Annotated in this window: 49 protein-coding genes and 1 tRNA gene (2 of these 50 cut by a window edge); 21 read left to right on the forward strand and 29 right to left on the reverse strand. The window is 69.9% G+C overall.

What is annotated here, in order from left to right; genetic code table 11:
- Positions 1–700, forward strand: the 3' portion of a protein-coding gene (locus O2L01_RS19535) for an NCS2 family permease (RefSeq protein WP_270123697.1). Its footprint begins 674 nt before the window's first position; the window shows 700 of its 1,374 coding nt (coding positions 675–1,374); its start codon lies beyond the left edge, outside the window; the stop codon is at positions 698–700.
- Between the two features lie 70 nt (positions 701–770).
- Here the strand turns inward: O2L01_RS19535 and O2L01_RS19540 are convergent, their stop codons facing one another.
- The 3 genes from O2L01_RS19540 to O2L01_RS19550 all read right to left on the reverse strand — a co-directional run bounded on the left by O2L01_RS19540 (position 771) and on the right by O2L01_RS19550 (position 4,118).
- Positions 771–1,958 (reverse strand): ABC transporter permease, encoded by a 1,188-nt coding sequence (locus tag O2L01_RS19540; RefSeq protein WP_270123698.1) that lies wholly within the window; start codon positions 1,956–1,958, stop codon positions 771–773.
- Complete coding sequence (locus O2L01_RS19545) at positions 1,955–2,824, reverse strand: ABC transporter ATP-binding protein (RefSeq protein WP_270123699.1); 870 nt, start codon at positions 2,822–2,824, stop codon at positions 1,955–1,957. Before O2L01_RS19545 ends, O2L01_RS19540 begins: the two co-directional genes overlap by 4 nt.
- A gap of 67 nt (positions 2,825–2,891) precedes the next feature.
- Positions 2,892–4,118 carry a nitrate/nitrite transporter gene (locus tag O2L01_RS19550; protein WP_270123700.1) on the reverse strand — a complete coding sequence of 409 codons (1,227 nt, stop codon included), beginning with the start codon at positions 4,116–4,118 and terminating at the stop codon, positions 2,892–2,894.
- 190 nt (positions 4,119–4,308) lie between these two features.
- On the opposite strand from O2L01_RS19550, the gene O2L01_RS19555 reads away from it, so the two are divergent.
- From O2L01_RS19555 to O2L01_RS19575, 5 genes are all read left to right on the forward strand, one after another.
- A complete protein-coding gene (locus O2L01_RS19555; RefSeq protein WP_270123701.1) occupies positions 4,309–7,980 on the forward strand; it encodes a nitrate reductase subunit alpha in 3,672 nt (1,223 codons plus the stop codon).
- Entirely contained in the window at positions 7,980–9,731 is a 1,752-nt protein-coding gene (gene narH, locus O2L01_RS19560; protein WP_270123702.1) for a nitrate reductase subunit beta, read from the forward strand. Before O2L01_RS19555 ends, narH begins: the two co-directional genes overlap by 1 nt.
- Positions 9,728–10,381 (forward strand): nitrate reductase molybdenum cofactor assembly chaperone, encoded by a 654-nt coding sequence (gene narJ, locus O2L01_RS19565; RefSeq protein ID WP_270123703.1) that lies wholly within the window; start codon positions 9,728–9,730, stop codon positions 10,379–10,381. The genes narH and narJ overlap by 4 nt, the downstream gene beginning before the upstream one ends.
- Positions 10,378–11,121, forward strand: coding sequence for a respiratory nitrate reductase subunit gamma (narI, locus tag O2L01_RS19570; protein ID WP_270123704.1), 744 nt, complete (start codon positions 10,378–10,380; stop codon positions 11,119–11,121). Before narJ ends, narI begins: the two co-directional genes overlap by 4 nt.
- A gap of 86 nt (positions 11,122–11,207) precedes the next feature.
- Positions 11,208–15,080 (forward strand): leucine-rich repeat domain-containing protein, encoded by a 3,873-nt coding sequence (locus O2L01_RS19575; protein WP_270123706.1) that lies wholly within the window; start codon positions 11,208–11,210, stop codon positions 15,078–15,080.
- Positions 15,081–15,168: 88 nt separating this feature from the next.
- Here O2L01_RS19575 and O2L01_RS19580 read toward each other — a convergent pair whose 3' ends face one another.
- Together O2L01_RS19580 and O2L01_RS19585 are read right to left on the reverse strand one after the other, a co-directional pair.
- The gene (locus tag O2L01_RS19580) at positions 15,169–15,780 is read right to left on the reverse strand and encodes a hypothetical protein (protein WP_270123707.1); all 612 of its coding nucleotides are present in this window, start codon (positions 15,778–15,780) and stop codon (positions 15,169–15,171) included.
- 186 nt (positions 15,781–15,966) lie between these two features.
- A complete protein-coding gene (locus O2L01_RS19585; RefSeq protein ID WP_270123708.1) occupies positions 15,967–16,539 on the reverse strand; it encodes a TetR/AcrR family transcriptional regulator in 573 nt (190 codons plus the stop codon).
- Positions 16,540–16,607: 68 nt separating this feature from the next.
- Between O2L01_RS19585 and O2L01_RS19590 the strand changes: the two genes are divergently transcribed.
- The 3 genes from O2L01_RS19590 to O2L01_RS19600 all read left to right on the forward strand — a co-directional run bounded on the left by O2L01_RS19590 (position 16,608) and on the right by O2L01_RS19600 (position 19,822).
- Positions 16,608–17,774: an FAD-dependent monooxygenase gene (locus O2L01_RS19590; protein WP_270123709.1), complete on the forward strand. Its 1,167-nt coding sequence runs from the start codon at positions 16,608–16,610 to the stop codon at positions 17,772–17,774.
- Positions 17,775–18,725: 951 nt separating this feature from the next.
- A complete protein-coding gene (locus O2L01_RS19595; protein ID WP_270123710.1) occupies positions 18,726–19,379 on the forward strand; it encodes a hypothetical protein in 654 nt (217 codons plus the stop codon).
- 20 nt (positions 19,380–19,399) lie between these two features.
- Positions 19,400–19,822: a phosphatase domain-containing protein gene (locus tag O2L01_RS19600; protein WP_270123711.1), complete on the forward strand. Its 423-nt coding sequence runs from the start codon at positions 19,400–19,402 to the stop codon at positions 19,820–19,822.
- A gap of 9 nt (positions 19,823–19,831) precedes the next feature.
- Here the strand turns inward: O2L01_RS19600 and O2L01_RS19605 are convergent, their stop codons facing one another.
- Positions 19,832–20,605 (reverse strand): nucleotidyltransferase domain-containing protein, encoded by a 774-nt coding sequence (locus tag O2L01_RS19605; RefSeq protein ID WP_270123712.1) that lies wholly within the window; start codon positions 20,603–20,605, stop codon positions 19,832–19,834.
- Positions 20,606–20,736: 131 nt separating this feature from the next.
- Here O2L01_RS19605 and O2L01_RS19610 point away from each other — a divergent pair, with 131 nt between their 5' ends.
- On the forward strand, positions 20,737–21,957 hold the full coding sequence (locus O2L01_RS19610; protein WP_270123713.1) for an NAD(P)/FAD-dependent oxidoreductase: 1,221 nt from the start codon (positions 20,737–20,739) through the stop codon (positions 21,955–21,957).
- Here the strand turns inward: O2L01_RS19610 and O2L01_RS19615 are convergent.
- On the reverse strand, positions 21,946–23,454 hold the full coding sequence (locus O2L01_RS19615) for a PH domain-containing protein (protein ID WP_270123714.1): 1,509 nt from the start codon (positions 23,452–23,454) through the stop codon (positions 21,946–21,948). The genes O2L01_RS19610 and O2L01_RS19615 overlap by 12 nt on opposite strands.
- Positions 23,451–23,948, reverse strand: coding sequence for a PH domain-containing protein (locus O2L01_RS19620; protein ID WP_270123715.1), 498 nt, complete (start codon positions 23,946–23,948; stop codon positions 23,451–23,453). Before O2L01_RS19620 ends, O2L01_RS19615 begins: the two co-directional genes overlap by 4 nt.
- 211 nt (positions 23,949–24,159) lie before the next feature.
- Between O2L01_RS19620 and O2L01_RS19625 the strand changes: the two genes are divergently transcribed.
- Positions 24,160–24,579, forward strand: coding sequence for an Hsp20/alpha crystallin family protein (locus tag O2L01_RS19625; RefSeq protein WP_270123716.1), 420 nt, complete (start codon positions 24,160–24,162; stop codon positions 24,577–24,579).
- Between the two features lie 52 nt (positions 24,580–24,631).
- Here O2L01_RS19625 and O2L01_RS19630 read toward each other — a convergent pair whose 3' ends face one another.
- The 7 genes from O2L01_RS19630 to mshA all read right to left on the reverse strand — a co-directional run bounded on the left by O2L01_RS19630 (position 24,632) and on the right by mshA (position 30,916).
- Positions 24,632–25,057 (reverse strand): SRPBCC family protein, encoded by a 426-nt coding sequence (locus O2L01_RS19630; RefSeq protein WP_270123717.1) that lies wholly within the window; start codon positions 25,055–25,057, stop codon positions 24,632–24,634.
- A gap of 87 nt (positions 25,058–25,144) precedes the next feature.
- Positions 25,145–26,137, reverse strand: coding sequence for an L-glyceraldehyde 3-phosphate reductase (mgrA, locus tag O2L01_RS19635; RefSeq protein WP_270123718.1), 993 nt, complete (start codon positions 26,135–26,137; stop codon positions 25,145–25,147).
- Positions 26,138–26,284: 147 nt separating this feature from the next.
- A complete protein-coding gene (locus tag O2L01_RS19640; RefSeq protein ID WP_208499429.1) occupies positions 26,285–26,971 on the reverse strand; it encodes a response regulator transcription factor in 687 nt (228 codons plus the stop codon).
- Positions 26,972–26,983: 12 nt separating this feature from the next.
- Entirely contained in the window at positions 26,984–28,231 is a 1,248-nt protein-coding gene (locus O2L01_RS19645) for a sensor histidine kinase (RefSeq protein ID WP_270123719.1), read from the reverse strand.
- Between the two features lie 89 nt (positions 28,232–28,320).
- On the reverse strand, positions 28,321–29,073 hold the full coding sequence (locus tag O2L01_RS19650; protein WP_270123720.1) for a phosphoglyceromutase: 753 nt from the start codon (positions 29,071–29,073) through the stop codon (positions 28,321–28,323).
- Between the two features lie 68 nt (positions 29,074–29,141).
- Positions 29,142–29,615 carry a type III secretion system chaperone family protein gene (locus tag O2L01_RS19655; protein WP_374727664.1) on the reverse strand — a complete coding sequence of 158 codons (474 nt, stop codon included), beginning with the start codon at positions 29,613–29,615 and terminating at the stop codon, positions 29,142–29,144.
- Positions 29,615–30,916 carry a D-inositol-3-phosphate glycosyltransferase gene (mshA, locus tag O2L01_RS19660; protein ID WP_270123722.1) on the reverse strand — a complete coding sequence of 434 codons (1,302 nt, stop codon included), beginning with the start codon at positions 30,914–30,916 and terminating at the stop codon, positions 29,615–29,617. Before mshA ends, O2L01_RS19655 begins: the two co-directional genes overlap by 1 nt.
- A gap of 309 nt (positions 30,917–31,225) precedes the next feature.
- Here mshA and O2L01_RS19665 point away from each other — a divergent pair, with 309 nt between their 5' ends.
- The 3 genes from O2L01_RS19665 (at position 31,226) to O2L01_RS19675 (ending at position 35,327) form a co-directional block, all read left to right on the forward strand.
- Positions 31,226–31,897, forward strand: a complete 672-nt coding sequence (locus O2L01_RS19665) for a TetR/AcrR family transcriptional regulator (protein WP_270123723.1) — start codon at positions 31,226–31,228, stop codon at positions 31,895–31,897.
- A gap of 107 nt (positions 31,898–32,004) precedes the next feature.
- Positions 32,005–34,182 (forward strand): dTMP kinase, encoded by a 2,178-nt coding sequence (gene tmk / locus O2L01_RS19670; protein WP_270123724.1) that lies wholly within the window; start codon positions 32,005–32,007, stop codon positions 34,180–34,182.
- A complete protein-coding gene (locus O2L01_RS19675; protein WP_270123725.1) occupies positions 34,179–35,327 on the forward strand; it encodes a DNA polymerase III subunit delta' in 1,149 nt (382 codons plus the stop codon). Before tmk ends, O2L01_RS19675 begins: the two co-directional genes overlap by 4 nt.
- Before the next feature lie 96 nt (positions 35,328–35,423).
- On the opposite strand, the gene O2L01_RS19680 is transcribed toward O2L01_RS19675, so the two are convergent.
- Positions 35,424–36,002 carry a hypothetical protein gene (locus O2L01_RS19680; protein WP_270123726.1) on the reverse strand — a complete coding sequence of 193 codons (579 nt, stop codon included), beginning with the start codon at positions 36,000–36,002 and terminating at the stop codon, positions 35,424–35,426.
- 154 nt (positions 36,003–36,156) lie between these two features.
- On the opposite strand from O2L01_RS19680, the gene O2L01_RS19685 reads away from it, so the two are divergent.
- Positions 36,157–36,831: a hypothetical protein gene (locus O2L01_RS19685; protein WP_270123727.1), complete on the forward strand. Its 675-nt coding sequence runs from the start codon at positions 36,157–36,159 to the stop codon at positions 36,829–36,831.
- 93 nt (positions 36,832–36,924) lie between these two features.
- Here the strand turns inward: O2L01_RS19685 and folE are convergent, their stop codons facing one another.
- Together folE and ftsH are read right to left on the reverse strand one after the other, a co-directional pair.
- Entirely contained in the window at positions 36,925–37,566 is a 642-nt protein-coding gene (gene folE / locus O2L01_RS19690) for a GTP cyclohydrolase I FolE (protein ID WP_270123728.1), read from the reverse strand.
- Between the two features lie 122 nt (positions 37,567–37,688).
- Positions 37,689–39,668, reverse strand: a complete 1,980-nt coding sequence (ftsH, locus tag O2L01_RS19695) for an ATP-dependent zinc metalloprotease FtsH (RefSeq protein ID WP_270123729.1) — start codon at positions 39,666–39,668, stop codon at positions 37,689–37,691.
- A gap of 282 nt (positions 39,669–39,950) precedes the next feature.
- Here ftsH and hpt point away from each other — a divergent pair, with 282 nt between their 5' ends.
- Positions 39,951–40,586, forward strand: coding sequence for a hypoxanthine phosphoribosyltransferase (hpt, locus tag O2L01_RS19700; protein WP_270123730.1), 636 nt, complete (start codon positions 39,951–39,953; stop codon positions 40,584–40,586).
- 334 nt (positions 40,587–40,920) lie between these two features.
- On the opposite strand, the gene tilS is transcribed toward hpt, so the two are convergent.
- Together tilS and O2L01_RS19710 are read right to left on the reverse strand one after the other, a co-directional pair.
- Entirely contained in the window at positions 40,921–41,976 is a 1,056-nt protein-coding gene (gene tilS, locus O2L01_RS19705) for a tRNA lysidine(34) synthetase TilS (RefSeq protein ID WP_270123731.1), read from the reverse strand.
- 5 nt (positions 41,977–41,981) lie between these two features.
- Positions 41,982–43,094 carry a zinc-dependent metalloprotease gene (locus O2L01_RS19710; protein WP_270123732.1) on the reverse strand — a complete coding sequence of 371 codons (1,113 nt, stop codon included), beginning with the start codon at positions 43,092–43,094 and terminating at the stop codon, positions 41,982–41,984.
- A 304-nt stretch (positions 43,095–43,398) separates the two neighbouring features.
- Between O2L01_RS19710 and O2L01_RS19715 the strand changes: the two genes are divergently transcribed.
- A complete protein-coding gene (locus O2L01_RS19715; protein WP_270123733.1) occupies positions 43,399–45,219 on the forward strand; it encodes a carbohydrate-binding module family 20 domain-containing protein in 1,821 nt (606 codons plus the stop codon).
- 66 nt (positions 45,220–45,285) lie between these two features.
- Here O2L01_RS19715 and O2L01_RS19720 read toward each other — a convergent pair whose 3' ends face one another.
- The 3 genes from O2L01_RS19720 to dacB form a co-directional block, all read right to left on the reverse strand.
- Positions 45,286–45,759 (reverse strand): cupin domain-containing protein, encoded by a 474-nt coding sequence (locus tag O2L01_RS19720; RefSeq protein WP_270123734.1) that lies wholly within the window; start codon positions 45,757–45,759, stop codon positions 45,286–45,288.
- Positions 45,760–45,838: 79 nt separating this feature from the next.
- Entirely contained in the window at positions 45,839–46,375 is a 537-nt protein-coding gene (locus O2L01_RS19725) for an EF-hand domain-containing protein (protein WP_270123735.1), read from the reverse strand.
- A gap of 202 nt (positions 46,376–46,577) precedes the next feature.
- Complete coding sequence (gene dacB / locus O2L01_RS19730) at positions 46,578–48,017, reverse strand: D-alanyl-D-alanine carboxypeptidase/D-alanyl-D-alanine endopeptidase (RefSeq protein WP_270123736.1); 1,440 nt, start codon at positions 48,015–48,017, stop codon at positions 46,578–46,580.
- Between the two features lie 55 nt (positions 48,018–48,072).
- Between dacB and O2L01_RS19735 the strand changes: the two genes are divergently transcribed.
- Positions 48,073–48,570, forward strand: coding sequence for an inorganic diphosphatase (locus O2L01_RS19735; protein WP_205325795.1), 498 nt, complete (start codon positions 48,073–48,075; stop codon positions 48,568–48,570).
- A 299-nt stretch (positions 48,571–48,869) separates the two neighbouring features.
- Here the strand turns inward: O2L01_RS19735 and O2L01_RS19740 are convergent, their stop codons facing one another.
- Positions 48,870–49,613: a YaaA family protein gene (locus O2L01_RS19740; protein ID WP_270123737.1), complete on the reverse strand. Its 744-nt coding sequence runs from the start codon at positions 49,611–49,613 to the stop codon at positions 48,870–48,872.
- A gap of 484 nt (positions 49,614–50,097) precedes the next feature.
- Here O2L01_RS19740 and O2L01_RS19745 point away from each other — a divergent pair.
- Positions 50,098–50,173, forward strand: a tRNA-Lys gene (locus O2L01_RS19745).
- Positions 50,174–50,620: 447 nt separating this feature from the next.
- Here O2L01_RS19745 and O2L01_RS19750 read toward each other — a convergent pair.
- The 3 genes from O2L01_RS19750 to O2L01_RS19760 form a co-directional block, all read right to left on the reverse strand.
- On the reverse strand, positions 50,621–53,290 hold the full coding sequence (locus O2L01_RS19750) for an ATP-binding protein (RefSeq protein WP_270123738.1): 2,670 nt from the start codon (positions 53,288–53,290) through the stop codon (positions 50,621–50,623).
- Positions 53,291–53,576: 286 nt separating this feature from the next.
- On the reverse strand, positions 53,577–54,014 hold the full coding sequence (locus O2L01_RS19755; RefSeq protein WP_270123739.1) for a VOC family protein: 438 nt from the start codon (positions 54,012–54,014) through the stop codon (positions 53,577–53,579).
- An 8-nt stretch (positions 54,015–54,022) separates the two neighbouring features.
- Positions 54,023–54,541 carry a cysteine dioxygenase family protein gene (locus O2L01_RS19760; RefSeq protein ID WP_270123740.1) on the reverse strand — a complete coding sequence of 173 codons (519 nt, stop codon included), beginning with the start codon at positions 54,539–54,541 and terminating at the stop codon, positions 54,023–54,025.
- 74 nt (positions 54,542–54,615) lie between these two features.
- Between O2L01_RS19760 and O2L01_RS19765 the strand changes: the two genes are divergently transcribed.
- Together O2L01_RS19765 and O2L01_RS19770 are read left to right on the forward strand one after the other, a co-directional pair.
- Positions 54,616–55,479: a LysR family transcriptional regulator gene (locus tag O2L01_RS19765; RefSeq protein ID WP_270123741.1), complete on the forward strand. Its 864-nt coding sequence runs from the start codon at positions 54,616–54,618 to the stop codon at positions 55,477–55,479.
- Positions 55,480–55,733: 254 nt separating this feature from the next.
- Positions 55,734–55,946, forward strand: a complete 213-nt coding sequence (locus tag O2L01_RS19770) for a hypothetical protein (RefSeq protein ID WP_270123742.1) — start codon at positions 55,734–55,736, stop codon at positions 55,944–55,946.
- Positions 55,947–56,091: 145 nt separating this feature from the next.
- Here the strand turns inward: O2L01_RS19770 and O2L01_RS19775 are convergent, their stop codons facing one another.
- Positions 56,092–57,231, reverse strand: coding sequence for an amidohydrolase (locus O2L01_RS19775; protein WP_270123743.1), 1,140 nt, complete (start codon positions 57,229–57,231; stop codon positions 56,092–56,094).
- Positions 57,232–57,521: 290 nt separating this feature from the next.
- On the reverse strand, positions 57,522–57,671 hold the final stretch of the coding sequence (locus O2L01_RS19780; protein WP_270123744.1) for an alpha/beta fold hydrolase. It continues 771 nt past the right edge of the window; 150 of the gene's 921 nt are visible here — the last part of the coding sequence; the start codon falls outside the window, past its right edge — the gene reads right to left on this strand; its stop codon occupies positions 57,522–57,524.

The following is a 57,671-nucleotide window of genomic DNA, read 5'->3' on the forward strand; positions in this document are numbered from 1 at the left end:
GGTCGCGGGTGTCCTCACCGGCGTCATCGACTTCAAGCTCGCGGACGGCTTCACGCCGAACCTCGACTCGTTCGGCGCGGCCTTCACCGGCTTCGAGGACGCGTTCACGGTGCACATGATCGCGGTCATCCTGACCATGCTGTTCGTGGACTTCTTCGACACCGCCGGCACGCTGTTCGCCGTCGCGGGCCAGGCCGGCCTCGTCAAGGAGGACGGCAAGCTGCCGCGCGCGGGCCGCGCCCTCGCCACCGACTCGATCGCGACCTCGGCCGGCGCGGTGCTCGGCACCTCGACGACCACGGCGTACATCGAGTCCACGGCGGGCGTCTCGGTCGGCGGCCGCACCGGCCTCACGGCCGTGACCACGGGCTTCTGGTTCCTCGTGTCGCTCGTGGCGTTCCCGGTGTTCGGCCTGTTCGCGAACAACCCGGCGGTCACCGCGCCCGCGCTGATCGTCGTGGGCGTGCTCATGGCGAAGGCGCTCGGCCAGATCGAATGGGTCAAGCTCGAGTACGCGATCCCGGCGTTCCTCATCGTGGCCGTGATGCCGCTGACCTACTCGATCTCGAACGGCATCGCGCTGGGCCTCGTGTTCTTCCCGATCATGATGGCCGCCAAGGGCCGCTGGAGGGAAGTGCACCCGATCGCGTGGGTCCTCATGCTCGCCTCGATCGGATACTTCTTCTTCTTGACCGAGTAGTACCGCCTCACTGAGTAAGCAGGACAGGCGAAAAGGGCCCGGGGGAAACCCCGGGCCCTTGCTCGTCCGGCTACGCCGCGCGGCGCAGCGCCTCCTTCAGCTTCAGGCGCGAACCCGTGTACAGCACGCTGCGCTTGTAGAGCTGCGCGCCGAGCGCGAGCGCCCCGGCCGCGGCGACGACGAGGAGTCCGATGGCGAGGGCGATCTGCCAGGCCGGGACGTCGGCGACGGCCATGCGGGTGGGCATGGCGATGGCCGAGAACGGCGGCACGATCGAGAGCACCTTCGCGAAGGTGCTCGTGGGCGCGTTGAGCAGGAAGATCGCGCCGAGGTAGCTCAAGGTGAGCGACATGATGAGCGGGGTCAGGACCGACCCGGCCTCCTCCTGGCGGGAGACGAGCGAGCCGACGCCGCCCGCGAGCGTCCCGAAGAGGACGAGCGCGATGAGCCACCAGCCGATCGTGGAGACCGCCGCGGAGGCGGTGCCCGGCGGCAGGTCGCCGAGCATGCCGGTGGCGGCGGTGACGCCGAGACCGACGGCGACCATCGCGACGAGGTTGACCAGGGAGATCACGCCGAGGCCGATGACCTTGCCGCCCAAGAGCTGCCAGGGCTTGAGGCTGGTCAGCAGGATCTCGACGATGCGGCTGGACTTCTCCTCGACGACGCCCATGGCGATGTACTGGACCGGGGTCATGAGCATCATGAACATGATGATGGAGATGATCAGGCCGGTGAAGTAGTCGAGCGGGCCGCTGGCGCCGCCGGACTCGAGGGTCACGAACTCGAGCGGCTGCACGGTGAGGGCCCCGGCGATCTCCTGGTCGCTGAGGCCGGCGTTCGCGAGGTTCGTCTGGACGCTCGCGGCCTGCCAGGCGCTGTCGATCTGCGTCTCGACATCGTTGGCGACGCCGTCGCGGCTGTAGAGCGCGCCGTCGGCCACGGCCGCCTCGACGTCCTCGTCCGCGACGGCCTTCTCGGCGTCCGCGGCGGAGTCGTAGACCGTGATGTCGAAGCCGCCCATGGCTTCGAGCTGGGCCTGCATCGCGGGCGCGGTCGCTCCGGTGAGGCCGATCTTCGCGTCCTCATCGTCGCCGCCGCCGATGATGGTCGGCAGCGCCGCGAGCACGCCGACGATGACGACGGTGACGATGAGGCTGATGATGTTCGACTTCGCGAGGCCGCGCACGCGGATCTCGCGTCCGGCCACCAGCATGAGGCCCCGCAGTCGGGAGGTCTCGGGGATCTGGGCGCTCATCGGGTCACGGCCTCTCGGAAGATCTCGGCGATGGTGGGCTGGTCGTACGCGAAGTGGGTGACGCGCCCGGCCGCGGCGGCGATACGCAGCACCTCCTGGTCGTCGGCGTCCTCCACGAGGTAGTCGTCCCCGTCACGGGTCACGGTGCCGGGGAACGCGCCGGTGAGGTCCTGGGCGGTCTGGACGCACACGCGCAACTGCTTGACCTCCTTGGCCTTCAGCTCCTCCACCGATCCGGCGGCGATGATCTTCCCGTTGCCGATGATGACGACGGAGTCGCAGAGCCGTTCGATGAGGTCGAGCTGGTGGCTGGAGAAGATGACGGGCGCGCCGTCCGCGGCGCGGTCCTTGAGGGCGGTGCCCATGACGTCCACGGCGATCGGGTCGAGGCCCGAGAAGGGCTCGTCGAGGATGAGCGCCTCGGGGTCGTGCACGAGCGAGACGGCGAGCTGGACGCGCTGCTGGTTGCCGAGGGAGAGGTCCTGCACGAAGTCGCCGGCGCGCTCGGTCAGGTTCAACTGCTCGAGCAGGGCGGCGGCCGAGCGCCTGGCCTCGGCGCGGCTCATGCCGTGCAGCTCACCGAAGTACGCGATCTGCTCGGCGGTCTTCATCTTCGGGTACAGCCCTCGTTCCGAAGGCATGTAACCGAAGCGGCGGCGCGCGGCGACGTCGAGCGGGGCGCCGTCGTAGACGATCCGGCCGCTGTCCGCGGCGAGGACGCCCATCGCGATGCGCATGGTGGTGGTCTTGCCGGCGCCGTTCGCGCCGACGAACCCGACCACTTCGCCGGGGGCGGCGGTGAGCGAGACACCGTCGAGCGCGACGGTGTCGCCGAACCGCTTGTGCAGGTCCTTGATTTCGAGCATGTCCTCACCCTAGGACGCGGATCGGGCCGGATCCTCCGCCTTGAGGCGGATTCCGGCCCGGCCGCGTTCATTCGCGAGGAGTAATCAGGTCGGCCTGCGGGAGTTTCCGGAACGCCTTGAGGGTGAACAGCCCGACCAGCAGCGCCGTGACCGCGAGCAGCAGCAGCCCGATCGTGTAGTCGCCGTTCGCCTGGTAGTTCGCGCCCATGATGAGCGGCGGGAAGTACCCGCCGAGGCCGCCCGCCGCGCCCACGATCCCCGTGACGCCGCCGACGCGGGCCGGGTCGACGAGCTCGGCCACCAGCGCGAACACGCCGCCGGTGCCGAGGCCGAGGAACAGCGCCATGAGGACGAACGAGGCCCCGGCCGGGATCTCCAGGGGCGGTTCGAAGGAGAGGACCACGGCCATGATCGCGGCCCCGAAGAAGGAGGTGAGGCAGACCTTGAGCGGCCCGACCTTGTCCGAGAGGATCCCGCCGGCCGGGCGGGCGACGACCGCGGCGAGGCTGAACCCGGCCGTGCGCAGGCCCGCGTCGGTCTGCGCGAGGCCGTACGCGGACACCAGCATCGTCGGCAGGTAGGTCGAGAACGCGACGAACCCGCCGAACGCGATGGCGTACAGCAGCGACATCTGCCAGGTGACCTTGAGCCTCATGACGGCCTTGAGGCGCGGCAGTGCCGGCTCGGTCGAGGGCCGCCACTGCGGGGCGTTGCGCGCGGACGCCCACACGATCACGCCCATGACGGCGAGCGCGGCGCACATGACGAGGTGGGTGGCCAAGAGCCCCATGCCGTCCACGAGCCGCGGCGTGAGGAACGCCGAGAGCGCGGTGCCGCCCATGCCCGCGCCGAAGATCCCGGTCGCGAACCCGCGCTTCGCGGGCGGGTACCAGGCGTTCACGAACGGGATGCCGACCGCGAACGACGTGCCCGCGATGCCGAGCAGGAACCCCGAGACCAGCAGGGCCGCATACGAATTGCCGGAGAGGCCCACGAGCAGCACGGGCACGATCGAGACGAAGCACGCGGCGGTGAGCATGACCCGCCCGCCGAACCGGTCGGTGAGGATGCCCGCCGGGATGCGCCCGACCGCGCCCACGAGCACCGGGAACGCGACGAGGACCGAGAGCTGCGTCGGGTCGAGGTCGAGCCGGTCGGCGTAGGTCTTCGAGAGCGGGCCGATGAGGTTCCACGCCCAGAACGTCAGCGCGAACGCGGCGGTCGCGAGCGCGAGGTTCTGGCCGGCCCCCCGCTGCACGGCCGCCCTCGCGGCGGTGGTCGATCCGGTGCTCATCTGCGGCCTCCTCGAGGGAACGGGTACATGCGCCACTCTCGCAAGGTTCGCGGCGGCGCGGAACGGCTCCTGGTCCCGCGGACAGTATGCCGATTAGTCCTCTTTGAAGGGACCAAAGACCCTAATCTGGGCAGCGGGCGCCTGCTTCCATACAGGAGTCACCGCACGCCGTCCGAAGGGAGCCTGCCGCATGCCGCACACCGACGAGGCCGCCCCCGCCGCCGCCGACCTCCTCCTGCGGACCGGCCTCTTCCTCACCCGCTCCGAATCCACAGAGGACAAGCGCGTCGTGTTCAAGCAGGGCGGCCGCGAAGGCGACGTGTTCTACCGCGACCGCTGGAGCCACGACAAGGTCGTGCGCTCCACCCACGGCGTCAACTGCACCGGCTCCTGCTCGTGGAACGTGTACGTCAAGGACGGCATCATCACCTGGGAGACCCAGGCGACCGACTACCCCTCCGTCGGCCCCGACCGCCCCGAGTACGAGCCGCGCGGCTGCCCCCGCGGCGCCGCGTTCTCCTGGTACACCTACTCGCCGACCCGCGTGCGCTACCCGTACGGGCGCGGCGTCCTCATCGAGATGTACCGCGAAGCCAAAGCGCGCCTTGGCGATCCGGTCGCCGCCTGGGCCGAGGTCACGACCGACCCGGACAAGCGCCGCCGCTACCAGTCCGCGCGCGGCAAGGGCGGCCTCGTGCGCATCACCTGGGACGAGGCGGTCGAGATCGCCGCCGCCGCCCACGTGCACACCATCGGCGCGTACGGCCCCGACCGCATCGCCGGCTTCAGCCCGATCCCCGCGATGTCGCAGGTCTCGCACGGCGTGGGCGCCCGCTTCGTGAACCTCCTCGGCGGCTCGATGCTCTCCTTCTACGACTGGTACGCCGACCTCCCCGTCGCGTCCCCGCAGGTCTTCGGCGACCAGACCGACGTGCCCGAGTCGGGGGACTGGTGGGACGCCGCGTACCTCATGCTCTGGGGCTCGAACGTGCCCGTCACCCGCACCCCGGACGCGCACTGGATGGCCGAGGCCCGCTACCGGGGCCAGAAGGTCGTCACGGTCGCCCCCGACTACAACGACGCCGCGAAGTTCGCGGACGAATGGCTCGCCCCGCACCCGGGCACCGACGGCGCGCTGGCGATGGCGATGGGCCATGTGATCCTCAAGGAGCACTTCGTGGACCGGCGCACGGAGGCCTTCGACGCATACGTGCGCAAGTACACCGACCTGCCGTTCCTGGTCGAACTCATCGAGCGCGAAGGCGGTCTGGTGCCGGGCAAGTTCCTGCGCCGAGACGCCCTGCCCGGCGAGGAGCCGTACGCCGAATGGAAGCCGGTCTTCATCGACGCGCGCACTGATGAGCCCCGCGCCCCGCACGGCACCCTCGGCCACCGGTGGGACGAGGAGCACTCGGGCAACTGGAACCTCGACCTGGAAGGCGCCGAGCCGCTGCTCAGCTTCCACGCCGAGGGCTGCGAGACCGAGGCGATCGCGTTGCCGCGCTTCGACGGCGACGGGGACGCGATGGTTCGAGGCGTCCCGGTCCGGCGAGTCGAAGGCCGCCTGGTCACCACCGTCTTCGACCTGCTCCTGGCCCAGTACGGCGTGGCCCGCCCCGGCCTCCCGGGGCAGTGGCCCGGCGGCTACGACGACGCCTCGCAGCCGTGCACGCCCGCCTGGTCGGAGTCGATCACCTCCGTGAGGGCCGACCGGACCATCCGCATCGCCCGCGAGCTCGCCGCCACCGCAAGGGATTCGGGCGGACGCGCGATGATCGTGCTCGGCGCGGGCACGAACCAGTGGTTCCACGGCGACACCATGTACCGCGCGTTCCTCACCCTCCTGCTCCTCACCGGCTGCCAGGGCAGGAACGGCGGCGGCTGGGCCCACTACGTCGGCCAGGAGAAATGCCGCACCCAGACCGGTTGGGCCGCATACGCATCGGCGATGGACTGGACCCGCCCCGCCCGCTTCATGGCCGCGACCCCGTACTGGTACCTGCACACCGACCAGTGGCGGTACGACACCTACAAGGCCGACGCGCTCACTGCCGCCACGGGCCCCGGCACGATCGGGGCCACCCACACCGCCGACCTCATCGCCGCCTCCGCGCGTATGGGCTGGATGCCGTCCTACCCCACGTTCAACCGCAACCCGCTGCTCCTCGCGCAGGAAGCCCGCGAGGCCGGGCTCGAACCGGCCGCGTACATCGCCCGCGAACTCGCCACCGGCGACCTCCGCTTCGCCTGCGAGGACCCGGACGCGCCCGAGAACTGGCCGCGCGTCCTCACCGTCTGGCGCGCGAACCTGTTCGGCTCCAGCGCGAAAGGCGACGAGTACTTCCTCAAGCACCTGCTCGGCACCCAGAACTCCGTGCAAGGCGAGCAGGCCGGCCCGGCCGACCGCCCGGCGGACGTCGTGTGGCACGGCCGAGCGCCCCAAGGGAAACTCGACCTCCTCCTCTCCCTCGACTTCCGCATGACCTCGACGACCCTGCTCTCCGACATCGTGCTCCCGGCCGCCACCTGGTACGAGAAGCACGACCTGTCCACAACGGACATGCATCCGTTCGTGCACGCCTTCTCGCCCGCCATCGACCCGCCCTGGCAGGCCCGCACCGACTTCGAGGCGTTCCACGCCCTCGCCCGCCGCTTCTCCGAGCTCGCCGCCGAGCACCTCGGCACCGCCACCGACCTCGTCGCCGCGCCCCACCAGCACGACACCCCGGGCGAACTCGCCCAGCCCGGCGGCATCGCCCCGGACTGGAAGGCCGCCGGCGTGCCGCCCGTCCCGGGCAAGACCGCGCCCGCGATCATCGCCGTCGAACGCGACTACCCCGCCGTGGCCGCCAAAATGCGGGCGCTCGGCCCGCTCGCCGAGACCAAAGGCCTTCCCGTCAAAGGCGTCTCGTTCACCCCCGACGTCGAGATCGGCTGGCTCGCCCAGCGCAACGGCACCTCCACCGAGGCCCCCGCCACGGGCCGCCCGCTCATCGACACCGACGTCAAAGCCTGCGAGATGATCCTCGCCCTCTCCGGCACCAGCAACGGACGCCTTGCCGCCCAAGGCTTCCAGCGCCTCGCCGCCCGCGTCGGCACCGACTTCGACGAGCTGATACACGGCTCCGCCGAACGCCGCGTCGTCTTCTCCGACACTCAGCACGGCCCCACGCCCGTCGGCGCGAGCCCCGAATGGTCTGGCAAGGAGGCGCACGACCGCCGCTACTCGCCCTTCACCATCAACCTCGAACACGACAAACCCTGGCACACCCTCACCGGCCGCATGCATTTCTATCTCGACCACGACTGGATGCACGAGTTCGGCGAAGCCCTCCCCGTCTACCGCCCGCCGCTCAACATGCACCAGTTGTTCGGCGAACCCGAGGTCGGCCCGACTGGCGAGAAGGCCGTCGCCGTCCGCTACCTCACCCCGCACTCCAAGTGGTCCATCCACTCCGAGTACCAGGACAACCTGCTCATGCTCACCCTCTCCCGCGGCGGCCCCAACATCTGGATGAGCCCGCAGGACGCGGAAGCCATCGGCGCCAAGGACAACGACTGGGTCGAAGCCGTCAACCGCAACGGCGTCGTCGCCGCCCGCCTCGTCGTCTCCCATCGCATGCCGCAAGGGACGGTGTACATGTACCACGCGCAGGAACGCGTAGTGGACGTCCCCAAAACGGAGACGACCGGCAAGCGCGGAGGCATCCACAACTCCCTCACGCGCCTCCTCGTCAAGCCCACCCACCTCATCGGCGGGTACGCGCAGTTCTCTTACGCGTTCAACTACATCGGCCCCACCGGCAACCAGCGCGACGAAGTCACCGTCGTCCGCAAGCGCACCACGGAGGTCCAGTACTGATGGCGCAGCGCATCGGCAAGGTCATGGCCCAGGTCGCCATGGTCATGAACCTCGACAAGTGCATCGGCTGCCACACCTGCTCCGTCACCTGCAAGCAGGCCTGGACCAACCGCGGCGGCGTCGAGTACGTCTGGTTCAACAACGTCGAGACCCGCCCCGGCCAGGGCTACCCCCGCCAGCACGAGGACCAGGACCGCTGGCAGGGCGGCTGGAAGCGCACGGCCGCAGGCCGACTCAAGCCCCGCGCGGGCGGGCGCCTCAAGAGGCTCGCCACCATCTTCGCCAACCCCAAGATGCCGTCCATACAGGACTACTACGAGCCCTGGACGTACGACTACGAGCACCTCGTCTCCGCGCCGCTCGGCGACGACATCCCCGGCGCCCGGCCCCGCTCGCTCATCACCGGCGACCCCATGCAGATCGAGTGGTCCGCGAACTGGGACGACGACCTCGCCGGCGGCGAAGAGCTCGGCTCCCAGGACCCGATCGTCAAGAAGATCGGCGACAAGGTCAAGTTCGAGTACGAGCAGAGCTTCATGTTCTACCTGCCCCGCATCTGCGAGCACTGCCTCAACCCGAGTTGCGTCGCCTCCTGCCCCTCCGGCGCCATGTACAAGCGGGCCGAGGACGGCATCGTCCTCGTGGACCAGGACAAGTGCCGCGGCTGGCGCATGTGCGTCACCGGCTGCCCCTACAAGAAGGTCTACTTCAACCACAAGACCGGCAAGGCCGAGAAGTGCACCCTCTGCTACCCGCGCGTCGAGGTCGGCATGCCCACCGTCTGCTCCGAGACCTGCGTCGGGCGCCTCCGCTACCTCGGCGTCATCCTGTACGACGTCGAACGCGTCGGCAAGGCCGCCGCGGTCAAGGACGAACGCGACCTCTACGAAGCCCAGCTCGACGTCTTCCTCGACCCCGACGACCCCGACGTCCAGGCCGCCGCCCTCCGCGACGGCATCCCCCAGCGCTGGATCGAATCCGCCCAGCGCTCCCCGATCCACATGCTCGCCAAGCGATTCCGCGTCGCCCTCCCACTCCACCCGGAGTACCGCACGATGCCGATGGTCTGGTACATCCCGCCGCTCTCGCCCGTGGTCGACGCCCTCAGCGAGACCGGGCACGACGGCGAGGACGCCGACAACCTCTTCGCCGCCGTCGACACCCTCCGCATCCCGATCGAATACCTCGCCGAACTCTTCACCGCGGGTGACACCGAACCCGTGAAGGCCGTGCTCAACCGCCTCGCCGCCATGCGCGCCCACATGCGCCGCCTCAACCTCGGCGACACCCCGGACGAGACGATCGCCGAGGCGGTCGGCTTGACCGGCAGGGACATCGAGCAGATGTACCGCCTCCTCGCCCTCGCCAAATACGACGACCGGTACGTCATCCCCACCGCCTACGGCGTCGACGAGGCCGACCGCGGCGTCATCGACGAAATAGGCTGCTCCCTCGACTTCGAGGGCGGCCCCGGCATGGGCGGCCCCTTCGGCGAGGCCTCCGGTACACCGCAACCCGCCAGCGTCGAGACGTTCCACGCCCTCCGCGACCGCCAGACCAGCGACGACGCCGCCGGCGCCGCCCGCCGCTTCAACCTCCTCAACTGGGACGGCAACGGCAGACCGCCGGGGTTGTTCCCGGCACGGGACCAGAAGCACAGCTCGGCACGGGACCAGAAGCACAGCTCGGCACGGGACCAGAAGCACAGCCCCGAACGCGACCAGCAGGTCCGGAACGAGGAGGCGAAATGAACGATCAGGCCGTGCTCCGCCGATCAGTGATGTGCCAAGCCGCCGCGATGCTCCTCTGCTACCCGGACGGCACGCTCCACCAGCGCCTCCCTCTGATCGAAAACGCACTGGCGGAACAGGAGAGCGCGCCCGCCCAGGCCCTCCGCTCCTTCTGCGACCACGTCCGACGCACCACCGAACTCGACCTCGGCGCCGACTACGTCCGCACCTTCGACCTGAAGCGCCGCAGGGCACTCCACCTCACCTACTACACCGACGGCGACACACGACGACGCGGCCACGCGCTGGCCCGGATCAAGGAGATCTATGCGGCCTGCGGATGGCGCCTCGACCCCGGCGAACTCCCCGACCACCTCGCGGTGGTCCTCGAATTCACGGCCAGAGGCGATGCCGCCCAAGGCATGCGGCTCCTCGCCGCCTTCCAGCCCGGCATCGAATTGCTCCGCGCCGCCCTCCACGACTGCCGCAGCGCGTACGCCCCTGTCCTGGACGCCGTGGCCGCAACCCTCCCGCCCTCCGACGAAGCCCGCCGCGAAGCCACGAGAATGGCCGCCGCCGGACCCCCGGCCGAGGACGTAGGACTCGACCCCTACGGCAGCCGGTCCGCGGTCCCGCTCGGCATGCCGGTTGCGATGGGAGCCGAGCGATGACCCCGACGACCCTCGACTACCTGCTCTGGGGTGCACTGCCTTACGTCGTGCTCGCGATCCTCATCGGCGGCACGATCTGGCGCTACCGCTACGACCGCTTCGGCTGGACCACCCGGTCCTCGCAGCTCTACGAGTCCCGGCTCCTGCGCATCGCCAGCCCGGTGTTCCACTTCGGACTCCTCGTGGTCGTCATCGGCCACGTGGTCGGCCTGCTGATCCCGGAGACCTGGACCGACGCGGTCGGCATCACCGACGACATGTACCACGTGACCGCCCTTTCCCTGGGCGCCATCGCAGGCGTGACGACGCTGGGCGGCATCGCCCTCCTCATCTACCGCAGGCGCACGAACGGCCCGGTCTTCAGTGCGACGACGGTGAACGACAAGGTCATGTACCTGGTCCTGGTCGCGGCGATCCTCGCCGGCCTCACGACCACACTGCTGTCGGCGGTCGCGGGCCTGACCGGCGGCCACGAAGTCGACTACCGGGAGACCGTCTCGCCCTGGTTCCGGAGCATCTTCATCCTCCAACCCGACGTCACGGCCATGACCGCCGCTTCCGGCGCCTTCAAGCTCCACGCCCTGATCGGCCTGACCCTCTTCGCGCTCTTCCCCTTCACGAGGCTGGTCCACGCCTTCAGCGCCCCGGTCTGGTACCTCTTCCGGCCGTACGTGGTCTACCGAACCCGCGGCCGCGAACCCACCCCGGCCTCCCGCCCGATCCGCAGGGGCTGGACCTAGAAGGCCGCATTTCGGGGGGATTCCCGCGCCGAGCAGTCGCATTACACTGGGGGACTCCTTGTCTCCCAGCAGGAAGATGCCCCTCGATGCTCGACGAGGCCATGCAGCGCATCCAAGAAGCCAAGCGCACCAGGCAGACTGTGCTCGACCTCTCCGCTATGGATCTCACCGAGCTGCCCGAGGAAGTCTGCGAGATGACATGGCTCACCGGCCTCATCCTGGTGAGCAATCAGCTCTCCTCGCTCCCCGAGTCGATCGGGAACCTCACGAGATTGATCGAGCTCAGGTTGTTCGGCAATAGGCTCACGGCCCTACCCGAATCGATTGGGCGACTGCGCGCGTTGACGATCTTGGACCTCGGGTACAACCGCCTCACGGCACTGCCCGAATCCATCGGCGATCTCACCGCACTGGAGGACCTGAACCTCACCCACAACAACCTGGTCCGGCTGCCCGATACGCTCGTCGACCTCCGCGCCCTCACCGTGCTCGACCTAGGCCAGAACGACCTCGAAGCGCTGCCCGAGGCAATCGGAAACCTCACCGAGTTGGCTCTCCTCGACCTGGAAGGCAACGATCTCAGGGAGCTGCCCGAGTCGGTCGGGAGCCTGACGCTGCTGCTCGAACTGGACCTGAGCGCGAACCGGTTGACGGCGCTCCCGGAATCCGTCGGCGGACTCGCTTCGCTCTGGAGACTCGACTTCAACGGCAATCGGCTCACCGAACTGCCGGAATCGATCGGCGAGCTCCGAAAGCTGACGGAGCTCAATTGCTCGTCGAACAACCTGGGATACCTGCCCGATTCCATATGCGGCCTGGCCCACCTCATCGAACTCGATCTGGACGCGAACGATCTGAGTGCGCTGCCCGAACGGATCGGCGACCTCGGCCGCCTCACTGGTCTGGGCCTGCACAACAATCGCCTGACGGCGCTGCCGTCCTCCTTCGGCGACCTCACCGCGCTCACTGAGATCGGTCTCATCGGCAATCGGATCACGTCCCTGCCGGACTCGATCACGAGATGCACTGCCGTGGAGGAGATCCATCTCCTCGGGAACCGGCTGGAGCGATTGCCGGAGTCCATCGGCGATCTCACTGCGGTCAGGGTCTTGAGTCTCCGCGACAACGACCTCCAGTGCCTGCCGGAGTCCATCGGGAACCTCACGGCACTCGAAGACCTCGACGCCTGGGGCTGCACCCTCGATGCGCTGCCGGAGTCGATCGGAAGCCTCAGCTCCCTTGTACAACTCAACGTTGCTTTCAACCGGATCAGTGAAGTGCCGGAGTCCATCGGGAACCTCACCGCACTCACCAAACTCGACCTCAGCTTCAATCAGGTGGCCTTGCTTCCCGATTCGATCGGCGGGTTGACCGCGTTGACCGTGCTCGACCTCCGCTCCAACGAGCTGTCCTCGCTGCCGGAGTCCATCGGGAACCTCGTCGAGCTCAGGACCCTGGACGCCAACGAGAATGCGCTTTCGGCACTGCCCGAGTCGATCGGAAACCTCGACTCGCTCCGCAAGCTCAACCTGGAGAGGAACCACCTGAGTGCGCTTCCTTCCACGCTCGCCCGCCTTCCTGGGTTGACCGAACTCCCGGTCGGGGGTAACCCGTTCTCTCCCGAGGTGGCGGCCGTGAGCGACAGCGGGCATGAGGGCTTGATGACGTTCCTCAAGGAGATCGCCACCGACGGGGTCGATGTCCGCGAGGCGAAACTCGTGGTGGTCGGCGAAGGCGCAGTCGGGAAGAGCACCCTCTTGGCCGCCATGATGGGGGAGCCGTTCGAGGAGGACCGCGATTCGACTCACGGCATTGAAGTCAAGCCGCTGGTGCTCGCCGAAGGCAACAGCGAGGAATGCGTCCTCAACGCCTGGGACTTCGGCGGGCAACCCACCTATCGGCCGACTCACCAGTTGTTCTTCACCGCTCCCGCGGTGTACCTCGTCGTCTGGAAACCTCGCCACGGCCCGCGCCGGGACAACGTCGAGGAATGGATCGAGCTGATCCGCCGTCGCGCTGGCGATGAGGTGCGAGTCCATGTCGTCGCGACGCATGGAGGTCCGAAAGACCGCTTCGCGCACATCGATGAAGCTTCCCTCCGCCAGGCCCACGGCCAGGTGATCGCGGGATTCCACCAAATCGACAGCCGCACCGGCGAAGGGATCGAGGCGCTGAAGGCCGCCGTGCGAGGTACGGCCTCCAGACTTCCGCATTTCGAGCGGAAACTGCCCGGGAGCTGGCGCCGTTTCCAGGACAGCCAGCGCCGATCGCCTGAGCCCTATCTCGAGTACGGGGACTACCTCGCCCGAGCCGCCGAACACGGCCTGACGGAGACGTCGGCGCGAACGCTCGCGACCGTTGCCACCGACCTCGGCCACTGGTGCCACTACCCGAACATCCCCGGCCTCAATCAGCTCGTCGTCCTCAAGGGGGACTGGCTCAGTGCCGCAGTCAGTCTCGTCATCGACGACGCGCAGACCGTCCGCGATCACGGCCTCATCGAGCACTCGAGCCTCAAAGAGATCTGGGACGACCCGAGCAATCCGTCTCACCTGCGGGATCCCGAGAAGGTCCACCGGGTCTTGTTGCGGCTCATGGAGAAGTACGAGATCTCGTACCGGGTGAGCGGCGGCCACGGCGGCCGCCCGCCGACCAGCCTCATCGCGCAACTGGTGGACCCGAGCACGCCGCCTCTTGATAGGTGGGAGCACTACGGCCGCGGCCTGCCGGTCCAGTCGCGAATCCTGAAGTTCAGCGACGCCTCTGGGAACTTTCACCTCCCCGAGGGGCTCATCTACCGCTTGATCGTGCGACTCCACCAGTTCTCGCTGGGTCGTGAGCGGTACGAGCAGAGCCTCCACTGGACCGGGGGACTGGTCATCGATCACGGCATGCACGGTCGTGCCCTGATCAAACTCCAACGGAACCAGCTGATGGTCGCCGTCAAAGCCGTCGCCCCCGAGTATCTGCTCACCATGATCGTGGAGGAGATTCGCGCCCACGTTGGCGAGTTCTGGCAGGGGGTCAAGATCCACACCCTGGTTTCATGCGGTGGCCATTGCAACGACCCCGCCGGTTCCCGCGAGGGCCAGTGGGACCTAGAGCGCCTGTTCAACAGGAGGCTGAAGGGCAAGCACGAGATCAGCTGCGGTTCTTGCGATGAAGACGTGTCAATCCAAGAGCTTCTCAGCGGTGTCGCTGTGCCGTCGACTTCCGAAGAGCGTTTCGCGAGCGCGGTCACCGGGGCACTTGACGAGAGATTCGACCTGCAAGCCGAACGCATACGCCAAGGAGGCTTCCAGTCGGGCGGTGAGATGGGAAATGAGATGACGAGCCTGATCACCCGCGCTGAGTCCTACCTTCAAGACATGCTGAAGGGTCTGGAAGGCGAGGCAGTGCACGGCCCTCGCCTGTTCACGCTCGATCTCATGGGCAGGAACGAGGCGGACCGGCCTTCCTCGGCCGCCGCTACCTGCAAGGTGACCTTGTGGTGTGAGTACTCGCGCAAGCCGGTCTGGACCTTTGGCCCCGATCCCCTTGAAGGGATCTACGCGCTGCAGATGCCGACGGAGTGGCTGTTCACGGCCGCCTCCTGGATCAACGCAATGTCGGTGCTGCTCAACGTCGCGCTCCCGGACCGTACTGAGGGCATGTCGCCGTACGTGTCCCAGACTCCATGGCGTGCAATCGAAGAGCAGGTTCTCTATACGAGGCACGCGTTCATCGATGCCCGCCAGATCGGACGCGAAGACCTCACTTCAATCGGAGACGTGCGCCCGGACATGTTGCTCCGACAGCTCCACGCGAGTATCCGCGACAGCGGCGATCAGGGCTTGAACTTCGGTGGCCTTGTGCGCGTGCGGAACAGGGGTCGGTACCTCTGGGTGCATCCACGCTTTGAAGCCGAACTCAATCCAGGCCTCCCCGAAATGGGCAGCGGGTCGACCAGCGACGTGTAGCGCTGATCTGGATCACCGGTGCGTAGCAATGAAACTCGAGAAATTGCTGACTGATCCGCCCTCTCGACGGCGCGGACGGCCTCTGGACTCAGATTTCGGAGAGGAGTGCGGTCATGAATCCCCCCACTGCGCAGACGCTGGTCAGGATGATGAACCAGAGCATGTAGCCGGCGTCGGCGGTGTGGAGCAGGATGCCCGCGAGGACGACGACCGCCGTGCTCACCAACGCGAGCAGGGTCGGGAAGAACCGCTCCGAGAAGTCGATCCCGTCGACCACGGCCCAGAGGACGACTCCCACCACGCCGCTGATGAGCATCGAGATCCCGATGGCGACGATGCCCCAGAAGAGGTTGTCGAAGGTCGAAGCAGACCAGGAGGTCGTCGCCACCCACGCGCTGTCGAGGCCGGAGGCCGAGTCGGCCTGGTCCGCGCCGTCATCGGCGACATCAGCGGTAGCGCCCTCACCTGACGGGGATGCGGTTTCGGCGCCTTCGGTTTCAGAGCCGGCCGACTGGTCGTCGTCCACACCAGGGTCGCCGGAGTCGTCAGCGTCGGCGGCGACGGATTCGGTGGCGGTGCTCGGGCTGAGTGTCCAGCCCTTCTCGTCCAGCCATTGCTGCCCGCCGAACAGCGCGAAGATGGTCGCGATCCCCGAGAGCACTCCGATGAACCAGGCGAATCCCATCGCGAATGTTCTCACCTGTCGCCGAACCTCCATCGTTGAGCGAGCGCAGCCGGGCGAGCGGGCACGATCGGCCGAGTTGAGCTGAGAACGCCTCCGGGTCAGGGCGTTCGATCCCGATCGTATCGGGATAGGGCCACTGTCTCCGGTCTGGTTCGCCCAATTTCCAGGAGACCTAGGGGCACCGATCAACCTGAAACAGGTTCAGCCCGAGGCCGGTCGGAGTCCGTCGAACAGCACCGTGATGAAGGCGTCGGCCAGCGCCGGGGTGTCGTTGCTGGCCTTGGCGATCGCGAAGGCCGTTTCGCCGAGGAGGGCCGTGATCGCGGCAGGGGCGATGTCGTCGCGGATTTCGCCTCGCTCCCTCGCCCGCTTCACCATCCCGGCCACGATCTCGACGAGTTCAGCGCGCAGCTTGCCGGTGGCGGGGAGATCCAGTCCGCCGAGCTGGTCGCTGACGGCGTAGTGCGCGGCCTGGAACGCCATGAGTTCGCGCATGAAGGCTCGCAGCGACTCCAGACCCTCGTCCCCGTTCCGGAGTTCCCTGCCTCGCTTGACGATCGGCTCCAATAGCTCGGCGACTGCCGCGTCGATGAGGGCGTCCTTGCCGCCGAAGGCGCGCACGACGGTGCCAGTGCCCATGCCCGCCCGCTTGGCGATGGCGTCGACGCTGAGGGTCGTGCCTGCCTCGGCGAGAAGGGTGGTCGCGGCGTCGAGGGCGCGGCGGCGGTTGCGGACAGCGTCGGCGCGCAGGGGGCGTTCGTTCGGGGTTGACAACTGGAATCCTCATTCCATATATTTATCTGGAACCTTGATTCCAGATATTATCGCAAGGGAGCACCCCCGTGAACCAGCGCATCCTCATCGCCGGAGCCAGCATCGCCGGACTCGCCACCGCCTACTGGCTGACCGAATACGGCTTCGACGTCACCGTCGCCGAACGGGCCCCGAGCCCCCGCGCCGGCGGGAACGGCGTCGACGTCCGCGGACACGCCATCGCAGTGGTCGAGCGGATGGACCTGACCGAATCCGTACGGGCGGCCGCCGCAGACGTCCGCGCCATGCGATTCGTCGACGCCGCCGGACGCACTACCGCGAGCATCCCCATCGACGAGCCCGGCGCCGTCGAGATCATGCGAGGCGACCTGGTGTCCTTGCTGCACAGGCAGAGCCGCGCCGACCACCGCTTCGGCGACGGCATCCGCGGCCTGCGCCAAGACGCCGACGGCGTCACCGTCGACTTCGAGCACGGGCCGAGCGAACGCTTCGACCTGGTCATCGGCGCCGACGGGATGCACTCCACCGTCCGACGCCTCGCCTTCGGACCCGCATCGCGCTTCGTGCGCCACCAGGGCCACTACTTCGCCTTCGCCAACGCCGACGCCCAACTCGGTGAGGACGCCGCGGTCACCATGTTCAACACCCCCGGAAAGATGGCCGGCCTCTACCGGTCCGGCAACCACGCACAAGCCAAGGCCTACTTCATCTTCCGATCGCCCGACCTCGACCACGACCACCGCGACACCGACCGGCAACGCCGCCTGATCCGCGACGCCTTCCAGAACGAAACCGGCTGGCGCGTACCCGAACTGCTCGACACCGCACTGGCCGACCCGGACCTCTACTTCGACGCCCTCGCCCAAGTTCAGATGGACTCCTGGTCCAACGGACGCATCGCCCTGATCGGAGACGCGGCCTGGTGCGCCTCCCCGGCCTCCGGAGCCGGAGCCGAACTCGCCCTGGTCGGCGCCTACCGCCTCGCCGGCGAACTCGCCTCATCACACGGCGAGCACCGAACCGCCTTCGCGCGCTTCGAAACCGCCCACCGCGGACTCGTCCGCCAGAAGCAGCAGATCGCCCCGAATGTGCGACTCATGGTCCCCAAGACCGACATCGGCCGCCGAGTCAGAAACACCCTCGCCCGACTCCCGATCCTCGGCCCACTGGGAGCACTGGAACGCCTGGCCCAAACGCGAACCCGCCCTCTCCCCGAATACACCCGAGCCGCCTGACTCAGGACGCCTCGGCGAAGCGATTGGGAAGTCTTCCTCCTCTCCTCCTTGGCCACTGCCCCTGCGTGCGCCCTCCCTCGGAAGGCATCCCCTCCGGAGATCACCGCAGCGCCAGAGTGTGGCGGTCGTGATGCCCGCGCCCCATGAACAGGTGCGGGTCGTGTTCTCCCGGGGACACCGTGGCGTACCGGCCGGGATGGGCCTTCCTTGCACACCACAAAGACGCGGGTGCGGAAGGGATTGTTTTCGCCGTGCGCGTGGCGTTGCCGAGTCGGGTCCTCTAATGACCGATCTGGCATTGCCATTCACAACAGCGGGTCTAGCTCATGTGCCTCGTTCAGAGCACTGCCGCGGCCGAGGTGATCCCGACCAACGATCTCCCACCCAGCACGCCCCCGCTAGGGGCCGTGGTCCGCTGTGGAACCCGATAGCACGAAGAGACTGAGCTGACGAGGCTCGGGAAAATCATCCGGTTTGGGTTTCGGCCAGAGGCTTGGCGTAGTCTGCTTGCACCTACTCGCCACCTGTACGTTTTCCGCATCCCTGTGCGTACATCAATCATCCCTCGCACCACCCCACACCGTCATCACCCACAGGGGTACAAGACCCTCACATTCGCCCCAACCCCACTGCGCCCCAAGGAAACAACCCACCTCGACCACACCCCACCATCGCCGCCCGCCCGAACCGAAACCAGATCGAACCCTTACCCGCCAACGGCGGCCGCCCAACGCCCGCCTCCTCGCGGCAGCCCAAAGTGCTCCGCGAGGAACCGAACCCGATCGGCGAGATCTCTTCGCTCGACCCTCTCCGCTCGGCTGCGCGGTGCGCCGGCCGTGCACAAGGAGTCGAAACGTTCCCGAGGCGGCGCTTTTCAACAATGGGGGCGGCCGATGTCGATCGAATCAAGGCGGGGATCATGCACAGGGCATCGATTCGGGAGGGGTCGGCATGAAAGGCGACGAAGCGATCCGTGAGCGGCTGCGGCATGTGTACTGGATCGGAGGCGGCAGCGGCGCAGGGAAATCGACAGTCGCTGCGGCGCTTGCGGATCGGTATGGACTCCAGCGCTACGGCACCGACGAGTCGATGCCGGATCACGCTCGCCGGACCACCGCCGCCGAGGCGCCGTACCTCCACGAGTTCAAAGGAATGAGCATGGACGAGCGGTGGCTCGACCGCTCGCCCGAGGTCATGCTCGAGACGTTCCACTGGTTCCGGGGCGAGGGATTCGACTTGATCGTCGAAGATCTGCTCGCGATGCCGCCGGATCAAGGCATCGTCGTCGAAGGGTTCCGTCTCCTTCCAGGACTGGTCGCGCCGCTGCTGGCCGACCGGCGCCAGGCCGTGTGGATGCTGCCGACCGCCGACTTCCGGGCCTTCGCAGTCGACAAGCGGGCCAAGGCGACCGGGCGGCCGGGATTCATCCACCAGACCAGCGATCCCGAGCGTGCGGGAAGGAATCTCGCCGAGCGGGAGCGGATGTTCGCCGAGCGGCTGCGGGAGGAGACTCGCGAACTCGGGCTGCAGGCGATTACAGTCGATGCGGCTGTGCCCGAGAGCGAGTCGGTCCGCCGCGTGGCCGCGCTCTTCGGGCTCGCATGACCCCTTGAAAGGAACCCCCCATGCCTCAGGTCGTGATCGTCGACATCGACGGGACCGTTGCGCTTCGGCTCGGTGAGAACGCGCGGTCGCCCTACCATTTTCACCGGGTGGGGGAGGACGCGCCGAACCCGGCCGTCATCGCTGTCGTGCGGGCGCTGGCACAGGCCGGGCACAAGGTCGTGTTCCTGTCGGGCCGGGACGAGGTGTGCCGGACCGACACGTTGACCTGGTTGAAGCGGCACGTCGGCCTCGCGGACTTCGAGTTGTACATGCGCAAGGCCGGCGACCAGCGCCGCGACGCGACCGTGAAGCGCGAGCTGTTCGACGCGCACCTGGCGCACCGCGAGGTGCTGTGCGTGCTCGACGACCGGGACCAGGTCGTGCGGATGTGGCGCGAGGAGCTGGGCCTGACGTGCCTGCAGGTCGCGTACGGCGACTTCTAGCTGCGCCTTCTAGAACTTCCAGTGGCGGCGGTGGGCGTCGACCGACCACGCCGAGATGCGGTCGGTGTCGGCTTCGTCGGGCAGCGGCATGCCTGATTCGAGGCGGGCGAGGATCCGGGCCTTGACGTCGGCGAGGACGTCGTCGAGTTCAGCGACGCCGCCGGATTTGACGTTGAGGACGCGTTCGCGGTCGGCGTCGGGCATGGGCAGCGTGAGGCGGCCGTGTTCGGCGATCTCGAGGCCCTGGAGGCCGAGGCGGAGGGCGTGGGACGCGTACTTGACGTCGTACCCGTAGCGTTCGACCAGCTCGGGCCGGTTGGGCAGGCCGCCTTGGCGGCCGAGGCCGAGGAGGCGGTCGGTCTGGCCGTCGAGGTACCCGACGAAGCGTTCGACGGTGCGGCGGGAGAGGAACGCGGGCGCGAGGGCGCGCAGCTCCGCGCCGAGGTCGGTGACCGCGTAGACCGAGTCCTCGGGGGCGAAGAGCGGCAGCAGGATCGTGGGGTTCCCGGCGACGGCGAGCTTCAGGAACTTCCGCAGGGAGTACATGACGAGGTCGGTGTCGCCGTGCCCGGAGTGGTGGCCTTCGGGCTGGGTCCGCCACACGTAGTGGTCCATGGGTGCGCGCAGGCCGATGGCGCATTCGGGCGGTTCGACGAAGACGCCCATCTCGTCGTGGTCGTCGGTGCCCGCGATCGCGATGCCGTGCAGGCCCGAGCCGACCTCGGTGCGCAGGATCTCGCCGGCGCGGGCGGTTGCCGCGTCGCCGTGCTCGGTGTGGGTCATCGGGCCAGTCTGCCAAGCCGCGGACCGCGACGCGAATGAGATTCGGGTCCGGTGGGAATCCGCCGAACGGGCCCGTTCATGCCCGTGCGCGGGACAATGGGGCCGATGCGACTAGCGAGCCGGAGGTCAACGTGGGCAACGCGCCGTACGTCATCGTCGGGGGCGGCCTGGCCGCCTCGAGGGCCGCGCAGACCTTGCGCGCCGAGGGATTCGAGGGCGATCTGGTGGTCGTCACGGGGGAGGCGCACCGGCCGTACGAGCGGCCGCCGCTCTCCAAGGACTACCTGCGCGGCGAGGTCGATCGCTCGGCGGTGTTCACCGTCGACGAGGGCTGGTACGCCCAGAACGCGGAGCTGCGCACCGGCGAGCCCGCGACGGGCCTCGACCCGGGCGCGCGGCGGCTGACCCTGGCCGACGGATCCGCCGTCGACTACAAGAAGCTCCTCATCGCCACCGGCTCGAGCCCCAGGCCGCTGCCGATCCCGGGCGCGGACCTGCAGGGCGTGCACCTGCTGCGCACCGTCGAGCAGTCCGATCTGCTGCACGCCGCGATCAAGGACGCCGGGCATGTGGCGATCGTCGGCGACGGCTGGATCGGCATGGAGGTCGCCGCTTCGGCGCGGCAGCTCGGCCGCGAGGTCACCGTGTTCGGGCTCGGCGCGCAGCCGCTCGAACGGGTCCTCGGCCCGGAGATGGGCCTCGTGTTCGGCCGCCTGCACACCGACCACGGCGTGGAGCTGCTGCGCCGCACCCAGGTCGCGAAGATCATCGGCGAGCACGGGAAGGCCGTCGGAGTCGAGACCGGCGACGGCAGGCGCGTCGACGCCGACGTGGTGCTCCTCGCGGTCGGCGCCACGCCCAACACCGGTCTCGCGGTGGAGGCCGGGATCAACCTGCGTCCCAAGGAACTCGGCGGCGGCATCGCCGTCGACGGCACCCTGCGCACGAGCGGCCCGGACGTGTGGGCCGCCGGCGACGTCGCGAGCATCCCTTCCGTCCACTACGGACGGCCGGTCCGGGTCGAGCACTGGCAGACCGCGCTCGAAACCGGGCCGCACGCCGCGAAGGCGATGCTCGGCGACGAGACCCCCTACGACAAGCTGCCGTACTTCTACACCGACCAGTACGACCTCGGCATGGAGTACCTCGGGTTCGTGGCCGGCCCGGACGCCTACGACGAGGTCGTCGTCTCCGGCAGCATCGAATCCCTTGAGTTCGTGGCGTTCTGGACCAAGGCGGGACGCGTGCTCGCGGGCATGGCCGTGAACACGTGGGACCGCATGGGCGAGATCGAGGCGCTCATCCGCGCCGCCGAGCCGCCGAGCCCGGAGGACCTGCAGTCATTCCGCTGAGCCCTTGACCAGGAAGGGCCGCAGCAGATCCGGGACGGCCGCATCGGCGAAGTCCAGGATCTCGTGCTCGTCCGCGTCGACGACCGCGTAGTGGCCCCGGCCCGCGGCCGTGGTCGCGTCCAAGGTCATGAGTCCCATGCGCCGCTGGAACACCGACTGCTGCAGCCGCCAGCCGATGACGCCGGAGCGGTCGAGATGCACCGTGGCGCGGCGGGTGCTGCCGCGCCGCGACACGAGGTAGCGGGCGGTCGTCGCGTGCCCGAGGGACGCGTACGAGTCGAAGGCCGTCCACACGGCGAACGCCGAGATCCCCACAGCCGCAAGGATGACGGCCGCGCTCAGCAGCGCCGGCATCGCCCAGAGCAGGTGGGCCGCGACCGCGAGGACCGCGCAGAGCAGTACGGTCACCACTGCCCAGCGGACGCGGCGGTGCAGCGCGGCCCGCGGATGCGGGGTCAGCTCCGCGTCGACCGGGCCGATCACGGCTTCGGCCGCCGCGAGCGTCTTCTCCAGGGGCGCAGCGGGAACGAGGGTGCTGAGGTCGCTGCCCTCCTCATTGGTCTTGAGGCCGATCGCGACCACGTCGAGGCGGCCCGCGCCCGCCGTGCGCACCCCGAGCGGCTCGACGATCTCGATGCCGCGGATGCGCTCCTCCTCGAGGCTGAGCGAGCGGGCGACCATGAGCCCGCGCCGGACCCGAAGCGTCCCACCGGGTTCGCGGTCGAGTCGGTGCTGCCACCAGGCCTCGCCCTGCAGCACGAGACTCGCGACCGCGCCGACGACGAGCAGGACCGCGAGGCCCAGGCCGAGCACGGTCCACGCTCCGTACTCCCTGACCAGGTCCGCGGTGATCTCGACGGGCAGGCCGCCCTTGCCGAACCAGTCGGCGACCTGGAAGACCGCGCCCACCGCGACGCCCGCGAGCATCGGCGTGAGGAACGACAGCGGCGCGTACTTGAGCCATCCCGGCTCCCAAGTCGCAAGGCGCCCTTCGGTGTCCGTCTCGGCGGCCGCGCCGCGGCGCAGCAGCGCGAGACGCAGCCGGTCCGCCTCGGCCCGGTGCACCGAGTCGAGCGTGAGCGTCTGCTCGGTCGTCGAACCCGAACCGCTCCCGGTCTCGCCCGTGCCCACCTTGACCTTCGTGAGCCCGAAGACCCGCTCCAGCGGGTTCGCGGCAAGGTCCACCGAGCGGATGCGCTCGCGCGCAAGGGAACGACGCCGCTTGAACAGCACCCCGGTGTGCATCTCGACGCGCGACTCGGTGACCCGGTAGCGGGTCGTGCGCAGCCGCACGAGCTCCAGCAGGACCACCGCGCCGACGACCAGCGCGGCCCCCGGCACGACCCACGCCAGCGCCACCGGCCACGAGGTCCCCGACGCGATCCCGATCGCGGCCGGCGTCCCGGCGCCGCACATCACTCCGGCCATGTACAGGGCCGTGACCTTCAGGCCGTCGCGGTGGAGGCGCAGCCACGCCGTCTCGGACACGTCGGTCATGTCGCGTCCCCGGGCGTCGCGTCCGTGAGCCGCGTCAGCCGCTCGGCGAGCGCCGCGGCCTGGTCCTGTTCCAGCCCTTCGAGTTTGATCTCCCCGGCCGACGACGCCGTAGTGACGACCAGTGTGGACAGACCGAACGAGCGCTGCAGCGGCCCCTGCGTCGTGTCGACGGTCTGGATCCGCGACATCGGCGCGATCCGCCATGTCCGCCAGAAGTACCCGGTCAGCGTGTACACCGCCGCGTCGGTCACCTCCCAGCGGTGCACCCGGTGCCACCACACCGGCAGCGTCGCCAGGGACGCCAGGCCGATCACGGCGATCACGACGGCCGGGCCGAGCAGCCACCACCGGGCCGGGGCGATGAGCAGGCCGAGCACCGCGAGCGGGACGGCGAGCACGCCGGTCGCGATCGCGAGCTGGGCCCGCCACCAGGGCTTCACACGAGGGTCGAACTGATGCTGGGGCGGACGCAGGGTCGTCCTCGACGAGGTCATGCCCGAATCGTAGTTTCCCGTGACGGACCGGACTTCCGCCTCAGGGTGGATTTGGGCGCCGTCCGCGTCATACCCGGGTACCGGCGCCGGGTGGGAGGGCGGGCGGCGTTTGCCCGGGCCCGAACCGGGCACCCGCGAGGTGCGCGCGGTTTACGAGTGTCTGTTGAGAGAGGTGGTAGCGATGACACAACTGCCCGCGCGGAGGAGCGCCATGGAACGGGTCGACCCGTTGAGCCTCATGGATGACTTCACCGCCTACATGAACCAGATGATGGGCCCGTACTTCTCGCCGCTCGCGACCGGCGAGGGGTCGTGGACGCCGCTGTCGGACATGAGCGAGAGCGCCGACGCGTACCACGTCGACATCGAGCTGCCGGGCGTCTCCCGCGACGACGTCACGGTCGACATCGAGGGCCAGGAGCTCACGGTGTCCGGCGAGTTCCACCGGGAGGACCACGGGGACGGCACGGGCCGCCGATCGTCCCGGCGCGAGGGCCGGTTCGAGTTCGGGCTGCGCCTGCCGCACGCGGTCGACGCCGCGAAGTGCTCGGCAGAGCTGGAGGACGGGGTCCTGTGCCTGACGATCCCGAAGACGGCTTCCGAGGGGCACCGCACGATCGAGATCAAGTAGCGCCTTCACCCGGCCGCGAAGGCCCGCGGTTCCCGCGGGCCTTCCGCCGCGATCAAGCCGTGCCCTCCAAGAGCGCCTTCAGGTGCTGATAGCTCACCGCCGCCCGCTTCGCGGCCGTGCGGCGGACCAGCGGCAGGATCGCCGCGCCCGCACCGACACCCTCGAAGTCGAGCGTGAACGTCACCCGCGACCGCGCGCCGCCGTCGAGCGGTTCGATCGTGAACATGGCGTGCGGACGGATCATGCCGTCCACGCCCTCCGCGGCGAAGAACCGCGGCGGCTCGTTCGCGGTGATCCGCTGGAGCGTGGTGTGCTGGGCGCCCACGAAACGGCGGACCGTGGCGAACCGCTCGGCGTCGAGCATGTCGACGCGGATGACGTCCGGCTGCCACTCGCGAAAGCGCGTCGGGTCCGCGGCGACCGCGAACACCTCCCCGGGAGGCCGGTCGATCTCGATCGTGCTGCTCTGCGGAGCCATGACGAGCCCCTCTCTGAAAGGATCGGTACCCTCTCAGATTTCACGAGTCGATGAATCGCTAAACCTGCGACCGGCCCCCGGGAGGCACTACCCGATCGAGAGCTTGTCGATCGCGGCCAGCTCGTCCTCGCTGAACTCCAGGTTCCCGATCGACGCCACGTTGTCCTCGAGCTGCCGCACACTGCTCGCGCCGATGATCACGCTGGTCATGCGCGGGTCGCGCAGCGCCCACGCCAGCGCGGTCTGCGCCAGGCTCTGCCCGCGCTCGGCCGCGATCGCGTTCAGCCCCCGCACCCGGTCGAGCACGTCGCCCTCGAGCCGGTCCTCGTTGAGGAAGTGGCTCGTCGCCATCCGCGAGTCCTCCGGGATGCCCTTCAGGTACCGGTCCGTGAGCAGGCCCTGCTCGAGCGGGCTGAACACGATGCAGCCCGCGCCGACCTCCTCGAGCGCGTCCAGGAGACGGTCCTCCTCGATGCGGCGGTCGAACATCGAGTAGCGCGGCTGGTCGATCAGCAGCGGCGTGCCCAGGTCCTTCAGGATCGCGGCCGCCTCCCGCACCTGCTCGGACGTGTAGTTCGAGACGCCCACGTACAGCGCCTTGCCCGAGCGCACGATCGCGTCGAGCGCGCCCATGGTCTCCTCGAGCGGCGTGTCCGGGTCCGGCCGGTGGTGGTAGAACACGTCCACGTAGTCCAGGCCGAGCCGGCCCAGCGACTGGTCGAGCGAGGCGATCAGGTTCTTGCGCGAGCCCCATTCGCCGTACGGGCCCGGCCACATGTAGTACCCGGCCTTGGACGAGATGACCATCTCGTCCCGGTAGGCCCGGAAGTCCTGCGCGAAGATCCGGCCGAAGTTCTCCTCGGCGCTCCCGGCCGGCGGGCCGTAGTTGTTCGCGAGGTCGAAGTGGGTGACGCCGAGGTCGAAGGCGCGGCGCAGGATCGCGCGCTGGCTCTCGATCGAGCGGGTGTGGCCGAAGTTGTGCCACAGGCCGAGCGAGATGGCGGGCAGTCTCAGGCCGCTGCGTCCGGAGCGGCGGTAGGGCATGGTCTCGTAGCGGTCGTCCGCGGCAAGGTGAGTCACGAGTGCAGCCTAACCCGTTTGGAAAGCGCGGTCATCCTGCCTGGGCGACGCCTGCGAGCCGTGGGTGAGCAGCCTCGACGACGCCTGCGAGCCGGAAATACGCAAGGTGAACGCCAGGTGGCGCGCCCCAAGGTGAAGCCGAGGTGTCTAGGCGTGCGGGTCGAACTTGTAGCCGAGGCCGCGCACGGTCACGAGGTGGCGCGGCTTGCCCGGCTCGGGCTCGATCTTGGAGCGCAGGCGCTTGACGTGCACGTCGAGGGTCTTGGTGTCCCCCACGTAGTTCGCGCCCCAGACGCGGTCGATGAGCTGGCCGCGGGTGAGCACGCGCCCGGCGTTGCGCAGCAGCATCTCCAGCAGCTCGAACTCCTTGAGCGGCAGCTGCACGTCGGCGCTGTTCACGGTGACGGTGTGCCGGTCGACGTCCATGCGCACGGGCCCGGCCTCGAGCACGGTGACGATCGGGTCGTCCGGCTCGGCCGAGCGGCGCAGCACCGCGCGGATGCGGGCCACGAGCTCGCGGGAGGAGTAGGGCTTCGTGATGTAGTCGTCCGCGCCCAGCTCGAGGCCCACCACCTTGTCCACTTCGGAGTCCCGGGCGGTGACCATGATGATCGGCACGTTCGAGTGCGCCCGCAGCTCGCGGCACACCTCGGTGCCGGACTTCTCGGGCAGCATCAGGTCCAGCAGGACGACGTCGGCCCCGGCGCGCTCGTACTCCTTGATGGCGGCGTCGCCGTCGGCGGCGACGGCCACCTCGAAGCCCTCCTTGCGGAGCATGTAGGAGAGGGCATCGGAGAACGATTCCTCGTCTTCAACTACGAGCACGCGGGTCACGAGTGAACCTTTCTACAGGCCGGCTTGCTGGGAGGTTCCGATTGCATCCGATTCCGGTGCCGTGGCGTCGGACGGAAGGGAACGAGCAGGCAACATCAAGGTAAACACTGATCCGGCTTCGGGCATACTGGACACTTCGACCCTACCCCCGTGATTGACCGCCACATGCTTGACGATCGCCAGGCCGAGGCCGGTGCCGCCGGTCGAACGCGAGCGCGCCGCGTCCACCCGGTAGAACCGCTCGAAGATGCGGTCGAGCTCTTCCGCCGGTATGCCGATCCCCTGGTCGCGCACGGCGATGCACACCATCTTGACCCCCGCCAGATGCCCGGTCGGGGAGGCGATCGAGGTGGTCACCTCGACGGCCGTGTCCTCAGGTGAATAGGAGATGGCGTTGCCCACGAGGTTCTTCACGGCGGTCACGAGTTGGGACTCGGATCCGAGCACTTCCGCGCCCCGCACGCCCGAGTAGGCGAGCTCGATGCCCTTCTCCTCGGCGGCGATGCGGGTCTGGTCGAAGGCCTCGGCGATGATCCGGTCGACCTCGACGGGCTCGGGGTCGGGCAGCTTCTCCGCGCCCTGCAGCCGCGAGAGCTCCAGCAGGTCGGTGACCAGGTGGTTCATGCGCTTGGACTCGGACTGGATGCGCGAGGCGAACCGGGCGGAGGCGTCCGGGTCCTCGGCGGCGTCCTTCAGGGCCTCGGCGAGGATCTGCATGGCGCCCACAGGCGTCTTGAGCTCGTGGCTGATGTTGGCGACGAAGTCGCGGCGCACGCGCTCGACGCGGTGGAGCTCGGAGATGTCCTGGAACTCGGCCACGGACACGCCGTCGGGCAGCGGCGTGATGCGCACGCTCACCGCGCTCGGCTCGCCCATGACCTGCTTGGGCACTTCGATCTCGGCGTCCCGGTAGCGGCCGGAGCGGCGGGCCTGCGCGAGTAGTGCGCGCAAGGTGAGCGAGACGATCTCGTGGTCGTCCACCAGGCCCAGGTCGCGGGCGGCCCGGTTGGTGTAGAGGACGCGGTTGTGGTCGTCGACCAGGCACACGCCGGTGCGCAGCAGGTCGGTCGCGGCCTCCCAGGGGCGGGAGTCGGCGGCGGGGGCGGAGCGGACTTCGGGGCGGGGGCTGCCGCGGTGCCGGGTGCGCATGAGCGCGGAGGCGGCGGCGCCGAAAGCGGCTCCCGCGGCCAGACCGGTGAGGACGCGTCCTGCGCTTCGGCGCAGGGAGGCGAGCGGCGGCGACGAATCGTTATGGGCCACGCCTTCAGACTAAGCGCGAAACGGCCCGGCGTCGAACGCCGGGCCGTAACGGATGTCACCTGGTGTTAACGCAGAGTGCGCATTCGGGGCTATTTCTTCCCCTGGGCGGCGACGGCCGCGGCGGCCTCGGCGGCCGCCTCGGGGTCGAGGTACTCGCCGCCGGCGACGGTGGGCTTGAGCGTGGTCTCGTCCAGCTCGTAGCGCAGCGGCATGCCGGTGGGGATGTTGAGCTTGACGACGGCCTCGTCGGTCATGCCGTCGAGGTGCTTGACGAGCGCGCGCAGCGAGTTGCCGTGGGCGGCGACGAGCACGGTCTTGCCGGCCCGCAGGTCGGGGACGATGCCGTCGTACCAGTAGGGGAGCATCCGCTCGAGGACGTCCTTGAGGCACTCGGTGGCGGGCAGGATCTCGGGGGCGAGGTCGGCGTAGCGGGGGTCGCCGTCCTGCGCGAACTCGGAGCCGGCCTCGATGGCGGGCGGCGGCACGTCGTACGAGCGGCGCCAGGTCATGAACTGCTCCTCGCCGTACTCGGCGAGCGTCGCGGCCTTGTCCTTGCCCTGCAGGGCGCCGTAGTGGCGCTCGTTGAGGCGCCAGGAGCGCTTGGCGGGGATCCAGGAGCGGCCGGCCTCGGCGAGCGCCAGCTCGGAGGTGTTGATGGCGCGGCGCAGCAGGGAGGTGTGCACGACGTCCGGCAGCAGGTCGGCCTCGGCGAGCAGGCGGCCGCCGCGGCGGGCCTCGTCCTCGCCCGACGCCGACAGCTTCACGTCGACCCAGCCGGTGAACAGGTTCTTGGCGTTCCATTCGCTTTCGCCGTGGCGAAGCAGCACGAGAGTAGCGGTCATACCCACATACTGCCGTGCCGCGCCCCGCCCTGCCGCCCGGTCAGCGCACGGGTGTGGCGGGCGTCGCGTCAGTCCTTCGGCTTCAGGTGCTCGAAGGCCGCGAGGTTCTTCGTGGATTCGCCGCGGGCGAGGCGCCAGCGCCATTCCTCTTCTATGGAGGTGCGGAAGCCGAGTTCGAGGATGACGTTGAAACTGGTGTCGGCGGCTTCGAGGACCTGCCCGAGGACGCGGTCGAGTTCGGCGGCGGTGACCGCGGTGAACGGGAGGCGGCCGACGAGGTGGATGTCCTCCGATTCGTCGAGCGCGAACGCGACGGCGTACAGCTTCCCGTTGCGGCGCAGCAGCTCCGCCCAGACCGCTTCCTTGTTCTCCTCGGGCCGTCGGGCGACGAACGCCTCGACGCGGAGGGCGTGGTCCTCCACGACCAGGCCGCACGCGACGTTGAGCTTGCGCCGCCCGGGGAGGTCGACGACGACCGAGCGCGGGGTGTCGGCGCGGTAGTCGGCGCCGATCGCGTCGAGGGCGGCGTGGAGCTGTTCGATCACCGGTTCAGCGTAATCGCCTGGGAGCGGGCGAGGAGGGCGCGGCGGTAGGCGCCGCTGAGGCCTTCGGCGGTGGCCTGCCAGGAGAACAGGGCGGCGTGGGTGCGGGCGCCGGCGGCGAGGCGTTCGCGCAGGGCGCCGTCGCCCATGAGCCGCCCGAGCGCGGCGGCCCAGTCGTCGGCGGTGTGAGAGTCGACGAGGATCCCGGAGCGGCCGTCGCTGACGGCGGTGGTCAGGCCGCCCACCTTCGCGGCGATCACGGGCGTGCCGGTCGCCTGGGCTTCCAAGGCCACCAGGCCGAACGATTCGTTGTAGGAGGGGACGGCGACGGCGTCGGCGGCCCGGTAGACCTGGGCGAGCGCCTCGCCGGAGCGCGGGGTGCGCCACTGGACCCGGTCGCCGAGGCCGAGTTCGCCGGCGAGTTTCGGCAGCCAGAACAGGTCGGTGTTGGAGGGCCCGCCGACGAAGACGGGGACGATCCGCTCGGCCAGTGCAGGGTTGTGGACGCGCAGGCGGGCGAGGCCCCGCAGGAGGACGTCCGGCGCTTTGGCGGGCTGGATGCGGCCGACGAACGCGACGACGAGCGCGTTGTGCGGCAGGCCGAGCGCCTGGCGGGCGGCGTACCGGTCGCCGGGGCGGAACACGCCGAGGTCGACGCCGGGGTGGATGACTTCGACGCGCCGTTCGTCGGCGCCGTAGTAGCGGTGCAGCTCTTCGGCTTCGGCGGCGGTGTTGGCGATGAGGAGGTCAGCTTCGGTGGTGATCTGCTCCTCGCCGACGACGCGCCCGATCGGCTCGGGCGAGTCCCCTTCGGCGAGTTGGGCGTTCTTCACCTTCGCGAGGGTGTGGAAGGTCTGCACGAGCGGCACGCCCCACCGGTCGGCGGCGACCCACGCGGCCTGGCCGGAGAGCCAGTAGTGGGCGTGGATGAGGTCGTAGTGGCCGGGCCGGTTGTGGGCCTCGGCGCGCAGCAGTCCGCCGGTGAAGGCGCACAACTGGGTCGGGAGGTCGTTCTTGGACAGTCCCTCGAAGGGCCCGGCGGGCAGGTGGTGGACGAGGACGCCGGGGGCGGCCTCGACGGTGGGGGGCTCCTCGGAGCTGGTGGCGCGGGTGAAGACCTCGACTTCGACGCCGGAGCGGGCGAGTTCGCGGGCGGTGTTGAGGACGTAGACGTTCATGCCGCCGGCGTCGCCCGTGCCGGGCTGCGCGAGCGGCGAGGTGTGCACGGAGACCATCGCGACGCGACGGACGATCTGCTTTCGGCATCGTGCCCTGAAGGCCGGCGTGCGCCGCTGCTGCATGTGGTGGTCCTCTCCCGCGGGGCCCGAAACCGGTGGGCCCTGATTTGCCGCTGCTCGTCCCCTGAAGCAACGCGCAAAACCCTCGCAATCCTTCCGTGTCCGGGTGTTCACGCACAACCGCCGCAACCGTGAGAGTGATGAACTCCGCATTTCGTCAAGTCGTTTCGCGACATGACGCTCCGGAACGCCGGATCCGCCCGTTCGGCGTGAAGTTGGAATTTCCCTCGCGACACGACCCGGAATGAGCCTCAAATCCGGGCAAGTCGTCCATGATGGGGATACTTGTCATCACAGGGGGGAGACAACACCATGAGCACTGCTACCGTGCCGGCCGCGAGGCAGCCCACGATGTCACCGGTGTCCAAGTTCGGTGCGACGCACTCGCTGCGGCGCCTGCCCGTCCAGGAGCGTTCGGCCGCGCGTGTGCGCCGCATGCTGGACGCGGCCGCGGACTTGATCGAAGAGGTCGGCTACGACCGGCTCTCGACCACCGCCATCGCCCAGCGCGCCGACGTCGCCATCGGCTCGGTCTACCAGTTCTTCGGGGACAAGCGCTCGCTCGCCGAAGCCCTGAGCCAGCGCTACATCGATCTGTACTTCGAGCGCCTCGCCGCCCGCTTCGACGCCGAACCGCCCGCCGACTGGCGCGGCGGGGTCGAGGCCGCCATCGACGAGTACGTGCAGATGTACCGCACCGCGCCCGGTTTCCGCGTCCTCCACCTGGCCGACGCGATCGACCCGGGCCGGGCCGACGCCGTCACCACCGGCGGCGACGTGATCGCCGACCAGATCCTCGCCGGACTCGCCCAGCGCTTCGGCATCGGCGGCGACGACGAGCTCAACAAGACGGTCACCGTGGCCGTCGAGACCGGGCAGGCCCTGGTCCGCCTGGCCTTCCGGCGCGACCCCGAGGGCTGCTCCGCGTCGATCGCCGAAGCCGGCGACGTCGTCTGCGACTACCTCGCGCGCCGCCTGCCGTAGACGGGGGTCCCAGGCCACTCAAACGACCGCGCCGGGGCATGGGACCGCACCGGGCCGACTAGTCTCAATAGTCGACCCGGTGCGGTCTCTGACTTTCGAGGAGCAGCATGGCGAACACCCTTGGCGACATCCAGACGGTGCTGCGGATCCGCCCGTTCAGACGCCTCTGGACCGTCCTCGGTCTGGCCTCCTTCGGCGACTGGCTGGCCATCTTCGCCACCGCCGGTTTCGCGCAGTCCCTGTTCGACGACCCCGCGGCCAAGGGCGCGGCGTTCTCGGCCACGATCGTGCTCCGGCTCCTGCCGTCCCTCGTGCTCGGCCCGGTCGCGGGCGTGTTCGCCGACCGGTTCGACCGGCGCAAGACCATGGCCGCCTGCGACACCGCCCGCTTCCTCCTCATCGCGTCCGTCCCCACGGTCTACCTCATCACGAACAACACGGCCGTCACCGTCTTCTGGCTCGCCATCGCCCAGCTCTGCATCGAGGCCGCGGTCCTCATCTGGTCGCCCGCGAAGGAGGCGGCGGTCCCGAACCTCCTGCCACCGGAGAAGTACGAGGCCGCGAACCAGCTCAGCCTCGCCACGACGTACGGCCTCGCCCCGCCCCTCGCGTTCGCCGTCCTCGCGGTCCTCGAACGCGGCTCCGCGGTCTGGTCGAACCTGGGCACCTGGGCCGAGCCGATGGTCATCGCCCTCTACCTGACGGCCGCGATGTTCGCGATCCTCGCCGTCACCGTCTACTTCTTCATCCCGCAGATCTCGGGCCGCTACGGCGAGGTCGCCGCCAAGACCTCCAGCGTCTGGAGCGACTTCGTCGAGGGCTGGTCCTACCTGCGCACCTCCGAGCGCGTGCGGGGCCTCATCGTGGGGATGCTCGGCGCGTTCAGCGGCGCGGGCATCCTCATCGGCGTCGGCACGGTCTACGCCACCACCCTCGACGCGGGCGAGGCCGCGTTCTACACCCTCGCCGTGTTCCTCTTCCTCGGCCTCGGCTCCGGTATCGCCTTCGGCCCCAAGCTCGTCGGCGAACTCTCGCGCCTGCGCTGGTTCGGCATGAGCATCGTCCTCGCGGGCGCGGGCCTCGCGCTCGACGCCGTCGCCCCGCACATCGTGTTCTCGCTCCTCGGCTCCGTCGTGATCGGACTCGGCGCGGGCATGGCGTTCCTCGCCGGGATCACGCTCCTGCAGCGCGAGACCGAGGACGAGATCCGCGGCCGCATGTTCGCGTTCATCGCCGTCTCGGCGCGCGTCATCCTCATGCTCTCGATGACCGTGGCCGCGCCCCTCGCCGGCTGGCAGGCCGCCCGCCATCTCGACCTGGGCTTCACCGAGATCCAGATCTCGATGAGCCGCATCCTGCTCTTCGTGGCCGCCGCGCTCGTCGTCTGGCTGGGCGTCACCGCGTTCCGCTCCATGGACGACAAGCCGGGCGTGCCCGTCTTCGCCGACCTCTGGTCCTCGCTGCGCGGCCGCCCGCTCTCCGCGGTCGACCCCGTCGCGGGCACCGGCTTCTTCGTCGTCTTCGAAGGCGGCGAGGGCGCCGGGAAGTCCACGCAGGCCGTGAAGCTCGCCGCGTGGCTCAAGCTCCGCGGCTACGAGGCCGTCCTCACCCGCGAACCGGGCGCCACGGACATCGGCATGCGCATCCGCTCGCTCGTCCTCGACTCCGGAGGGGAGTCCGCGCCGGCGCCGCGCGCCGAGGCCCTGCTCTTCGCCGCGGACCGCGCGCAGCACGTGGACAAGGTCATCCGGCCCGCCCTCGAACGGGGCGCCGTCGTCGTCTCGGACCGCTACATCGACTCCTCGATCGCCTACCAGGGCTCCGGCCGGGCGCTCGGCAAGGACGAGATCGCGTGGGTGTCCGCTTGGGCCACAGGCGGTCTCAAGCCCGACCTCACGGTCCTCCTCGACGTCGAGCCCGAGCACGGCCTCCACCGCGCGAAGGCCGGCGGCACCGGCGACCGCCTCGAGCAGGAGCAGCTCGACTACCACGAGAAGGTCCGCGAGACGTTCCTCCAGCTCGCCGCCGCCGAACCCGCCCGCTACCTCGTGATCGAGGCCGGCGGCACCCCCGACGACATCGCCGCCCGCGTGCGCGAGGCCGTCGCCGAGCGCCTCGACATCCGCACCCAGACCACCCGCACCGAGACCGGCTGGCCCGGCCTCGACACCAGCAAGGGCGACAAGGGCGGCGACAAGGGGGACAAGGGCGGCGACGCCCCCGCCGTCGAATCCACGAAGGACTACGGCTGGGACACCGTGGCCGAGGAGGCCGGCCGGCCGTGAGCGTATTCGACGAGCTCGTGGGGCAGGACGACGCCCAGCGGGTCCTCGCCGATGCCGCACGCGGTGTCGGCATGACCCACGCGTGGCTCTTCACGGGCCCGCCCGGCTCCGGCCGCTCCACCGCGGCCGTGGCCTTCGCCGCGGCCCTGCAGTGCCCCGAGGGCGGCTGCGGGGAGTGCCACACGTGCCGCACGGTCCTCGGCGGCACCCACTCCGACGTCACCCGCGTGATCCCCGAGGGTCTGACGCTCGGCGTCGACCAGGTGCGCCGCCTCATCCTCGAGGCGAGCCGCGCGCCCACGTCGGGGCGGTGGCAGATCCTCATCGTCGAAGACGCCGACCGCTTGACCGAGGCGGCCGCGAACGCGCTGCTGAAAGCGGTCGAGGAGCCGCCGGAGCGCACCGTGTTCCTGCTGTGCGCGCCGTCGACGAACCCGGCCGAGATCTCGGTGACGATCCGCTCCCGCTGCCGCGTCCTGGGGCTGCGCCAGCCGCCCGCCGGCGCGATCGCGGACCTGCTCGTGAACCGCGACGGCCTGGACCGGCGCGAAGCGGAACTGTACGCGGCCGCGGCGCAGGGCCATGTGGGCCGGGCGCGGCGGCTCGCCACGGACGCCGAGGCGCGCGCGAAACGCCATGACGTGCTGCAGATCCCGCGCCGCCTCACCGGCCTCGGCGCGTGCTTCACCGCCGCGGTCGAACTGATCGAGGCCGCCGAGGCCGAGGCTTCGGGCGTGTACACGGACCAGTCCGCGGCGGAGAAGGAAGCGCTCGAGACCGCGCTCGGCAAGGGCGGCACCGGGAAGGGCGCGTCGAAGGCCGCGCGCGGCTCGGCGGCGGCCCTGAAGGAGCTGGAGAAGCGCCAGAAGACCCGCGACACACGGGCGCAGCGCGACTCCCTCGACCGGGCCCTGGTGGATCTGGCGGCGTTCTACCGCGACGCGCTCGCCGCCGGCTTCGGCGCCCGCGTGGACCCGATCCACATCGACATGGCGGACACGACGAGGGCGGCGGCCGCGAAGCTCAGCGCCGAGTCCCTGCTGCGCCGCATCGACGCGATCCTGGAGTGCCGCAAGGCGATCGAAGCGAACGTCCGCCCCCGCATCGCGGTCGAGGCGATGATGACGAGGCTCTGGCAGAGCTAGCGGCGCAGTCGGCCGAACGGCAGTGTCGTACCCCGATGCCACCCTTGTGTCGGGGGCCCGCGGTGGCGACACACCCGACCCCGTGGACCGCAGGTGTCACTGCGTCCACAAGTGCTGGATGAACGCGTCCTTTGCTTTCGGGACCGTGCCCGTGCGCTGCCAGCGGTACCAGGCGCGTTCCTCGACGACGCGCACGCAGAAGTCCCCGTCGATCTCGAACGCCTCTGAGACGCAGCGGAAGTCGTCGCGGAACACCCCGTCCGACCAGTACCAGACCCGCCGCCCGATGAGGCCCGGCACGTCCGACGCCGGGTAGGGCCGGCGGATCGGCGGCGCGTCCGGGTCGGAGAGCCGTTCGATCAGGTAGCCCGGCCGCGGCGAGCCGGTCCCCGGTTCGGGCTTCTGCACCCACACGTCCTCGGCGGGCACGAGGCTCGCGTACGCGTCGCCGTCGCCGTCCACCGCCCGGTAGTAGTCCGCTTCGGATATCAAGGGCACCAGCAGCATCCCGTCCCGCGTGAGCGGGTCGTCCGCGCGCAGGTCGAACTGCCAGCCGCAGCCGGCCGCGCCCGCGACCACCCGCGAGGAGTGCAGGTCGAACGCGCGCGTCGCGCGCACCGGGACCAGCGCCGGAGGCGGCTCGGGAACGTCGAAAGCATTGCTGGACAGGCCCAAAGGGAACTCCAGACTTCCTGTGACGAGCGGTTACCAGGGTGACCGGAAGAAAGCATAGGGGGTTGGCACACTCTGGGGATTCACGGCCCTCGCGGGGATCGTAGAGTTCTTCTCATCAAGCACGGAACACTTCTCAACTAAGGATGGAAGAGCGATGAGCGAGTACGACGAAGCCGCCGTGGAAGAGACCGTCGAAGAGGACTACACCTCCGAGCAGGACGCCATGGCTGAAGAGGACTACGCCTCGGACACCGAGTCCTACGACGACGCGGCCCTCGAAGAGGACTACGACAGCAGCCCCGTCTCCACGGTCACCGAGAGCTTCGACGTTGACGGCGACGGCTACGAGGACTCCACCATCTCCTCCGACGGCGTCACCCTGATCGACTCGGACGGCGACGGCGACGCCGAGGCCATCGCGACCGACTACGACGGCGACGGCATCTCGGACGACCTGATGGTCGACGCGGACGGCGACGGCTCGGTCGAGTCCTACGCCTCGGACACCGACGGCGACGGCATGCTGGACACCTACGAGTCCGACACCGACGGCGACGGCCTCACCGACCAGGTCTCGATGGACACCAACGCCGACGGCTACGTCGACTCGGTCGCCACCGACTCCAACGCGGACGGCTACGCCGACACCGTGATCACCGACTACAACGCCGACGGCCTCGTGGACGAGATCTCCGTGGACTCGGACGCCGACGGCACCGCCGACACCGTGCTGAGCGACGACGACGGCGACGGCTTCCTCGACACCGCCTACACCGAGGCCGTGCCGGAGGGCGACTCGTTCCAGTCGCAGACCGGTCAGGTCATCTAACAACCGAGCGTTCCGATGCCTGGACACCCCTAGGCTCGCTCGCCCTCATAGCGAAGGCCGGATGCACCGCATCCGGCCTCTTCGCGTGTCCGATCAGTTGGTGGTGCCGCGCAGCAGCGACATGGCCTCGGCGCGGGTGCGCGCGTCCGACTGCATGCTGCCGCGCACCGCCGACGTGACGGTCTTGGAGCCCTGCTTCCTGATGCCCCGCATGGACATGCAGGTGTGCTCGCATTCGACGACGACGATGACGCCGGTCGCCTCGAGCGAGGTGTAGAGCTGGTCGGCGATCTGGCTCGTGAACCGCTCCTGCACCTGCGGGCGCTTCGCGTACACCTCGACGAGCCGGGCGAGCTTCGAGAGGCCGACGATCTTCCCGGCGGGGCCGGGGATGTAGCCGACGTGGGCGACGCCGGTGAACGGCAGCAGGTGGTGCTCGCAGAACGACTGGACGTCGATATCGCGCACGAGGATGAGTTCGTTGTGGTTCTCGTCGAACGAGGTCTTGAGGACTTCGGCGGGGTCGACGCGCAGCCCGGCGAAGAGTTCGGCGTAGGCGCGGGCGACGCGGCGCGGGGTCTCCTGGAGGCCGGGGCGGTCGGGGTCCTCTCCGATCGCCGTCAGGATCTCCCTGACGGCGGCTTCGATCCGCCCCAGGTCCACCGCGTCTTCGACGGGGCTGCCGTTGATGCGGCCGTCGATGAGGCGCGCGGCCAGGTTGTCGAGTTCAGCCATCGCACAAGCTTACGACTTTCCCCGGACATCCCCAGTGGCCTTCACCACCACGTGACCCTCCCGTGGACGTGAAAACGGGCCTCCCGACCAGGTCAGGAGGCCCGTGAACAGTGTTACGCAGGTTACGGCTGCGGCGTCTGGCCCTCGGTGGACGGGCCGACCTCGATGCCCTCGTCCGGGCCCTCGGCGGGCTTGGAGCCGTTCGGGGTCGAGACGGGCGGCTCGCCTAGCTTGCGGGAGGCGGTGCCGTTGAACGGGGACATCGGCGGGCGCTTGACCACGCGGGTCGCGATCCGCTCGAGGTCCTCCTGGTTGAGCGTCTCCTTCTCGAGCAGCTCGACGACCATCTGGTCGAGCACGTCCCGGTACTCGGTGACGATCGCGTACGCCTCGTCGTGGGCGATCTCGATGAGCGCCCGGATCTCGGAGTCGACCGTGGCGGCGACGTCGTCGGAGTAGTCCTTCTGGTGGCCGTACTCGCGGCCGAGGAACGGCTCGGAGCCGCTGGAGCCGTACTTGATGGCGCCGAGCTTGGCGGACATGCCGTACTCGGTGACCATCGCGCGGGCGACCTTGGTGGCCTTCTCGATGTCGTTCGAGGCGCCGGTGGTCGGGTCGTGGTAGACCAGCTCCTCGGCGGCGCGGCCGCCGAGCGCGTACGCGAGCGTGTCGATCATCTCGGAGCGCGTCTGCGTGTACTTGTCCTCGGTCGGCAGCACGAGCGTGTGGCCGAGGGAGCGGCCGCGCGGCAGGATCGTGAGCTTGTGGACGGGCGCGGCGTGCGGCAGGGCGTGGGCGACGAGCGCGTGCCCGGCCTCGTGGTAGGCCGTCATCTTCTTCTCGGCGTCGCCCATGACGCGGCCCTTGCGCTCCGGTCCGGCGATGACGCGGTCGATGGCCTCTTCGAGGGCATCGGACGAGATCGCCTTCTCGTTGTGGCGGGCGGTCAGGAGCGCGGCCTCGTTGATGACGTTCTCGAGGTCGGCGCCGGAGAAGCCCGGCGTGCGGCGCGCGATGGTCTCGAACTCGACGTTCGGGACGAACGGCTTGCCCTTCGCGTGGACCGACAGGATCGCCTGGCGCCCTTCCTTGTCGGGGGCGTCGACGGGGATCTGGCGGTCGAAGCGGCCCGGGCGCAGCAGCGCCGGGTCGAGGATGTCGGGGCGGTTCGTCGCGGCGATGAGGATGACGCCGCCGCGCGTGTCGAAGCCGTCCATCTCGACGAGGAGCTGGTTGAGGGTCTGCTCGCGCTCGTCGTGGCCGCCGCCCATGCCGGCGCCGCGGTGGCGGCCGACGGCGTCGATCTCGTCGACGAACACGATCGCGGGCGCGTTCTCCTTGGCCTGGGTGAACAGGTCACGGACACGGCTGGCGCCGACGCCGACGAACATCTCCACGAAGTCCGAGCCGGAGATCGAGTAGAACGGGACCCCGGCCTCGCCGGCGACGGCGCGCGCGAGGAGGGTCTTGCCGGTGCCGGGAGGGCCGAACAGGAGGACGCCCTTGGGGATCTTCGCGCCGAGCTCCTGGTACTTCTTCGGGTCCTCGAGGAAGTCCTTGATCTCGCGGAGCTCCTCGACGGCCTCGTCCGCGCCGGCCACGTCGTCGAACGTGGTCTTCGGGGTGTCCTTGGACACCATCTTGGCCTTGGACTTGCCGAAGTTGAGGACCCGCGAGCCGCCGCCCTGCATCTGCGACATGAAGAACAGCAGCAGCAGGACGATGAGCACGATCGGGAGGAGGCTCAGCAGGAATGACACGAACACGGAGGTCTCGTTGACCTCGGTGTCGAACTTGACGCCCGCGTCCTCGAGCTCGGTGGCGACGGTCTCCATCATCCCCGCGGGGAGATAGGCCTCGACCTGGTCGCCGTTGGACTTGGTGAGCTGGACCAACTGCTCCTTGTCGAGGAGGTTGGCCTCCTTGACGTTCCCGTCGTTGATGTCCTTGAGGACTTCGGAGGTGGTGGCCTCGTCGTAGTCGGAGCCGCCGGACCAGAAGCTGCCGATCAGGACCGCGATGAGGGCGATGAGCACGATCCAGACGAGCGGCCTGCGGAAGAACCGCTTCCGCTCAGGTGTGGGTCTCCCGGCGTCGACCACTCGTTTCCTCCTGCGTAATTCGCGTTCTCGAGAGCGTTGCTGTCTCCGTCACGGCTCGCACGCTTCACCGCGGCCCCACAGGGTTTCCTGGGCTGCAGGGCGAAGACAACTCGAACGTACACGGTGCGGAGGTTCGACGACCCGCAGCGTCAGCACCCCTGGCCCTTCGCGACGGATACCGCCCTTACCCCGCCCGCTGATAGACCGTAATTAGTACCACGGGCGGGTTGAGTTCGCCCACCCAAGCCAGCGCCGCGGCCGATCGGGTGGCACCCTTGTTACATGACGTCGGAGCTAGCCAGCCCACCTTCCGTCCCGTCCGCTGCGGCGCGGGACGCGGTGTTCGATCCTGATTCGTGGTACGCCGAGGAGATCGAGCGCACCATCATCACCGAAGACGAGATCCGAGCCAAGGTCGCCGAACTCGGCGCCCTCGTCTCGGCCGACTACGCGGACGGTGTGCTCGCGGACGGCGACGAGCTGCTGCTCGTGGGCGTGTTCAAGGGCGCGGTCATGTTCATGGCCGACTTCGCGCGGGCGCTGAGCGTGCCGGTGAAGATGGAGTTCATGGCGCTGTCCTCGTACGGGAGCTCCACGACCTCCTCGGGCACCGTGCGCATCCTCAAGGACATCGACTCGGATGTCGCCGGGAAGCACATCCTCGTGGTCGAGGACATCATCGACTCCGGTCTCACCCTCGACTGGCTGCTGAAGTACCTGGAGGGCCTCCACCCGGCCTCGGTCTCGGTGGTCTCCATGCTCCGCAAGCCGGGCGTGCAGCGGGTCGACATCCCCGTGAAGTACCTGGGTTTCGACATCCCCAACGAGTTCGTCGTCGGCTACGGCCTCGACTACGCCGAGCGCTACCGCGAGCTCCCCTTCATCGGCGTGCTCAACCCGGCGGTCTACCAGAAGTAACGACGAGGCACGACACCTCGACCCCGTCCCCGACGGCCCGCGCAAAAGCACGGGCCGTCCTTACTTTCCCGAGAACCCCGGCCGCCGAACCAGGCGCCGCTGCTCCTTATTTATTTCGCTACAAGCGGAACGCCTCCGCTGCGCCCGTGGATTGTCGTACCCGTGAGTCAGGGTTTTGCCCGGGGGCGCCGAGAACGCGGGCGCCTGAGGCTCCGTGATGCCCGGGATCCGGCCGGCGACGCGAGCGGATCGCGTGTCTTGTTCGATGCCCTGAATGTCGTACCCGTCGGTCAGGGTTTTGCCCGGGGGCGCTGAAAACGCGGGCGCCTGGAGCTCAGTGCTGCCCGGGATCCGGCCACCCCGGCGCGCCGGGCGCCGCGGTCAGGCGGCCTCCGTTTCGCCGGATCTCGATTCCTCCCGGGAGGAACGTCGGGCCCTGGCCGCGCCAGTCCGCCGCGAGGGCGTCCACTGCCTCGAGATGCCGGCGGTTCAGCGCCGCGCCGTCGACCCCGGCTTCGAGCACCCACGCCCGCAGGACCCGTTGCCGCACCGGCCCGGCCAGCGCCGCGACCCGCTTCGCGTCCAGTCCGTTCGCATCGGTCGGGCTCTCACCCGCACCGGCTTCGCCGGCGTCACCTTTCTCCTCGCCGCCGATCCGGCACGCCTCCAACGCCTCCCGCGCTACCGCATCCAGGTAGTCCGTGTCGGCTCCGACCAGCGCCGCCGTCTGCGCGAGGTTCGCGACCACATCGTCCCCGAGGGTCGCTACCAGGACGTCCATCGCCGGGCGCAGCGCCGACCGCAGGAACCTCGGGTCGGTGTTGTGCGGGTCGGTCCAAGGCTTGAGCCCGCGCTCGGCGCACGCCGCGTGCGTGTCCGACCGTGCGGTGCCGAGCAGCGGCCGCCGGTACACCCCGCGCACCGGCCGCATCCCGGCGATGCCGCGCGGCCCGCCGCCGCGCGCGAGCGCGAGCAGGGCCGTCTCGGCCTGGTCGTCCCTGGTGTGCCCCAACAGGATCGCGCTGGCGCCGTGCCGCCGTGCGGCGTCGTTCAGCGCCGCATACCGGGCCGTCCGGGCCGCCGCTTCGGGCCCGCCCGTGTCGCCGACCTCGACCGCGACCGCTTCGGCCGGGTCGAGGCCGACCGTGCGGGCCCACGCGGCGACCTCCGCCGCGCGTTCGCTCGATCCGGCCTGCAGCCCGTGGTCGACGGTCACGAGTCCGGCGCGCAGTCCCCTCCGCGGGGCGCAGAACGCGAGCGTGTCGGCCAGCGCCAGCGAGTCGGGCCCGCCGGAGCAGGCCGCGAGCACGAGCGATCCGGCGGGAAGGTCGGCAAGAGCGTCGCGGACGGCGACGCGCAGGCGCGCCACCGAAGGCGGCAGTTTCGCCATGCCGGTCAGCCGTGTCCGGCGCCGAGCCGCTGCGGCGCAAGCCCTTGACCGTGCAGGACGCGCGCGATCCACCGCTCCGGGTGGTCGATCTCGGCTTCGGTGGGCAGGTGCTCGGGGCGTTCCCAGACGCGGTTGAACCCGGCGACGCCGTGCTCGGTGACGACCTGGTCGACGAAGCGGCGCCCGGCGGCGTACTGCCGCATCTTCGCGTCGAGGCCGAGGAGCTGGCGGAGGAACCGCTGCAGCGTGGTCGGGTTGGCGCGGCGGCGGTCGAAGCGGCGGCGCAGGAGCGCGACGTGGTTGATGGCGGTGCGGCCGACGCCGTCCATGACGGATTCGGCGTGGCCCTCCAGGAGGGTCATGAGCGCCTGGATCTGCGAGATCGCTTCGCGCTGTTCAGGACTGGTGACCGCGGACATGACGTCCGTGCCCGGGACCTCCGGTTCGCGGCCCTGCTCCTCGTCGCGGGCGTTGGCGAGGGCGCGGCGCACGGCGCGGGCGAGGCCGGTGGCGGTGGACCGTTCGGGCTCGGCGGCGTCGAAGAACGCGTGGATGAGCCGGTGGAAGTGCTCGCGCATCCATGGGACGGCGGTGAACTGGGTGAGGTGGGCGGCCTCGTGGACGGCGATCCAGAGGCGGAACTCGCGCGAGGGCAGGCGCAGGCGGCGTTCGACCTCGACGATGTTGGGGGCGACGAAGAGGAGCCGCCCGGTGTCGGTCGAGAAGGTCTCGAACTGGCCGAGCACGCGTGAGGAGAGGAACGCGAGCACGGCGCCGGTCTGGACGCCGGTGAGCTTGGCGGCGGCGGAGACGGGGGCGTCCCGGCCGGCGTCCTCGGCGCCGAGCTCGTTGAGGAGGCGGCGGAATCCGGCGATGTTGACCTGGCTCCAGCGGATGCGGTCGACGACGTCGACGGAGACGGTCGAGGCGGGCACGAGTCCGGTGTAGTCGGTGACCAGGTCGAGCGCTCTGCGGGCGTGGCGGTGGAGGTCGGCGACGACGTCGAGGGCGCCTTCGGGGCTCATGCGGGGGCCGCCGCGGCTGAAGGCCCGGGAGCAGGAGGCGGCGGTCTGCCAGTCGACGGACGGCAGCATCGGGTTTCCTGCGGGCGGCGCCATCGGCCAAGCCTATCCATAGCGCAGTTGCCGCGCCACTCTCCCGCGCAAGTGGGCGTGTATCGCCGCGATTCGGACCTGCCGTGTTCCGGCGGACGCGGCCGTTTGCCGCGTTGCCGGGCGTGGAGGAGGCCCTTCGGGCGCCCGGATCGGTTTGCGGGGATTCGCCCGCGACGCCTGCTACGCTGCGTGACCGCATCGATTCAAATATCGAACATCTTGAAATTGTCGGACCGGCGATGCTACGTTCTTCTCGAGTCCGCAACATCTTGCAGTCTTGCGGGCAGGAATTGCAAAGGGAGCAACGATGCCTCACCATCTCCGCCGCCGCGCACTGCCGGCGATCGGCGGCGCCGCCCTCGCGGCGCTCGTCGCCACCGCGGTCGTCCCCACCGCCCGAGCCGACAACGACCCCCTCGGCACCACCCCGCCCGACTCCACTCTCCTCGACGCGGCACCCGCCGCCGCCCTCACCGGCGGCGACTCCATCCTCAACATGTTCGAATGGAACTGGAACTCCATCGCCGCCGAATGCGAAGGCCCCCTCGCGAACTCCGGCTACACCTACGTCCAGACCTCCCCGCCCAACGAGCACATCCGCGGCGACGACGCCACCCCCGGCGAAGAGAACGCCTGGTACATCCACTACCAGCCCGTCAGCTACAAGATCGAGTCCCGCCTCGGCACCCGCGCCGAATACCAGGACATGATCGCCACCTGCAACGCCAACGGCATCGGCGTCATCGCCGACGTCGTCATCAACCACATGGCCGCCGGCTCCGCCACCGAGACCCGCACCGGCTGGGCCGGCAGCCAGTACCGGCAATTCGACTACCCCGACGCCGGATACGACGCCTCCGACTTCCACAACACCGGCAGCAACTACTGCGAGATCGACAACTACCAGGACCGCAACGAAGTCCAGACCTGCCACCTCGTCGGCCTCAACGACCTCGACACCTCCCAGACCGACGTCCGCGAGACCATCGCCGCCTACCTCAACGACCTCGAAAGCCTCGGCGTCGCCGGCTTCCGCGTCGACGCCGCCAAGCACATCTCCGCCACCGACCTCGCCGCCATCATGAACCTCGTCGACGGCGACCCCTACATCGTCCAAGAGGTCATCGGCGCCGCCGGCGAACCCATCACCGAAGCCGAGTACACCGGCATCGGCGACGTCCAGGAATTCAGCTACGCCTACGACCTCAAGAACCACATCAACGGCGGCTCCGAAGCCCGCCAACTCACCACCATGGGCACGAGCTGGGGCTACACCTCGCCCGCCGGCGTCTTCGTCGCCAACCACGACACCGAACGCGGCTCCCAGACCATGAACTACAAGTACGGCCAGGACTACCTCCTCGCCGAAGCGTTCATGCTCGCCTACCCCTTCGGCACCCCCGCCTCCTACACCGGCTACGAGTTCAGCGGCAACAACGCCGCCCCGCCCCTCAACGCCGACGGCACCGTCGCCGACGCCGTCTGCGGCACCGGCGCCTTCACCTGCATCCACCGCTCCCCGTACATGAGCGGCATGGCCGGCTTCCGCGCCGCCACCGCCGGCGAAGCCGTCGTCAACACCTGGGGCTCCGGCGACGCGCTCGCCTTCGGCCGCGGCGACACCGGCCACGTCGTCGTCAACGCCGGCACCTCCTCCATCACCCAGACCTTCACCACGTCACTCCCGAACGGCTCCTACGTGGACGTCATCTCCGGGAACACGGTCACCGTCTCCGGCGGCACCTTCACCGCCACGGTCGCCGCGAAGACCGCGCTGGCGATCTACGCGGGCAACGGCTCCGGCGGCGGCAACGGCGGCGGCGCCACGAACGACTGCGTCAACGTGAACGCCACGGTGAGCGGCACGAACGTCGGCGACGAGGTGTACATCGTCGGCTCGATCCCGCAGCTCGGCAACTGGACCGCGATCAGCTCGGCGCACCTCTCGGGCACGTCGTACCCGGTCTGGAAGGGCACGGTGAGCATCCCGGCCGGCACCGCCTTCCAGTACAAGTACGTGATCGTCCGGTCCTCGGGCTCCTACACCTGGGAGTCGATCGGCAACCGGACGGCCACGGTGCCCGCCACCGGCTGCCTGAACCTCACCCAGACCTGGAACGTCGCGTAACCCCGAGCAGCGCGAAGGGCCCGGGCGGAACGCCCGGGCCCTTCCTGCAGTCTTCTCGTTCCCCGCCTAGGCGCCGGTGGGGGCCGGCTGCCGGCCGGGGGTGTGGAGGCGCAGCGACTCCTGTTCGGCGGGGTCGGTCCGGGCGACGAGGGCGGTGACGTCTTCGGCGCCGACGACGGGCTGGTGGAGCATGCCGGGCGGAATGTAGACCATGTCGCCGGGGTCGAGGTCGGCGAGGTGCTGGAGTTCGTCGCCGTAACGGATCTGGTGGCGGCCGGCGAGGACGTAGATCGCCGACTCGTGGCCGTCGTGCATGTGGGGGACGGTCTCGGTGTGCGCCGCTATGAACACCCGGTGCAGGCACAGCCGCTGCGATCCCGCCGACTCCCGGGACACCCCGGCGGAGAACCGACCGCCCTGCGCACCCGTATAGGCGCCGTTCTCGCTCTTCATGATGACCACGTTCACGGCCACACCATACCGGCGTCCCCGCTGCACGGCGGCGTTCCCGACGCCGCCCGGTGTGTCCTCTGTCGGCACGGGCGGTCCCTCGCCTTGCGGCTCGGGACCGCCCGTCGCGGCGCGTCAGCGCTGCCGGGCCCGCTGCTCCGCTGGCCGGTTACGCGTTCGCGAACAGGTCGAGGGACCGCGCACTGGTGTAGTACTCGGCCACGGCCGCGGTGGCCTCCTCGAGCGTGACCCGGCCGTCGCGGTCGCGGTCGACCGACTGGAGGTCCTTCTCGGCCACCCGCTCGTTCGGGCCCATCGCCTGGAGCGCCCTGGCCCATTCCTCGACCGACACGTGGCCGTCGCGGTCGACGTCGGCGATCGCGATGACGCTCTGGACCCAAGGGCGCGCGATCGCGTCGAACCCCTCCGGGTTGTCGAGCAGGCGCTGCTCGGCGCCCTCCAGGAATTCGCGCTCGCTGATCGAACCCGACCCGTCGGTGTCGGTGGCTTCCGCGAGCCCGACGAAGAACCGGTGGGCCCCTTCGAGGATCGCCGATGCCTCCGGCGACCCCTCCCGGACCTCGAACTCCTCGATGACGCGGCGGGCCATCGCCTCGAAGTCCGCGGCGGTGACCTCGCCGTCGCCGTCGATGTCGAAGGTGGCGAACCGGGTGCGCATCTTCGCGCGGTAGTCGTTCTGGCTCATGAAGTCTCCTCCTGGGTAGTGCTGTTCCTTGCCACAGAACAGTCTGTGGTGCGCCAGGGTGTCTTCGCGGGAGTACGAGCCGGTAACCTCCGCGCGGCGCGGCATCGGACCTGTCGCCGGCGTGCGCTCTGGCCGCCGATGCCGTCGAGTTTCATTGCGACACAACGAGGCCTAACCCGAACTCCGCGTTCTCGAACGCTGCCTAGCAGCCGCACCGGGAAACGGCGGCGCTGATCTCGTCCATCGCCGTCTCCACCGGGTCGGTGCCCGTCGTGTGGCCGTTGCTGATGAGCGAGAAGATCAACTGCCGGCCGTCCGCCGTGGTCAGCGTCCCGGTCAGGGAGATGACGCCGGTCGGCTGTGTGAGCGTCCCGGTCTTGGCCCGCACCACGCCCTGGCCCTCCTCGGCGCTGCCGAACCGGTCTTCGAGCGTGCCCGAGTACCCGGCCACCGGCAGCGACTCGAACACCGACGACGCCTGCGACCCGGCCGCGCCGAGCAGCATCTGCGTGAACGCCTTCGCGGTCATGCGGTCGTCAGGCGAGAGCCCGGACCCGTCGTGGAACACCAGCCCGGTCGTGTCCACGCCGAGGTCGGCGAGGGTCGACGCATGCACGGTGGACATCGCGGCCCAGGTCATCTCGCCTTCGACCGCCAGCCCGGTCTGGAGCGCGACGGCGTCCGCGAGCAGGTTGTCCGAGGTGAGGATGAACGCGTCGACGAGCGCCGAGAGCGGCGCCGAGTGGACCACGGCCAGCTCGGCCGCGCCCTCTTCGGCGGTGCCCTCCTCGACCGTGGCCGCTCCGAGGATGTCGGCGAACTCCTGCGCGGCGACCATCGCCGGGTCGGGGTAGTGCTCGGCGTACTTCTCGGTGTTGTCCATCCGGCCGCCGTCGACCATGATCGGCGCCATCGGCGCCGTCGAGGTGGCCAGTTCGGCCGACGTCACACCAGTGGCGTTGACGGTGTCGGTGAACACGCTCGTGTCGAGGTAGACGGTGCTGGGGGCGGTGCCGCCGCGCGCTTCGAGGACGAGGTCGGCGAGCTCGGTGAGGCTCGCGCTCGCCGCGTACGGCGTGTAGTAGCCCTCGCCGTCGACCGTCAGGGTCGGGTCGCCGCCGGCGACGAGCACGACGCTGTCCTCGGTCGGGCCCGCGACCACGGTCGTCGGGATCCGGTACTCGGCGCCGAGGTGCTGGAACGCGGCCACGGCAGTGACGACTTTCATGGACGAGGCCGGCGCGAGCGGGGTCGTGGACTCCTGCTCGAACAGGACTTCCCCGGTCAGGGCGTCGGCGAAGGACGCCGAGAGGCTGCCGTTGAGCCGTGGGTCAGCGAGCAGGCCCGGCAGGACCGACGCGAGGTCCGGCACGGGCGCTTCCGCGTCCGACCCGGCCAGGACCGGCGCGACCGCGGCCGGGGGATACGCCTCAGGTGCGGTGAACGTCCCGGTCCGAGGGCTGGTGACGGCCGAGATCTGCCACAACAGGCCCCCCGCGGCGGCTACCGTGACCACGATGGCGAGGGCCGCGAGGACCCGCGTAAGCGCCCGGCGGCGGCGCGCCCGGCCCTGCTGCGGGGCGGGCGCGGCGTGTGGCGTACTACTCGCGACCTTGGGGTCGGCGTTGTCGCTGAGGGACATGCACAGAGACTAAGCCATCAAGAGCACTGCATTTGAGCCTGGAGGAGGTCGGCCGATGGAGTTCGACGTGACCGTGGAGATCCCGAAAGGGAGCGCCAACAAGTACGAGATCGACCACGAGACCGGACGGATCCGTCTGGACCGGACGCTGTTCACCGCGACGGTGTACCCGGCCGACTACGGCTTCATCGACGACACGCTCGGCCAGGACGGCGACCCGCTCGACGCCTTGGTCCTGGTGGAGCCGACGTTCCCCGGTTGCGTGATCCGCGCGCGTGCCATCGGCATGTTCCGGATGCGCGATGAGAAGGGCGTGGACGACAAGGTGCTGTGCGTCCCGGCCGAGGACCCCCGCAAGGACCGGTTCAAGGACATCGCCGACGTTCCCGAGTTCGACCGCCTGGAGATTCAGCACTTCTTCACGGTGTACAAGGACTTGGAACCCGGCAAGAGCGTCGAAGGCGCGACTTGGACCGGACGCGCGGAGGCCGAGGAAGAGGTGCGCCGCTCGTTCGAGCGCGCGAAGGCCAACGGGTACCACTCGAACCACTAGACAAGACAACTAGAACGAAGCGGGGGGGGGGGGCGCCCCGGTGGGGGGGGGCCCCGCGGCGCGGGGCGCGGGCCCCCCCCGCGCCCCGCGCCCCCCCCCCCCCGCCGCTCTGCATTGACCGGGCACGCGCCGCCCGGCGCTTCAGCTCGCCTTCAGGTTCCCGCGGGCACCATGTAGGCCAGGGGGCCCCGAACGCAACGCGGGGGTAGCTCCGGTTCGGCTTCAGCTCCGCTTCAGGTGCCGGGAGGCACCCTTGCGATAGGGGCGCTCGGTACTTGACGCGAGGGTAGTTCCCGAGCTCAGGCGCTCACGATGTCGAGCTGCCAGGGCTTGGAGCGGGTGGCCGGTTCGCTGAGCTCGACCTTCCACCCTTGGGCGGCGAGGAAGTCGGCGAGGTCGGCGGCCGATTCGGGCCGGGCGCCGCCGGCGAGGAGCGCGCGGGCGACCTCGCCTCGGGTGGCCTTGGCCATGTGGGTGATGACGCTGCGGGCGCCGTCGGCGTCCTCTTTGAACACGCGCACGGTGACGCCGCGGTCCTTCGGGCCCCACACCTGGGCGTACGTGCCCGAGCGCAGGTCCACGATGAGCTCGTCACGGGCGCCGAGCACCTCGGCGACGGCCGGGCGCCACAGCTTCGCGAGCGTGTCGAGCCCGGCGAAGCGGGTGCTCATCGGCATCCGGTAGGGCGGCACGCGATCCGAGGGCCGCAGCAGCCCCCACAGCGGCGAGGCGATGAAGACCTGCTCGCCGTCGGGAAGGTCCCCGAGCCCGAGCCGGTCGTAGAGGACGCCGTTGTACAGCTCCCAGGCGGCGAGGGTCGGGGCGGTGCGAAGCGTCCGGCCGGCCTGGACGTAGTGGCGTCCGCTCGCGGGCAGCTTGAGCGCCTTCGCGGCGGCCTCCTCATCGGCGCACAGTTCGACCAGGCGGTCGACGAGGAGTTCGCGGACGGGGTTCAGCGCGGGAGAGGAGAGTCGGCCGAGGTCCAAGGGAGGACCGTCGCCTTGACCGGCCTTTCCTTCTGACGGCGGCAGCAATATGAGCACAGCAGGCGAGTCTACCTGCCCGTCCGCCTGGTCCCGCCGGGGCCGTGCCGGGCGGCGGGCGCGTTCCCCAGATCCCTTGGGAATTCACCCGACCGGGGGTGCACGGGGTTGACGCGATGGTTTATAGTACATATGTTCGATCAAGCGGGAGCGGGTCCGACCCCACCGAGGACTGCGTGTGACGCGGATCGAATAGGCGCGGCGGCGGTGCTCCGCGACTGCCGCCGCGCCGTCCACCCGCGGCGAATGCGAAGCCCACACCGCCTCGCCGCAGGCTCCACCGCCACCGGCCCGGCGGTGGAGTCCGCCCTCGAACCGCATTCGCCGAAACCTCGGCCACGCCTCATCACCGCCGTCGTCCACAGGCTGTGGACGACCGCGCCTCCGCCGACTATCGCACGCACCACCGACAATCCGAGTGCCGCAGGCCATCCGGCCCCCGCCACCCGCACCGCCATCGCCCCGATGCGGTAATCTCCCCGGTGGGTCTATAGCTCAATTGGCAGAGCTGCGGACTTTTAATCCGTAGGTTGTGGGTTCGAGTCCCACTGGACCCACCAAAAAACCCAGCTCAGAGCGGGTGCGCAAGACCCGGCGAGGTTGCAGACCCGCCCGGTACAGCGACGAACCCAGCTTCTCCCGCAGCCGCTTCAGCGGCTTCCTTCGGCTCGCCCGCTGAGGCGTCGGTCCGTAGATCTCTGTGTCTTATGTTCGGGATCCGTCATGCGACCTTGGCTGGAGCGTGGTTGGAGCCGGGCCTGTCGCATCCTCGGTGTTGAGGCCGTCTGATCTTCGGTCGTAGGGACGGGGCGGGGGCGGCCGAGTCGTCCCCGCCCCGCCGCCGTCTCGGCGGCCGACCGGGGATGCATCGACCAGGGGCACGACGTCGACGCGGTCTGCACCGAGGTCGATGACGAGTACCTTGCCGAGTTCACCGCATCCTGATGGGGATGCTCGCCGGTCCCGCGGCGGTCTGGAACACCAAGCGCCGCAACGTCGCTGCCTGGCTAGGCCAGGTCCGCCGGGACGGCGGCGCCGATCTCGGTGAAGAGGTCCCGGGCCTCGAGCCGGTGCAGGCGGGCGGACTCCGCGTCGCCTGCGGCGAGGGCGATGCGGGCGAGGAGGTGGAGCGCTTCGGCTTCGCCGGGGCGGTGTCCGGTCTCGCGGTGGATCAGGAGTGCCTGCCGCACATGGTCGTCGGCGGCCGCGAGTCGTCCCGCTTCCAGGTCGACTCCGGCGAGCACGTTGAGCGCGCGGCCTTCCAGGAACCGGTAGCCGGCTTCCTCGGCCGTCCGCAGCGCCACCGTCGCGGCCTCCCCGGCGGCGGCGTCGCCGGTGCGGAGCAGCGCTCCGGACCGGTTCACCATGGCCTCGACCCGGTGGTACACCGTGGCTTCGACCTCGGTCATCGCGAGCACGCGGTCGTAGAGGGCGATCGCCGCGCCGTAGTCGCCGCCGCCTTCGCGGACCGCCGCCAGTGTGGCGATCCCGGCGGTGCGGTTGCGGTGGTCGTCGGCGTCCGTCCGTCCCTCCACCGCGCGCTCCGCGAGCTCCAGGGCCTCGTCGATCCGCCCTTGTGCGAGCCGGAGCCGCGCGATCGTCCGCGGCATGTCGTTCGACCTGTCGATGCTGACACTGGCGCGTTCGAGCTCGGCCGCCTGCTCGAGGCGGGCGGACGCCGCGCCGAGGCGTCCGCGGTGGATCTCGTTCTCGGCCAAGTGGGTCAGCAGGACCACGCTGACCGGATCGTTGCCCGCGTCGGTCGCGATCTTCAGCGCCTGCTCGAGGTAGTCGACGCCGGCGTCGAGTTCGCCCAGGAGGTAGTGGAAGAGGCCCAGCCAGTGCAGGTTCGTGCATTCGGCGCGGTGCTCGCCGATCGCCCGGAACGCGTGCAGTGCAGCGAAAGCGTGCTCCCGCCCTTCGCGCATCCGGCCCCGGTAGTAGCACGCCACCGCCAGGTTGCCCTCGGCCGAAGCCGCGCCGGGGGCCCAGTCGGCGCGGCGCGCGAAGTCGGCCGCGTCGCGCAGGTGGTCGATGGCGTCGTCGAGGCGCTCGCAGCGGATCAGCGCGCAGGCCAGCGCGAGCGCCGCGGCGGCCCGGCCGAGCGGGTCGCCGGCGCTGGTCGCCGCGGTCAGGGCGGCGGTGCTGAGGCGCACGCCGTCGCCGCCGAGCATGTGCAGCCAGACGTAGCCGCGCACGGTGTCGGCCATGAGCCAGGCGAACGGCTCCCTTCCGCGTTCGGTGGCGGCCTCGACGGCGGCGATGAGGTTGTCCCACTCGGCTTCCAGCCACTGTGCGGCCTCCTCGCCCGTCGGCTCCCACCGGTCGCCCGGGGCCGCGGGGAGGCCGATCATCGCCGGGTAGAGCGCCGAGCGGCAGCCGTCGGCGCCGCGGAGGTACCAGTCGAGCAGCCGGTCGAAGGCGTTGTCGCGCTCCGGCTCCGGTTCTTCGGCTTCGAGGAGTTCGGTGGCGTAGAGGCGGATCAGGTCGTGGAAGCGGTGGCGGCCGGGGCCGGCGTCCTCGATCAGGTGCGACTCGATCAGGGTTCGCAGTGCCCGCTCGGCCTGGGGGCCGCCGTGGAGGCGGACGGCTGCGGCGGTGCTGAAGTCGGGCCCGGGGACGAGGGCGAGCAGCCGGAACAGCTTGGCCGCGTGGGGATCGAGGGACGGGTAGGACCAGGAGAACACGGCGCGGAGGTCGACCGAGTCGTCGTCGACGGCGAGGGCGTCGAGCCGGGAGGTCTCCAGTTCGTCGGCGACGGCGCGCAGCGTCCGGTCGGGGCGCATGGCGGCCCGGGCTCCGGCGATGGCGAGGGCGAGCGGCAGGCCGGCGCAGGCGGTCAGCACCCGTTCCGTCGCTTCGGGTTCGGCGGCGAGCCGCGGTGCCCCGAGCTGCCGTCGGAGCAGGGCGGCCGATTCGGCGCGGTCGAACGCGCCGATCTCGACGGCCTTGGCGCCGTGGGAGACGGCGAGTCCGGCGAGGCGGCGGCGGCTGATCACCACCGTGTGGACCTGGGAGGCGTCCGGCAGGAGCGGCCGGACTTGGGCGGCGTCCCTGGCGTTGTCGAGGATCAGCAGCCGCCGCGCCCCGCCGATGATGGTGCGGTAGAGCGTGAACTGCGCATCGGCGCCGGTCGGGATCCGCTGCGGCTCCACGCCGAGGGCGCCGAGGAGCTGGCGGACCGCTTCGTCGGGTTCCATCGCGGTCCCGCCCGGGGCGAATCCGCGCAGGTCGATGTAGATCCTCCCGCCGGGGAAGCGGTCGGCGGACCGGTGGCCCCAGTGCAGTGCGAGCATCGTCTTGCCGATCCCGCCGGCGCCGGTGAGGACGACGAGCGGGCTCGTGGACGAGTCGGCCGCTTCGTCAAGGCTCGCAAGGAGATCGCTTCTGCCGGTGAACGCGCTGGTGCTCGAGGGGAGGGCGACCGGTGCGATGGCCTGCGGCGCCGCTCCCGGGTCCGACGTGCCGGTCAGGGACGCCACCGCGTCCGCGTCCAGGCCCAGCGCCTTCGCGAGCAGGCGCACCGTCTTCGATTGCGGCCGTATCCGTCCCGACTCGATGTCGCGGATCGTGCGCACTCCGACGCCGGCCTTGAGGGCGAGTTCCTCCTGCGTCATCAGTGCCCGCAACCGGAACGGCCGGAGGTTGACGAGGGGGGATGACGCTCGGTCGCGCATCTCGCAATGATAGGTCTACGCGGCGAGAACACCGACGTGCGCGTGGACCCGATGGCGCTACCGCGGCGAACGTCGCCATGTCCCTTGCGCCGCAAGCGAAGCCCGGCCGCAGGTGTGCCGCGGCCGGGGTCGGACGTCAGAACCCCTACGTCGCGGAGCTCGCCGATATAGAAGACGTTGCCGTCGCAGGTGTCGGGCGTTCCTGCGCGACGGCGATGTCACCGTGGTAGTGGGTGATCGTGAAGCCGTTCCCCACGCCTTGGCAGGCTGCCAGGCGGTTTCGCCGTCAGTGGAGGTATTCGACGAGGCCGACGATGACGCCCGCCGGGCCGCGGACGTAGCCGTACCGGAGCGCGTCCTCGTACCGCACCACTTCGCCTTCGAGCCTGCCGCCGTGCGCGCGGAGGCCTTCGATCACGCCGTCGAGGCCTTCGACGACGAAGGTGACCCGGGGGATGCCCGGGGTGCTCACCGGTTCCCAAGGGGCGCGGGCGGTCGTGCGCGGGTGGAGGATCGTCGAGAGTTCGATGCGGCCGCTGCCGTCCGGGGTGCGCAGCATCGCGATGTCCGAGCGGAGGCCGTCGAGCGCGGTGAGCCGGTCGGCCCACTCGCCTTCGACCGTCGCCCGGCCCTCCACCTCCATGCCGAGCTCGGTGAAGAACGCGATGGCGGCCTCCAGGTCCTCGACGACGATGCCGGTGTGGTCCAAGCGCAGCAGTCCCATGGGGAGCCTCATTTCTCGGTGTCGTAGTAGCGGCGGACGCTGCTGCCGACGCGGCTCAGGTCCGTGCCGTAGACGTGCAGCGAGATCGCGTTCTCGGTGCCGGTGTTCAGTATCCGGTGGATATCGCCCGGCGGGGCGAAACCGGTGACCTCGCCGACGTGGTTGTCGGCGGTGCCGATCGGGTTCAGGCGCTCGTCGAACAGCTCCTCGTGCTCGACGCCCTGCAGGACGCCGACGACGCACCACGTGATGTGGTCGTGGATCCGCGTCGCCTGGCCCGGCAGCCAGATCACGGCCGTCACGGAGAAGCTGCCGTCCGGTTCGGCGTGCAGCAGGTGCCCGGTCGCCCCCTCCGGGCCGCCGGCCCGCTGCTCGGAGGTGAGGAGGTCGAGGCCGGGGAGGTTCCCGCGGAGCTCGTCGGCGACGAGGCGGGCGGCGTCGTTCCAGTCGGTTCCGGCGCGGAGCGCTCGGCGCACCGCGGCGGCGGTCTCGGTGAGCGCGGGTGCCGCGCTGATGATCGTGCTCATGACTTCAGGGTCCCGTAGATCGATCCATCGGTCCAATGTCAACATCGACGGAAACCCATAGATAGCATTGATGGATGCTGGATATCGTGCGGCTCCGGGTCATCGCCGCGATCGCCGAGCACGGCTCGGTCACCAAGGCCGCCAAGCACCTCCACTATGCGCAGCCGTCCGTCAGCCACCACCTCGCCCGCCTGGAGGCCGAGACCGGCGCCCGGCTCGTGCAGCGCGTCGGCCGCGGCATCCGGCTCACGCCGGAAGGCGAGATGCTGGCGCGGCGCGCCGTCGAGATCATCGGCCGCGTCGACGCCGCCGAAGCCGAACTCGAGGCGATGGCCGGCCTGCGCGCCGGGCGGGTGCGCATCGCCGGGTTCCAGTCGGCGCTGAGCACGATCGTGCCCGAGGCCGCGGCCGCGATGCGACGCGACCATCCCGGGATCGAGCTGCGGCTCGTCGACGCCCACCCCGTCGCGGCGCTGGCGATGCTCCGCGAGGGCGACGTCGACGCCGCCATCGTGTTCCGCTACGACGACGACCTCCCCTCCGACGTCCGCGGCGTCCACCTCTTCGACGACCCGATGTTCCTGGTCGGCCTCGAACCCGGACTGGGCCTCCTCGACCACCGCGACTCCGCGTGGATCGCCGGCTGCGAGCGCTGCCGCGAGGAACTCCTCGACGCGTGCGGCAAGGCCGGTTTCACGCCCGAGATCGCGTACACGAGCGACGAGATCATCGTCCAGCAGGCGCTCGTCGCGGCAGGCCTGGGCGTGACCACCAATCCCGGTCTGGCCCTGCTGACCCACCGCCGGGACGACATCGCGGTGACGCCGATCGACCGCGTCCGCCGGATCCACATCGTCACGTACGGCGAGCCGCCGGACCCGCCCGCGACCACCGCGTTCATCGGCGCGCTCCGCGACGCGGCGCGGCGCTTCGCGTGACGCCCGCGGCCTTGCACTGCGCCGCAACGGCTGTGACCTGCGGCATGATCGGCACCTTGCTGTTCACGGGACTTGTCCGAGGGTTTCCTGAGGCGTAATGAGCCGGTGACAAGCGCCGGTCAGAGTAGTCCCCGAGGCCCCGGAACCGCCCGCGGCGCCGGAGATCCATTCCGGCCGTTCCCACACGCGGGGCGGGCCTCACCGCCGCACCGGCGCGGCACGCATCTCGCATCACCGCCCGGAAGGAAACACCGATGGACGCTTACACCATCCTCGCCATCCAGCTCGTCGGCTCCGAGGCGCGCTCGGCGCTGCCCGACGCGCCGGTCGTCGACGACCGTCCCACGCTGCTCAGCCGGATCGCCGGCGGCTTCACCGCCGCCCGGCGCGGCCTCATCGCCCGCGACCTGCGGGTGACCTCCAAGGCCGCGCTCCCGACCCGCGCCGACGTGCGCCGGGCCGCCTAAGCGACACGCACGGCGCAGGGCCGGGAAGTCCGCTTCCCGGCCCTGCGCTCTGCCCGCAGCCGTCCGGGGCGGCGGCACAGCCTCCACAGCACCGCCGCCCCGGGCTCAACCGGTCCGGTTCACGCTGCCGCCCTCGGCGGTACGGCTAGCCGACCTGCGCACCGTCGATGTACGCCCGCTCCACCTTGGAGTAGATGTCGAGCGGGTCGCCCGACCAGATGCAGAAGTCCGCGTCCTTGCCCGCTTCGAGCGAGCCGAGGCGGTCGTCCACGCCCATGATCTGGGCCGGGTTGATCGTCACCGAACGCAGCGCGGTGTCGCGGTCGAGGCCGGCCTTGACCGCGAGCATCACCTGGATGATCAGGTGCTCGATCGGGACCACCGGATGGTCGGTGGTGATCGCGACCTTGACGCCCGCGGCGGCGAGCTTCGCGGCGTTCTCCGGCCACCGGTTCACCGTCTCCACCTTGGAACGCGAGCACAGCAGCGGCCCGAAGATCACCGGGATGCCCCGCTCGGCGACCACGTCGGCCAGCAGGTGCGCCTCGGTCCCGTGGTCGAGCACCAGGTCGTACCCGAACTCCTCGGCCACGCGCAGCGCCGTGGCGATGTCGTCGGCGCGGTGGCAGTGCTGGCGCCACGGGATCTCGCGGTCGAGGACCTTCGCGAGCACTTCGAGCTTCAGGTCGCGGTCGGGCGCGTCCGCGCTCCGGTAGTTCTCGGCCTCCACGAACGCCTGCCGCAGCACGCCCGCCGTGCCGAGCCGGGTCGACGGCGTCTTCTTCTGCTCCCCGTACACCCGCTTCGGGTTCTCGCCCAGCGCCGACTTCACGCCCGACGGCGACCGCAGCACCATCTCGTCCACATAGCGGCCCACGGTCTTGATCGCGACGGTCTCGCCGCCGATCACGTTGCCCGAACCGGGGTTCACGTTCACCGCGAGCACCCCGCCCTGGAGCGCTTCGGCGAAGCCCGGCTCGGCGGGGTTGATGCCGTCCAGCGCCCGCACGTACGCGGTGTTCGGGTCGGTCATCTCGTTGGTGTCGTTGCCGGCCCAGCCCTCGGCGACCTCGTGCACGCCCAGGTGGGTGTGGGCGTCGATCAGGCCCGGCACGATCCATTTCCCGGTCGCGTCCTCGACCGGGACTCCTTCGGGCACAGGGAGGTCCGCGCCGCCGACGGCGCTGATGCGGCCGTGCTCGACGATGATGACGCCGTTGTCGATCGGCGCTGAGGTGATGGGGACTACGCGTGCGCCGCGCAGAGCGAACGTTGCCTCGGACATGGACCCGCCTTCCAGGTGGCTCGTCGGGTGGTCGGTGGGGCGGTGGCCCCGCCGCTCATCCTGCCCGATCTGCTAGCCGCACGGCTAGTGCGCGGCGGGATTCGTGGAGCATCCCACTCGCCGCACGGCGTACATCGTGCGGCGTACGGTGTACTGCGTACGAGGTGCGATGCGCCGCAACGGCGTACGCAGTACGACGTACTGGGTACGAGGTACTGCGTACGGGCTGGAACGTCGGTCCCCGGCGTGCGGAGTACGACGTACTTAGTACGGAATACGTTGTACGAGCCTCAGCTCGCCCAGCGGATGATCTCTTTCGTGATCGTCTCCGGGGCCTCCTGCTGCGGGAAGTGCCCGATGCCGTCGAGGAGCTTCCACTCGTACCGCCCGTACACGTACCGGCCCGAGCCCTGCGCGGTGCGCGGCAGCACGCACCGGTC

Origin of the sequence: Glycomyces lechevalierae, from assembly GCF_027622945.1 — a bacterium.
Taxonomy (GTDB): Bacteria; Actinomycetota; Actinomycetes; order Mycobacteriales; family Micromonosporaceae; genus Glycomyces; species Glycomyces rutgersensis.

Bases quoted from the DNA above. Each gene is read 5' to 3' on its own strand.
- O2L01_RS19540 (WP_270123698.1), bottom strand. From the start codon at position 1,958: ATGAGCGCCCAGATCCCCGAGACCTCCCGACTGCGGGGCCTCATGCTG.
- O2L01_RS19545 (WP_270123699.1), bottom strand. From the start codon at position 2,824: ATGCTCGAAATCAAGGACCTGCACAAGCGGTTCGGCGACACCGTCGCG.
- O2L01_RS19550 (WP_270123700.1), bottom strand. From the start codon at position 4,118: ATGAGCACCGGATCGACCACCGCCGCGAGGGCGGCCGTGCAGCGGGGG.
- O2L01_RS19555 (WP_270123701.1), top strand. From the start codon at position 4,309: ATGCCGCACACCGACGAGGCCGCCCCCGCCGCCGCCGACCTCCTCCTG.
- narH (WP_270123702.1), top strand. From the start codon at position 7,980: ATGGCGCAGCGCATCGGCAAGGTCATGGCCCAGGTCGCCATGGTCATG.
- narJ (WP_270123703.1), top strand. From the start codon at position 9,728: ATGAACGATCAGGCCGTGCTCCGCCGATCAGTGATGTGCCAAGCCGCC.
- narI (WP_270123704.1), top strand. From the start codon at position 10,378: ATGACCCCGACGACCCTCGACTACCTGCTCTGGGGTGCACTGCCTTAC.
- O2L01_RS19575 (WP_270123706.1), top strand. From the start codon at position 11,208: ATGCTCGACGAGGCCATGCAGCGCATCCAAGAAGCCAAGCGCACCAGG.
- O2L01_RS19595 (WP_270123710.1), top strand. From the start codon at position 18,726: ATGAAAGGCGACGAAGCGATCCGTGAGCGGCTGCGGCATGTGTACTGG.
- O2L01_RS19600 (WP_270123711.1), top strand. From the start codon at position 19,400: ATGCCTCAGGTCGTGATCGTCGACATCGACGGGACCGTTGCGCTTCGG.
- O2L01_RS19605 (WP_270123712.1), bottom strand. From the start codon at position 20,605: ATGACCCACACCGAGCACGGCGACGCGGCAACCGCCCGCGCCGGCGAG.
- O2L01_RS19615 (WP_270123714.1), bottom strand. From the start codon at position 23,454: ATGACCGACGTGTCCGAGACGGCGTGGCTGCGCCTCCACCGCGACGGC.
- O2L01_RS19620 (WP_270123715.1), bottom strand. From the start codon at position 23,948: ATGACCTCGTCGAGGACGACCCTGCGTCCGCCCCAGCATCAGTTCGAC.
- O2L01_RS19625 (WP_270123716.1), top strand. From the start codon at position 24,160: ATGGAACGGGTCGACCCGTTGAGCCTCATGGATGACTTCACCGCCTAC.
- O2L01_RS19630 (WP_270123717.1), bottom strand. From the start codon at position 25,057: ATGGCTCCGCAGAGCAGCACGATCGAGATCGACCGGCCTCCCGGGGAG.
- O2L01_RS19650 (WP_270123720.1), bottom strand. From the start codon at position 29,073: ATGACCGCTACTCTCGTGCTGCTTCGCCACGGCGAAAGCGAATGGAAC.
- mshA (WP_270123722.1), bottom strand. From the start codon at position 30,916: ATGCAGCAGCGGCGCACGCCGGCCTTCAGGGCACGATGCCGAAAGCAG.
- O2L01_RS19665 (WP_270123723.1), top strand. From the start codon at position 31,226: ATGAGCACTGCTACCGTGCCGGCCGCGAGGCAGCCCACGATGTCACCG.
- tmk (WP_270123724.1), top strand. From the start codon at position 32,005: ATGGCGAACACCCTTGGCGACATCCAGACGGTGCTGCGGATCCGCCCG.
- O2L01_RS19685 (WP_270123727.1), top strand. From the start codon at position 36,157: ATGAGCGAGTACGACGAAGCCGCCGTGGAAGAGACCGTCGAAGAGGAC.
- folE (WP_270123728.1), bottom strand. From the start codon at position 37,566: ATGGCTGAACTCGACAACCTGGCCGCGCGCCTCATCGACGGCCGCATC.
- hpt (WP_270123730.1), top strand. From the start codon at position 39,951: ATGACGTCGGAGCTAGCCAGCCCACCTTCCGTCCCGTCCGCTGCGGCG.
- tilS (WP_270123731.1), bottom strand. From the start codon at position 41,976: ATGGCGAAACTGCCGCCTTCGGTGGCGCGCCTGCGCGTCGCCGTCCGC.
- O2L01_RS19710 (WP_270123732.1), bottom strand. From the start codon at position 43,094: ATGGCGCCGCCCGCAGGAAACCCGATGCTGCCGTCCGTCGACTGGCAG.
- O2L01_RS19715 (WP_270123733.1), top strand. From the start codon at position 43,399: ATGCCTCACCATCTCCGCCGCCGCGCACTGCCGGCGATCGGCGGCGCC.
- O2L01_RS19725 (WP_270123735.1), bottom strand. From the start codon at position 46,375: ATGAGCCAGAACGACTACCGCGCGAAGATGCGCACCCGGTTCGCCACC.
- dacB (WP_270123736.1), bottom strand. From the start codon at position 48,017: ATGTCCCTCAGCGACAACGCCGACCCCAAGGTCGCGAGTAGTACGCCA.
- O2L01_RS19735 (WP_205325795.1), top strand. From the start codon at position 48,073: ATGGAGTTCGACGTGACCGTGGAGATCCCGAAAGGGAGCGCCAACAAG.
- O2L01_RS19750 (WP_270123738.1), bottom strand. From the start codon at position 53,290: ATGCGCGACCGAGCGTCATCCCCCCTCGTCAACCTCCGGCCGTTCCGG.
- O2L01_RS19755 (WP_270123739.1), bottom strand. From the start codon at position 54,014: ATGGGACTGCTGCGCTTGGACCACACCGGCATCGTCGTCGAGGACCTG.
- O2L01_RS19760 (WP_270123740.1), bottom strand. From the start codon at position 54,541: ATGAGCACGATCATCAGCGCGGCACCCGCGCTCACCGAGACCGCCGCC.
- O2L01_RS19765 (WP_270123741.1), top strand. From the start codon at position 54,616: ATGCTGGATATCGTGCGGCTCCGGGTCATCGCCGCGATCGCCGAGCAC.
- O2L01_RS19770 (WP_270123742.1), top strand. From the start codon at position 55,734: ATGGACGCTTACACCATCCTCGCCATCCAGCTCGTCGGCTCCGAGGCG.
- O2L01_RS19775 (WP_270123743.1), bottom strand. From the start codon at position 57,231: ATGTCCGAGGCAACGTTCGCTCTGCGCGGCGCACGCGTAGTCCCCATC.